We start from the raw sequence: 56,519 nt of genomic DNA on the forward strand, positions 1-56,519 counted from the left end.
GCGGGGCTCGGCGCCGGCGTCGTCCTCGGGGCCGTCGTGGTGGTTGCCGGCGAGGGCGGCGCGGTGCTCGGGCGGTTGGTCGAGTGCACCGCGAAGGCGGCCGCGGCGCCGGCGAGCAGAACTAACAGCGCCAGCCCGATCGCGGCCACCGTCGGCAGCCGCCGATACCACCGGGTCTTCGGTGGGGCCTCGACGTCGGGCGTGGGCTGAACGGGCTGAACGGGCTGGTCGGGCTGGACGGCCGGGCGGGCCGCGGTTTCCCGCGCGGGCGCGGGCAGCACGGGCAGGGCGCCCGGCACCTGCCGCGGCGCGGCGCGCCGCGGCCACGCCAGTGCCTCGGCCGCCGCGGTAGCCCCCACCTCGGCGTGCGGGGCCGGCGCGGTCGCGGGTGCGGCGGCCGCCGGACCCGCCATCGTGACGGCGTCGCCGGGATGGCTCGCCGCGCGCAGGGCGGCGCCGACCGTCGGCGTCAGCTGTGGACGCGCCACCGTGATGACAGGGACGCGCAGGCGTGCCGACAGCGTGGTGGTGACCGCCGGGATGTTGGCGCCGCCGCCCACCGCCACGATGCCGGACAGGTCGCCGATCCCGTTGCGGCTCAACGTTTCCTGCAACACGGACACGAACCTCTCGAGCGATTCGCGGATCACCTCGTCGAGCTCGCTGCGGGTGAGGCGGAAGTCGCCGTGCAGGCCCGGCAGCTCGTCGGCGAGCGCCGTCATGGTGCTCGACGACAACTGCTCCTTGGCGGTCCGGCATTCGGCCCGCAACCGGCTGAGCGAGCCGCGGGCCAGGGTGGTGGCCGGGTCGAACGTGCCGGTACTCGGCAGGTTGCCCATGACGGCGGTCAGCAGCGCCTGGTCGATGAGGTTCCCGGAGAAGTCGGGGTACCGCACGGTCGGCGCCAGCGCGCGGTAGTCGCCCGCGGGATCCATCAGGGTGATGCTGGTCCCGGTGCCGCCGAAGTCGCACACCGCGACGGTGCCGCCGGCCGGAATGCCGGGATTGGCGCGCACGGCGAATAGCGCGGCCGCCGCGTCCGGGATCAGCACCAGCGGCCTGGCGCGATTCGACCACTCGGACACCCGGCTCAGCGCGCCGCCCACCGCGTCCACCGCCGCCGACTCCCAGTGCGAGGGGTAGCTCACCGCCACGCTGTCGGGCAGCGCGCCGCCCCCGGTGACCGCGTAGGCCAGCGCCCGCAGCGCGTCGGCGATCAACGCCTCGCTGCGGTGTACGGAGCCGTCAGCGGCGACCACCCCATACGGGTCTCCGACCCGGTCAACGAAGTCGGCGAGCACCGCACCGGGCGCGTTGAGTTTCGGGTTCTCCGACGGCACCCCGACCTCGGGCGGCCGTTCGCGATACAGCGTCAGGACGGGCTTGCGGGTGAGCGCGTTCTCGGCGGTGACGGCCGCGAGATTGGTGGATCCGATCGAAAGGCCCAGCGCGGGTCTCACTCCGTCGGCCATGTCGGTCAACCCCCGTCTCCCAGGTTCTGCGCAGCCGTCAATCCATAGACAATCTCAGCAATGCCTATGCGGGCGCTGTGTAAACGATGGCCCGCAGCTGTGATCGCGGGTCGCGGGCTCAGCGGATAGTGCCGGCGCCAGGGATGAGCGGCAGGTCCAAAGCGGTTACCCACCCGGGTCGAAGGTCATTCACCGCGGGGACGGCGTTGAGTGCCCGCATCCCGGTCGCGAGGCACCCGGCCGTCGCCGCGTCCCGGCCCGAGCCGTCGGTGAAGCGGAACGCCGTCTCCTGGAAGATGCTGGGCGTCCCCTCGATGTCGACCCGGTACACGTCGTCGTCGTGGCCGGACGGCCAGTCGGGCGCCGCGTCGCGGCCGATGCGGTTGACGTGCTCGAGCTGGATGCGCGTCTCGCCCTGGTAGACGCCGTTGATGGTGAACCGCACGGCGGCGACGTGCCCGGGTTTGATGACGCCCTTGACGGTGTTGCGTTCGGTTGGGGTGACCCACTTGTCCCACGTGGTGGTGATCTCGTCGAGCATGATGCCGGCGGCGTGCGCGATCATCGGCACCGTGGCGCCCCACGCGAAGATCAGCATGTTGGGGTCTTCCAGCAGCGGCGTGTACTCGGGCTCGCGGCCGATGCCCATCTCGACCTCGTAGTCGCCCTCGTAGTTGGTGTAGTCCAGCAGCTCCGAGGCGCGCACGCGGCGCACCTCGGAGCACAGGCCCATCAGCGTCATGGGGAACAGGTCGTTGGCGAAGCCCGGGTCGATGCCAGTGGTGAAGCACGACGACTCCCCCAGCTCGCAGGCCTCGGTGATGGGCGCGATCCACTGCGGCGGGTTGAGGTGCATAGTCGGCCACACCCACGGCGTCATCGCCGTCGAGCACACGTCGATCCCCGCACGCAGGAAGCGGGTGATCAGCGAGATGTTGTCCTTGGCGTGCATGGCCGTCGGGCCGTAGTGCACCAGCGCATCGGGCTTCAGCGCGACCAGGGCGTCGACGTCGTCGGTCGCGGCGATTCCGGTCGGCTCGGGCAACCCGCAGATGTCGGCGACGTCCCGCCCGACCTTGTCGGGGTTGCTGACGCCGACGCCCACCAACTCGAACAGCGGGTGCTTGACGATCTCGGCGATCACCATCTTGCCGACGAATCCCGTGCCCCAAACCACCACACGCTTTGACGTCATCGTCACCTTCCCGTCCGGCCCCCGCTTCACCCTAAGCGGGCGCGCCGGGCAACAGCTAGCATCTGGCGCGTGCGCACCCGGCCCGTCTGGCTCACCCGGAACGTGTGGGTGCTCTCCCTGGTGTCGCTGCTGCAGGACGCGGCCAGCGAATTGCTGTACCCGCTGCTGCCGATCTACCTGACCACCGTGCTGGGCGCGCCGCCCGCGGTCGTCGGGGCCGTGGAGGGCGCCGCCGAAGGCGCGGCGTCGCTCACCAAGGTGGTGTCGGGCCCGCTGGGCGACCGGTTCGCCCGGCGCCCCCTGATCGGGACCGGCTACGGCATGGCGGCGCTGGGCAAGGTCATCGTCGCCGCGGCCCGGGGCTGGCCCGGCGTGCTCGCCGGGCGGGTGGTCGACCGGCTGGGCAAGGGGCTGCGCGGCGCCGTGCGCGACGCCCTGCTGGTCGACGGCATCGAGCCGGACCAGCGCGGCCGGGTGTTCGGGTTCCACCGCACGATGGACACGCTGGGCGCGGTCATCGGGCCGCTGCTCGGGCTGGCCGGCTACGAGGCGTTTCACCACCGGATCGGCCCCGTCCTCTGGCTGTCGGTGATCCCCGCCGTGCTCAGCGTGGTGCTGATCGCCTGGGTCCGGGAACGGCCCCGCGACGTGCCGCGCGCGGAGCGGCCGTCGCTGTTCGCCGGTGCCGCCCGGCTGCCCCGCCGCTACTGGGAGGTGGTGGCCTTCCTCGTCGCGTTCAGCGTCGCCAACTTTCCCGACGCGCTGCTGCTGTTGCGGCTCAAGGAGATTGGCTTCTCCGTCGTCGGCGTCATCCTGGCCTACGTCGGGTACAACGCCGTCTACGCGCTGACGAGCTTCCCGGCCGGGCTGTTGGCGGACCGCTTCGGCCGGCCGGTCGCCTACGGGGTGGGGTTGGCGTTCTTCGCGGTCGGCTATCTGGGCCTAGGCCTCACCACCGACACGGTGACGGCGTGCGCGCTGATCGTCGCCTACGGCATGTTCACGGCCTGTTACGACGGCGTCGGAAAGGCTTGGATCTCAACGCTTGTCGGGCCGGGCCTGCAGTCCAGCGCCCAGGGCGTGTTCCAGGGGCTGAGCGGGTTCGCGGTGCTGGCCGCGGGCCTGTGGGCCGGGTTCCTGTGGGGCGCCGATGGCCGGCTGCCGTTGCTGATCTCGGGCGGCGTCGGGGCGGCGTTCGCCTTCGTCCTGCTCGGCGCCACGGCCGTCCGCCGCTGACCACTTCCGTCGCGTGTCGCCTGGTGACACGATGAGCACCATGACACGTCATCTCAGGGCACCCTCGATTTTGCTCGCGGTCGGCATCGGCGTCGCCAACGTCTGCGCCGGGGTGGCCCACGCGAACGACTTCCCTCAGGTCCGCTACGAGGTCACCGGCACCGCCCCGGTGGCCGAGTTCATCTCGTACCAGACCGACAACGGGCAACAGCGGGTGCCCAACGTCAAGCTGCCCTGGTCGGAGCAGTTCACCGGGTTTGGCGGGCAGGTCTTCGTGATCAGCGCACAGGCGCCGGGCAGCCTCACCTGCCGGATCCTGGTCGACGGCCGGTTGGTCAAGGAGGCCACGGCGAACGGCGCCCCGGCCCGCACGGTCTGTACGCAGTGAGCACCAAGACGGGGCTGCGGCCGCGGACGAACGGGGCACCACCGCCCGAGATCCCGCTGGCCGACATCCATCTCGACGCGCTGGATTTCTGGAAGCTCGACGACGACGTGCGCGACGGCACGTTCGCGACCCTGCGCCGCGAGGCCCCGATCTCGTTCTGGTCCCCCATCGAGTACGAGGGCTTCGAGCTGGGCAACGGGTACTGGGCGCTGACCAGGCACGAGGACGTCCACTTCGCCAGCCGCCACCCCGACATCTTCAGCTCCGCGAGCGGCATCACGATCGGCGACCAGACGCCCGAGCTGGCCGAGTACTTCGGTTCCATGATCGTCACCGACGACCCGCGCCACCAGCGGCTGCGCTCGATCGTCAGCCGCGCGTTCACCCCCAAGGTGGTGGCCCGCATCGAGGCGTCGGTGCGCGAGCGCGCGCACCGGTTGGTGGCGTCGCTGGTCGCCAACCACCCCGACGGCGAGGCCGATCTGGTCGGCGAGCTGGCCGGACCGCTGCCGCTGCAGATCATCTGCGACATGATGGGCATCCCCGAGGACGACCATCAGCGCGTATTCCACTGGACCAACGTGATTCTCGGGTTCGGCGACCCCGACCTCACCCTCGACTTCGAGGAGTTCCTCCAGGTGTCGATGGACATCGGCGCCTATGCCACCGCGCTGGCCGAAGACCGCCGCGTCAACCACCACGACGACCTGACCACCGCCCTGGTGGAGGCCGAGGTCGACGGCGAGCGCCTCTCGTCGCAGGAGATCGCGTCCTTCTTCATCCTGCTCGTGGTGGCCGGCAACGAGACCACCCGCAACGCGATCAGCCACGGGCTGCTGGCGCTGTCGCGCTACCCCGAGCAGCGCGACAAGTGGTGGTCGGACTACGACGCGCTGGCGCCCACCGCGGTCGAGGAGATCGTGCGGTGGGCCTCGCCCGTCGTCTACATGCGCCGCACCGTGACCCGGGACATCGAGCTGGGCGGGGTCAAGATGACCGCAGGCGACAAGGCGGCGCTGTGGTACAACTCGGCCAACCGCGACGAGTCGAAGTTCGCCAATCCGTGGGCGTTCGACGTCGCGCGCAACCCCAACCCGCACCTGGGCTTCGGCGGCGGGGGGGCCCACTTTTGCCTGGGCGCCAACCTGGCGCGCCGCGAGATCCGGGTCGTCTTCGACGAGCTGCGCCGCGAGATCCCCGACATCGTCGCGGTCGACGAGCCGGCGCGGCTGCTGTCGCAGTTCATCCACGGCATCAAGCGGCTGCCGGTCGCCTGGACCCCGCCTCGCTCCTAGCGAGGTCCTGGCGAGCCGCTCTCCGGGGAGGCATATCGCAGTCTCGAAAGCGATAGCGCGTGCGCTACCGCTTTCCGAACTTCGCACTACACCTGGGAGAGAGGTCGGCGTGGCGCCACGGTCCTGCGCGCCGGGCGCATCCGTCTCTCCGGGTAGGCACACCGCAGTCTCGAAAGCGATAGCGCCTGCGCTATCGCTTTCGAGACCCGCCCCACAGCCCGGAGAGAGGTGAGCCGCGGAAACGGGCTTACGCTTTCCGCGTGACCATCCCCGCGTTTCCCCCTCCCGAGGTGCTGGCCGCGCGGGAGAAGCTCGTGCTCGACCACTTCCACGACGAGGTCCGCCACGCCTGGGACGACGTGCTCGCCACCTTCCCCCACCCGCGCTACGAGCTGATCCCGCAGATGGTCGTGCATGACGGCGACGCGGCGGTGCGCGACTACTACGCCTACACCCGCACCGCGTTCCCCGACCAGGACCACGAGATCATCGCGCTGCGCCACAGCGCCGACGCGGTGATCGTCGAGTTCTGGCTCATGGGCACCCACCGCGGATACCTCGGCAAGGTCCCCCCGACCGGCAGCCGGTTCCGCGTCCGCATGACCGCCTACTTCGTCTTCGACGAGACCGAAACCCTTGTCTGCGAACGCATCTACTTCGACACGCTGACCATGGTGAAGCAGCTGCTCGGCGGCATCGACCTCAAGAGGCCGGGCAACTGGCTGCTGGCCGCGCGATGTGCGAGGGGGTTCCTGGCGATGTCGTCGGAAAAGCCCGACCCGGCGCTGACCTCCGCCTAGCCATGAGCCCCGTCGCCGGCGACAGCGCGGAACGCGAGCCCGACTACCGGTTCACCTTCGCCAACGAGCGGACCTTCCTGGCGTGGCAGCGCACCGCCCTGGGCCTGCTCGCGGCGGCGGTGGCGCTGGTGCAGCTGGTCCCTGAGCTGACGATTCCCGGCGCGCGCCGATCGCTCGCCGTGGGGCTCGCGACGCTGGCGATCCTCACCAGCGGCATGGGCCTGTTGCGCTGGCGGCAGGCCGACCGCGCCATGCGCCGCGGCGAGCCCCTGCCCCGCCACCCCACGCCGGCCTACCTGGCGGTGGGCCTGAGCGTGGTCGGGCTCGTCGCGCTCGGGCTGGTGATCGCGAAGGCGGTCATGGGGTGAACGACCCGGCCGAGCGGACCACGCTGGCCTGGACGCGCACGTCGTTCGCGTTCCTGGCCAACGGCGCCCTGCTCGCGATCAAGGACCTGCACGGCCCGAAGTCCTATCTGCCCGCCGCGCTGGCCGTCACCGTGGCACTGGCCACCTACGTGATCGCGCTGCGGCGGCAGCGGACGCTACAGCAGGACCCGCTGCCGGCCCGCGTCACGCCCCGCCGGCAGGTGTACTTCATCGGGGCCGCGGTGCTCGTGCTCATCGTCGCGACGATGGCCGGCCAGCTGGCCTAGCGGCGTCCGAACCCGTTGCGGCGCATCACAAGCGAGAATGCCCGTACTCAGCCAGCGCCCGCCCCGGCGCTCTCCAATTTCATGAGCAGTTCGTGGCAGCGCCGTGCCCGCTCGGAATCCTGGGCCATCACCTCACCGAAGAACGACGCAACGTCCTCGAGGCCCGCGTTCTTGGCATCGCGGACGTATTGGCCGTAGTCGTGCCCGGCCTTCAGCGAGTGGTACTGCAGCGAGATGAGGTCGAACGTCACATCGTCGAAACCGGTTTCACCCGTAGCCATGTCGACACCTTTCCATCGAATCGTGTGGTGTCGGCCCGGCTACCCGCGCGGCATGTAACAAAACCGCGCGCGGGAGCGATGTTCGGTACATGGCCATTCCGCCCGCCTTGCTCCCGCGCGCCGGGCGCCCGGCGGCAGTTGGGTTGCGGCCGAACGCATCCGTGCCCGGCGGCCACTGGCCAGGAAATGAATACTTAGCAGCGAACCGCGGCACTCGTTATGATCTATGCGCGTGGCCGGTCTGCAACCTCGTCGGGGCGAGCGCGCTCGGTCGGCCGCCAGCAGGTAGACCCGCTCTACACAGGAAACGGTGACGAAAGCATATGGAAACGCACAGTTTTGGGGTGGACGTGCTTGGGCACCAATGCGGCATGATCGCACGCCACGCCCTGTATTCCCTTGTTCCGGCGGCGTTCGCCGCGGCGGCGGCCCTGGCGGGGACCGTCGTCGCTCCTGCCCTGCCCGAAGCGGCGGCGCAGCCGTGTCCCGATGTTCAGGTGGTGTTCGCCCGAGGTACGGGTGAGGCGCCGGGCGTCGGTCCCACCGGGCAGGCGTTCATCGACGACCTGCGTTCGCGCGTCGGCGGGAAGTCGCTCGACGTCTACCCCGTCAACTATCCGGCCAGCAACGAATGGGACACCGGCCTCGACGGCGTCCGCGACGCCGGCGCCCACGTCGTGAACATGGCCCACGACTGCCCCAACACCAAGATGGTGCTCGGCGGCTACTCCCAGGGCGCGGCTGTCGTCGGCTTCGTCACGTCGGCCACGGTTCCCGACGGGGTGGACCCGAATACGGTGCCGAAGCCGCTGGACCCCGCGATCGCCGATCACGTCTCCTCGGTGGTGCTGTTCGGGACGCCCAACGTCCGGGCGATGAACTTCCTCGGCGAGCCGCCTCTGACGATCGGTCCCCTCTACCAGGCCAAGACGATCAAGATCTGCGCCCCCGAGGACCCGGTCTGCTCCGACGGGATGAACTTCGCCGCCCACGACACCTACGCGTCGGGCGGGGGGATGGTCGATCAGGGGGCGGCGTTCGCCGCCGGTCGCCTGGCCGCCGGGCCGGCCCCCGGACCGACCGGGCCGACCACCATGGCCAACGCGCCGGTTCAGGGCGGCTTCGGGAACTGACCGGGGTCTGATACTCAGCTAACGCGCGGACGCCAGCTCCGAGCGGGCCTGCCGCAGTTCCTCGGCCAGCGCCGAGATCTCGCGGCGAAGCTCCGCGACCTCGACGGCCGGCACCAGATGGTGCCCGTCGTCGGCCTCCGCCACGCGCTGGACGATCCACGACGCCAGCGACCCGGTGACCACGCCGATGAGGCTGATGCCGCCGATCATCAGCACCGCGGCGATCACGCGCCCGACAACCGTCACCGGATAGACGTCGCCGTAGCCGACCGTCGTCACCGTCGAGACGGCCCACCAGACGGCCTTGCCGAAGGAGTTGATGGTCGCGCCCGGGTGGCCACGCTCCTGGGCCAGGATGGCCAGCGAACCCGCGTAGATCAGCAGGCCGGCGCCGGTGAACGTGTAGAGCAGGATGCGCCCGCGGACGGCGTTGCCGACGGCCTTCTGCAGCGCGCCGAGCACGATGACGACCCGGAGCAGCCGCAGCGGCCCCAACATCGGGAGCGCGACGATGGCCAGGTCGAACAGGTGGTGGGTGAACCAGTGCCGCCTGTCGGGCGCCAGCTTGAGTCGTAACAGGTAGTCGGCGACGAACAGCGCCCAGGTGCACCAGCTCGCCACCCACACGATGCGCGGCTCGAGGCCTTGCGGCCGGGCGAGGACGTGCACCGAGTACAGGGCGAGGTAGGCGACCGCGACCAGCGCCAGGAGCCACCCGGTGCGCCGCTCCCACACCTGTTCCCGGGTGCGCTTGCCCGACGGCGGGCCGCCGACGCGCCGCGCCGCGGCTCCCGAAAATCCCGTCACTTCGCTCTTTCCGGAGAAGCCGGTCAGGGCCGCCCGAACACCAGGGCGACGTTGTGCCCGCCGAATCCGAACGAGTTGTTGATCGCGTAGTTGTAGGTGCCCGGCCGCGGCTTGCCCGCCACCACGTCGAGATCGATCTCGGGATCGAGGTTCACCAGGTTCAGCGTCGGCGGGACGACCTGGTCGCGGATAGCGAGGACGGTCAGGATCGATTCCACCGCACCGACGGCGCCCACCGAGTGGCCGAGCGCGGCCTTGGGCGCGTACACCGCGGCGTTGCCGCCGTGCGGACCCAGGGCGTTGTTGATGGCCTTGCCCTCGGCGAGGTCACCCATCGTGGTTCCGGTGGCGTGGGCGTTGACGTGGTTGATGTCGCCCGGGGTCAGGTCCGCCAACTGGATGGCGCGGGTCATCGCGTGCCCGGCGCGCTCGCCGTTGGGGTCCGGGGCCACCATGTGGTAGCCGTCGGAGGTGATGCTGGCCCCCATCAGGCGGGCCAGGATGTTCGCCCCGCGAGCCTTAGCGTGCTCCTCGGTCTCGATGACCATGATCGCGCCGGCCTCGCCGAAGACGAACCCGGTGCGGTCCTTGTCGAACGGGCGGCAGGCGCCCACCGGGTCGTCGTTCTTGGTGGACATCACGATGCGCATCTGGGCGAACGCCGCGATCGGCACAGCCTCGATCCTGGTTTCCACCCCGCCGCAGATGGCGACGTCGGCCTCGCCGAAGACGATGTTGCGCCACGCCTGCGCGATGCCTTCCGAACCCGACGCGCACGCCGACACGAAGGTGTTCACGCCGGCCCGGGCGCGCCGTTCGAGGCCGATCGCGCTGGCCGCGCCGTCCGGCATGTACTTCTGCACGGCCAGCGGGGAGACGGCCGAGATGCCGCGGGCCCGCATGTCGTCGTAGCTGAAGACCATTTCCTCCGCGGAGCCCAGGCCCGTGCCGATCGACACCGTCAACCGGTTGGGGTCCACCTCGGGCGAGCCCGCGGTCTCCCACACCCGGCGGGTCAATACGGTCGCCATCCGCTGCAGGTAGCCCATCCGGTGCAGCTCGGCCTTCGTCATCGGGGCGTCGAAATCCTCCAGCAGGTGCCCGCCGATGCGGACCGGAAGATCGAACTGCTCGACGAACGGGTCCTCGAGCACCCGGATGCCGCTCTGGCTGTCCAGCAGCAACTTCCAGGTGGTCTCGGCGTCGGTAGCTAACGCGGTGGTCATCGCCACACCCGTGACGACGACGTTCGGGAGCGCCTTCCCGGTTACCAGCTCAGTCATGAGTTGTGCGCATCCTCCCTCTTTCGCTGGACGGCGCCTGCTGCCAAGCCCCGCCCGCTGTCCATATCGAAACACAACGCGGCGTTTCGACGACAATTCCGCAGGTGATGCCCGCCGGTCGGCGAAGGCAGGGGTTTCGGCGGCGGTCCAGGTGGGGAGCCGCGAAACCGTTCGTTTGGTGGCCGGCAGGTCGCCCGCGTGAGTCCCGGCCTTCCACGCTACAACCAGTGGCCGGTCCCGGTCAGCAAGGGCGCGGCCTCTATCCCGTCGGCGCCTTGCCGTTGAGAAACGCGACGATGCCCTGCGTGACCGCCGCGGCGTACTGCGCCCGGCCGTCCGGGCTCTGCATGCGCGCCGCGTCGCCGGCGTTCTTCATGTTGCCGAGCTCGACGAGGACGGCCGGGTACTGGGCCAGGTTGAGCCCGGCGAGGTCGGCGCGGCCGTAGAGGCCGTCGGAGCCGATGTAGTTGGACGGCGCGAACCCCGCCTGCACCAGGGCGTCGCGCATCGTGTGCGCGAGCTGGACCGCCGGGCCGGCCTGGACGTTGTTGAGCGGCGGGCTGGAGTAGTTGACATGGAAGCCCGAGCCGGACGGCGGACCGCCGTCGGCGTGGATGCTGACTATCGCGTCGGGGCGCATCGCGTTGGCGGCGGCCGCCCGCTGGTCGATGCACGGCCCGACGGAGCCGTCGTCGCCCCGCGACAGGCGGGTGGTGACGCCCATCTGGTTGAGCGAGCCGGCGATCAGCCCGACGACCGCCCAGGTGAACGCGTGCTCGGGGTAGCCGTCGTCCGTCGCGGTGCCCGACGTCTGGCACGGCTTGGTGCCGCCGCGGCCGTTGGGCACCGGCTCGTTGATGGAGGCGTCGTTGACGGCGTTGTGCCCGGGGTCGAGGAACACCGCGGACCCGGCCACGCCGGCGCGCGCCCGCGGGGCGGGCAGCAACGCGGCCGCGCCCACGATCAGCGGCGCATACTTCAGCACCTCGCGTCGCCGCAGCCGCTCACTCATCGGCGCGATGGTAACAACCGCTTCCTTATTCTCTTCGATTCAGGCGCCGCACCTGACCTTGAACCGGATACAGGTAGTGCATGAGCTCGGCGCCCTCGGGACCGTAGACGCCGCGGTCGTCACCGCGCAGCACCCAGTTGTGCTGCTGGTCGGCGCGGAGGCGGACGGCGGCCCGGTGCGCCGCCCGCAGCTCGTTGCGTCGGCGGACATCCCGCGCGATCGCCCGCGCCAGGAAGAAGATGCCGACGAGCGCCGCCACGCCGGCGATCAACCAGATGAGCTTGACGACGATCCAGGTGACCACCGCCACGGCCAGGAGGGCGCCGAGCCCGCCGCCCGAGCTCGCGTTGGACCTACTCATACGCGGGAACGTACGCGGGGGCTCTGACAAAAACCGGCGGCCAAACCGCGCAGCGCTTACGCTCGGCGCATGATCAGGGCTTTGCTCGGGTTATTCGTGGTGGCCATCGCCATGCCGGCGACCGCGTTTGCCGACGACCGCTCGTTTCAGTCCCCGTCGGGCAACATCGCGTGCCAGCTGGGCGCCGACGGCGTCGCCTGCGACGTGAGCGACTACACCTACCAGGTGCCGCCCGGACCGCCGTGCTCGCAACACATCGCGTGGGGCAATCGGTTCACTTTGCAGAAGGGCCAGGCCGCCGCGATGGCCTGTCACGGTGACACGTTGCGGGTGCCCGGCGAGCAGACGCTCAACTACGGCCAGACCCTCTCCGCGGGAACCATCACCTGCTCGAGCGACGCCTCAGGGGTCACGTGCACCGACGGCAGCACCGGGCACTACTTCCGCGTGTCGCGGGAGTCCTACACCCTCGGCTAGGCCGTCAGGGCCTGCGCGGCGGCACGGAACATCGTCTGCTTGATGGCGCGCAGCGTGCCCGGGTCCTTGACGCCCAGCGGACGCAGGAGTTCCAGCGCCGCCTCGGTGACCGCGTCCTCCGCGGCGGTGGCGTCGACGATGCCGATCTCGGCGGCGTCGGGCCCGCCGAAGCGCCGGCCCGTGGTCATCGATGCCACGGCGGCGTGCGGCGTGAGCTTGGCCTGAATCAGCGCGGCCATGCCGTCGGTGAACGGGATGCGGATGTCGACCTCGGGGAAGCAGAAGTAGCCGCGGTCGGCGCGCATCACGCGCACGTCGTGGGCCATGGCCAGCATGGCGCCGGCGCCGAACGCGTGCCCGGTCACCGCGGCGGCGGTGGGCGTCGGGAAGGTGAGGACGCGGGCCAGCAGCGCCTGCACCCGGCCGATGTAGGACTGCGTCTGCTCGCTGTGCGCGGCCAGCCAGTCGAGGTCGAGCCCGTTCGAGTAGAACTTGTGCCGGGCGGTGGTGACGAGGGCCTGCGCGCCCGTGGTCTCCGCCTCGTCGAGCAGGCCGTTGATCGTCTCGAGAAACTCCGGCGAGAACCGGTTTTCGTCCTCCCCCAGGTCGATGACGGCGATCTTGTCGTCCCATGCGAGTGTCGGTGTCATTGGTGTTTCCTTTCGTGGCGTCTCATCGGTGAGGGGCCGACGGCCAGGACGGCGCGGACGGCGGCTTTCAGACGTTCGCGTGCCTGCGGGTCGTCGATCCTGTTGCGCTTGAGCAGGATCGCGGTCGGCAGGTCGACGATGCAGGTGGTGATGACGTCGACCGCGGCGGCGTCCTTGCGGTCCCACAGCGCCTGCGACAGCCGGATCATCGACCCCACCAGCAGGCGGTCGAGGGCGCGCAGCTGGTCGGCGATCTCGCCGGGCGTGTCCGGGCCCAGGAGTTCCTCGCGGCGCACCGTCAGCAGCAGTTGCGAGGAGTGCGGGTACTTCTCGGCGAACGCCGCCGGCGCGTCGGCCGCCGCCACCACCTTGTCGTCGTCGCGGGCCGCGTCGATCAGTTGCGATTGGAGATCGAGGAATCGGTGCCCGGCGCGCAGCCACGCGCGGCCCGCGAGGCCCGCGCGTGAGCCGAACGTGTGGTAGACCGCGCCGTTGGAGACGCCGATCGCGGCGCTGACGGCGCGGATCGTCACCGCGGCCGGACCCGACTGCACCGCCAGGCGCTCGACGGCATCGAGGATGTCGTCTTCGTCGTAGAGGCGGGGGCGCGGCACCCGGGCATCATAACAGAGCACATGCTCTGTTATTTGTCAGCCCTGGTGGATGGTGTTGTCGTAGCCCGAATTGGTGACCTTGGGGGCGCCCTGGCGGTAGGTGACGTCATTGCTGTAGCCGGAGACGATGACGCTGTCGACGCTGTCGACGGTGACGTGGTTGTCGTAGCTGCTGATCGCGATGCTGCCGCAGTGGCCGGCGCCGTTGAAGACGATGCCGTAGCTCGACAGCTTGACGGTGGCGTTGTTGCAGGCGTGGTCGGTGAGACTGTTGGAGTAGCCGGTGGATTCGAGGGTGTCGGCGCTGTCGACGGTGACGTCGTTGCTGTAGCCGCCGGCGATGAGGCTGGCGCAGTGTCCGGTGACGATGACGTTTTCGTGGAAGCCGGCCAGCGTCAACTTGCCGTCGTTGCAGGCGACCGTCCTCGTCGAGTTGTTGTCGCTGAGCCGCAGCTCGCCGCCGTGCGGCACCTCCGTGGGACCGCTGGGCGCCGTCGCGCTGCCGCGCACCGGCGTCAGCCCGCCGCTCTGGACCATCACGCGCACGATCGCCACCACGCCGAAGAGGACCGACAACACCGTCGCGACGAGGAAGACGACGGTGTACCAGCGCAGTGCCGGCTTACGCCGCGGCGGCGCGTAGCCAGTCCCGTATGTGGGCGTCCCGAATCCTCCGCGCGGCGGGCTGCCCGGCGGCTGGGCGCCGCGCTGCACGTCGGCGAGCTCGCGCTCCAGCTCGCGGATCCGCTTCTCGGGGTCGTCGTCTTTCATGGTGAAAATCTCGCATATCGGCTGGTTGGGGGCCAGCCCCGGATCGCGCCGCCCGTGCGCTGGTGAATTCCTTCCGAACATGCCGCGAACCGAAGGAGTCGTGCGGGAACACGGGTGTACGTTCGCTTACCAACCGCCAGCTCACTTTTGGCGTGCTCGACCGCACGCCGACGAATCATTCGAGGTGCCGTGAGCACATCCGAGATGTTCGACACGTCGGAACTGCCGGCTGACGACGAGGTGGTGGTCTCGTTCCACGACGAGGCCCTGCTGCTCGGCGGCGAACCCGCCGCGGTCGAGTCCTACCTGGCGCGGCTGCGGACGGCCGCCGGGCAGGCGATCCGGATCGCCGGCATCGACGGCGCAACGCCCGCGACCGCGGCCAGCACGTATGTGCAGCTGCATCGCGACAGCCTCGACGCGTTGCGGGACGGCAACCTGGTTCCGTTGAGCGAGGGCCTCTTTCGCGTGGTGACGGGTGTCGACGCAGGGGAGATTCGGCTGCAGTGGCAACCGGCACTGCTCGCCCCGGAGGCGATGATCTCGGCGCAGATGATCGCGGTGCAGATGGCGTTGAAGTCCGCGGTCGCGCAGGTGGAGGACGCGGTCGCGCGCGTGGAGGACAAGGTCGAGTCGGTGCTCGAGGTCGCGCGGGCCCAGCGCGCCGGCGACGTCCTGGGCACGAGCCTGACGGTGACGCGCATGGTCGAGTCGCTGGAGAAGTACGGGTCGCTGCCCGAGGCGTACTGGGATTCGGTGGCCGCTTTAGGGCCGGCGCTCAATGTCACGGTCGAGCAGCTGCGCGGCCACGTCGGCCGCATCCTGGCGTCCCTCGATCGCGCGCTGCCCGTGCAGCAGCGCGCCGGAAGGCTGCGAAACGCGATCAACGACAACCGGCTTGGCGACACGCTGAGCCTGCTGGTGATCGCCGAGGAGGCGCTGCACAAGTGGCAGCGCCTGAGCCTGGCCCGGGTCGAGTCGACGCAACCGGAGCAGCTGCTGCGAGCGATCGACGAGGCCCGCGAGCTCGTCCAGCACCATCTGCGTGAGGACGTCCGCATCTATCAGGAGGCGAAGGAGGCGCTCGACCGGTTCGCGAAGTCGGGGCCGATCGAGGGCTTCCGATTCTGGGCGGTGCGCGAGCTGGTCAAGCAGCGCGACGCGCTGCGCGACGAGCTCGACCGTTTCGCGGCGGCGCGCCAGCACCAGGTCGAAGCGTGGGAGGACTTCCACGTCCCGAGCCTGCTCGATGCCGCCGTCGCCGTCGTCAACGCCGTCGGGGGTGCGACGGGCCATGCGCTTGCGGCCGTCGGCCGGGGGCTGGTCGGGGTCGGCGCGCACATGGCCTCGCCGTTGCGGTCCAAGGACACCGAAGACGCGTGATTGACAGCGCCCGGCGCTGTCTCGATACTCCAACGTACCGCCGTCGTTGGCGCGCAAGGGAGTTGACGTGATCGATCTCGGACTGTCCGGTAAGCGTGCCGTCGTATCGGGTGCGGGCTACATTCCCGGGCGGGCGGGGCACGGGCGGTTCACCTCGTTGGCGTTGGCCGAGGCGGGCGCCTCCGTCGCCTGCATCGACATCGACGAGGAGCGCGCCGAAGGCGTCGCCGCCGAGATCGTCGCCCGCGGCGGTATTGCCGTTCCGATCGTCGCCGACATGACCGACCCCGAGCAGGTCGGCCGCGCGATCGACGATGTCGTCGCCGCGCTGGGCGGTGTCGACGCGTGTGTCGACATCATCGGCGGCGCGACGTGGTCTCGGGTCGAGGACTTCACGGTGCCGTTGTGGGACAAGGCGATTCACTACAACCTGAACCAGGTCTTCTACCTGTTCCAGGCGGTGGCGCGGCAGATGATCGCTCAGGGCACCGGTGGGTCGCTGGTCGCGATCGCCTCGGTCGACGGCATCGCCGCCGCTTCTTATCACGCCGCCTACGGCGCGGCCAAGGCCGGTGTGATCTCTTTGGTCAAGACCTGCGCGGATGAGTTGGGACGGTATGGGATTCGCGCCAACGCGGTCGCGCCGGGCAATGTGGGATCGGGCAACGAGGATCTGCCGCCGAATGAGTACGGCGTCAATGTCATCAACCCGCTCGCGCCGCCGCGCGCGCACGACGTCGCCAACGCCGCCCTGTTCTTGTCGTCCGAACTGGCCGCCCGCATCACCGGACAGACGCTCGTCGTCGACGGGGGTACGACCAGCCGGCAACTCTGGGGGTTTCCCGCGTCGATCATCCCGGACGATCCGGAGGCGGCGCTTCCGGACTTCATGCGGTAGCTAGCGCTGGTGGACCAGCGGCAGGCCCGGTATCGAAGATCTGCCCTTGAGCACGTACGAGGTCTGGATCGAGCCGATGTAGATGTCGCGCATGTCGGGGCCGCCCCAGGCGATGCTGGTCGGGGCTTGCATTAGGGTGCCGTCGGGGTCGTCTATCACGGTTTGGGCCTGCCCGTCCGGGCTGATCGCCACGATTCTGTTGGCGAGGACTAGCGTCACCCAGAGGTTCCCCTCGGCGTCGAACGCGCAGCCGTCGGCCATCCCCCACCGGCGGCCGACCTCCGGGTCGGCCAGGAACCGGCCGTGGTCGGGGCCGAACTCGTGAGGTCGTCGGTCTCCTAGAGGTGGGCCGAATCTCTCTGGCGGGCCGAGTGTTTCGCTTTCGATTGGATATCTCACGATGTCGGCATTCACCGTGCGGACAACGTACAGGTAGTCCTCGTTGCGGTCCAGCGCCATGCAGTTCGGGAAGTTCACGTTGTCGGCGACCACGTGGGCCTCTTGGCGATCCGGGGCGACGCGGAAGAGGAAGCCGTCGGCGGTGCCGTTTGCGATGGTGTCGAGGAGGTTGGCAGCCATCGTGCTGACCGAACACCACAGGGCGCCAGTGGAATCGGTGAGGACGAAGTTGAGCCACCGCAGCGAGCGTCCGTCGAAATGGCCTTGTAGTAGCGGCGTTATCGCGCCGGTTTCTGTGTCGAGGTCCTGCAGCACGCCGGAGCCGAAGTTGGCAATCAGGAAGTGGCCGTTGCGGTCCAGAGCGATGCCGTTCGGCTCGCCACCCGCGTGGCCGATGCGGCGAATGGTTTTCTCGTCGAGGAGTTCCGCGACGGCAGAGGCCTTGTCGGAGGCGAACACTCGACTGTCATGGGTGACCAGAAGGTGCTCCGGGCGGTCCACGCCGTGCCCGATGGGGTGCAGGCGATTTACCTTGATTTGAGTTTCGGCCGTTCCGCTCATCGATTCCTTCGGACTCTTCGCAGCAGACTCTACGCGGGCCGATCAGACGAATCATAGAAGCGTGAAACTGCGTCGGAGTGTTCACGCCGCGCCACCGCAGTTCAAGCGCTGTGGTGGCGGCGGCTGCCCGCGGGCCCGCGAACACCCAATGTGAGACGTTTCTGCCGGAGGTGCTACCTGGCTCGCAACGACCCCAGGCGTTGGAAGTCGAAAGCTTCGGAGCCGGTGTTCCGGCCGGTGTTTGAAGATAATTGTGGTGCGGTTCTACGCGCGGTTTGTTGCAGCGCTCATTTGTTGAACCGTCGTCCAGCCCCGCAAGCGGGTCGGCGCGAGACTCGCATCCGCAGTCGAAAGTGCGGACTAGCCGGCAACTTCTCGGCGTATCCGCGGCGGGAATCCGAGACGGGCAGACACATAATTACAAGGAATGTTGGGTAAAGATTGATTGCGGCGCCTGAAGCGCGCCTCCTGCAGATCCACCATCGAGGAGCAGCATGTCGCTTATCGTTTCGTTCGAGTACCGCGGCGATCGCAACGCTCGGTTCCAAGCCGAACGCCACTGCGGCTGGTTCTACGCCGACATGCCTGGCGGGGGTCGAATGTTGCAGCTAGAAACGTATGCGCAGGATGGCACTACCAGTCAGATCATGCAATTCGATCGACGCGCGGCTGGAGAGCTGCTTGCGATCATTGCCAAGGTCTTCGTGGCTCCTACGAACGAACCGCCTGAACTGTGATCCGGCGTAGCGGCTCAGTTACCAGAGCGGATGCCATGCATAGTGGGTGGTTGGACTTGTTGGCATTGCCTTGCCACAGCTTTGCGCTGGCGGCGACATCGACCACCAGCGGCGCAGGGCCGCGCTGGAATCCGTTCGGCTCGGACCGTGATGCGATAGTTGGCTACCGACGTCTGAATGCTCCGGACAATAAGACTGTCGTTTTACTACGGGTTCTGCTCGGCAGGCGCAGGGGCGAGCAAGGAGGCGGGGATGGCTCCTAGCAAGGAAGTCGAAGAGGCTGCTGACGACCTTCAGGCGATGGTTTCGGGAGGCAAGTCCCCTGAGCAAGCCGCGCAAGCACTGATTAGATACGGGGCATCCGAAGAGGTCATCGCTTATGCGCGTGCGCTCTACGAGGAACGCGTCGGCATCATAAGTCACCTCAAAGAACCAATCGTCGTCAGCAAACCTGACAGCGAGCGCAGCTGGTATGGCGGACCGGGACCGTCCCCCGTCTACTGGGGCGAGTTTCGCCAAAACGTCATCGCTTCATTGCCCGCAGAAGTAGCGGACGACGCGATCGACGACATTGACCGCGCAACTAGCCGCATCCTGGACTTGGCCGGCGCACCGGGCTGGCAGACGATCAGGACAAAAGGCTTGGTCCTGGGGTATGTACAGAGCGGCAAGACGACCAACTTCATGGGCGTGATTGCCAAAGCCGCAGATGCTGGCTACCGCCTCTTTATTGTCTTATCTGGGATCACCGATAATCTTCGGTCCCAGACCCAGGAACGTATTGAGGAAGTGCTACTGGGCGACCACTTCGAACGGTGGTATCTTCTGACTCAGCTTAACCAGGACTTCGCAATGTCGGGCAACGCCGCCAACCTGCTTAATGACCCCGGGCAACGACTGATCGCCGTAGTGAAAAAGAACGGTTTCCGACTGCGCCGGCTTAAGGATTGGATCGATTCAGCGGGCTCCGAAGTGATCAAATCATTGCCGATCATGGTCATTGATGACGAGGCCGACCAGGCGAGTCTCAATGTTGCTAACAGAGGGCACATTTCTCGTATCAACGGATTGATCGGCCAGATCATCAAGAAACCCCGTAGTACTTACGTCGCCTACACCGCAACGCCATTTGCGAATTTGCTTACCGAGCCTCAAACCTACGAGAACCTTTATCCGTCCAACTACATCGTCGAAATGAAACAGCCAGAAGGCTACTTTGGTGCAGAGCAGCTGTTCGGAAGAGATACCCTTTCCGACGACGAACCCCGACGAGTCACCGGCGGGTTGGACGTCATCAGGATCGTCCCTGACAGCGAGGCCGTAATGGTTAAGCCGCCCACTGGCAGGGGGGCTGTGTATGAGTGGACGCCGTCGGTGACCCCCGCACTCGCTGATGCCATCGCATGGTTCCTCCTAGCGACAGCCGCTCGACGTGCTCGATGGTCCAAGACAACTCATTCGACCATGCTGATCCACACTTCCATGCTCGCGGAGGCGCACAACCGGCTCAAAGTTCCGGTCGAAAGCCACGTGGCAGTCATCGCCGAAAAACTAAGCACTGACCGTGTTCTCGGGGACCGACTCCGGCGTCTATGGGAAGATGAAGCGTCAGCGGTGCCCGCGGAAAGTATGGGTCTTGCCGTAGTCAGCTGGGAGCAAATCGAAACGACCCTCCCGCAGGTATTAGCAGAAGTCCGAGTGATCGTAGACAATTACACCTCGCAGGACCGCCTGTACTACGCAAAGGACACTCCCGCGACAGTCATCGTGATCGGTGGCAATACATTGTCGCGAGGGCTGACGCTGGAAGGGCTGGTTAGCAGCTACTTTGTCAGAGCGGCTTCGGCATACGACACCCTGCTGCAAATGGGCCGCTGGTTTGGCTATCGAAGGGGGTACGCAGACCTACCACGGATTTGGATGACGCAGGAATTGGCGGAATGGTTCCAAGACCTTGCAACGGTGGAGGAAGAGATCCGGAGAGACATCCGGTCCTATGGTGCTGGCATCACACCGGAGGATGTCGCTGTCAGAATACGCGTTCACCCGTCGATGATCATAACGTCAGCCGCAAAAATGCGCGGCGCTGTGGCCGCCTCTATTGACTTCAGCGGAAGCCGTGAGCAAACGATTATCTTCGAGCACCGCAAGGAAAAGTGGCTCCAGAACAATATCACGGCGACGCGAAAGCTGTTCACAGACGCCATCGCCGCTGTCGGCATCGAGGATAATCGTAAAACGGGGCGTATCATCGTCAAAGGCGTACCGGGTGAGCGCGTTTTGGAATTCCTAAAAACTTACAAGATGCATCCCAAGGCGGTCCGACTGCGCGCAGACCTACTGACGCGGTACATCCGAAAACAGATGGAACAAGGCTCGCTGATGGCTTGGAATCTGGTCCTCATCGAGAATCCCAGGCGCAGCGAGGTCGTAGGTCTCGATCTTGGTGTGGGACGCGCGATCCGTACCGTCGAGCGAAGTAGGCTCGAGCGCTACTCAGACTATGCCAATATAAAAGCTTTGGTTTCCACTATTGACCGGATCTCAGACACAGGGGTCGCTGTTAAGGAACTGCCATCCGATGTAGACCCCAACGATGATTACGATCTGCGGAAGTATCGTGAGGACATAATGGGGGGCATCGGCCTGTTGGTCGTCTATCCAATCGACCGAGATTCAAAAATGCGCGAAATTACGTCTGATAAGGAACCTCGCGATCCGAGGACGGATCTCAATGCGGTCGACCATGTGATCGGCTTGGGGATCTTTTTTCCCGACGCGGTCGGGGAACCCGTCGTCGAGTACAAGTCGGCCAAGATCGTCGGCCCAGTGGTCGAGGACCAAGTCGACGACTTCGCTGCCTTCGAAGAGGCAGACAAACTGGCTGCACAGTCAGAGGAGAACGCGACTATGCCCAGAGACTCGGCCGAAGCTGCTGCGATGGAACGCGAGGCCAAGGTGCCGCCGTCGGCCTCCGTTCAGCGCAGTTCTTCAAAGAGGGGACGATGACTCCGGCCTCGGGCGCGTCCGAAGAGGCTTGGCGGCTCCTCGAACGTGCGAAAAACGAGGATCTGACGACCCGCGAGAGTGGCGTTAGTACCACTGGAGGTTCGGTGGTCCATGCTCTGGACCCCGGGCGACACCGCCATCTCTTGTTGCCCGTAACGCCCGAACACGTCGACATTGAAGACAGTCGGTCGAGGGGCGTGTCTGTCACGATGCGAATCCTCCAGGGCGCCGAGGAGAAAGAACGGCGCTATATCGACGTTGAGTGTCGGGAGGTACCGCTAAACGACCTCTTCTCCACCGTCTGCGACGAGATCTTAGTGTGCGTTGCAAACACACCCGATGCCGCCGGTTTGTGTGTGACCACCATTTTGGAGCGCTGGCGTGAACTGCTAGGACCGGCCAGTCAAAGACTTCTCAATGAGCAGGCGCTGAAAGGACTACTTGCCGAGTTGCATGTCTTAGAGGCTCTCGCTGCCGTCTCGCCTTCTCTGGCGATGAAGATCTGGACCGGCGTCCAACGGCGTCGCCATGATTTCACCGGTGTTCATGCCGCATGTGAGGTCAAGGCCTCGTCCCTGACAGAAGAGGTCAAAATCCATATAAACGGACTTCGACAGCTGTCGGCCCCGCCCTCCGGTTCGCTGTACTTGGCCGTTGAAAGGTTCGAGCGGGTGCCCGACGGCGGCGACTCCATAACTCAAGCAATCACGCGCATCGAAAGACTTGGAGTTGCTAGCCTCCAGCTCCTGTCGCAGCTGTCTGAGCTCGGCGTCCAGCCCGCCGATTTAACCGTTTACCGCCAAGTGCAGTTCCGTTCCCTCGAACGACGGCTCTACCTCGTCGACCACAGTTTTCCGCGCTTGACTCCTGAACTGCTCCAAGGAAAATCAGCGGCTGATCGGATCAGCAGTGTCGAATACGTGCTTAACCTGGGCGCACAACCACCGGTACCCCTCCCATCCAAGGCTTTCGACGAGTTGCCGGGCTGGCTATTCGAGGGGAGTAAAGATCTGCTGTGAGCCTTAACCTAATCTCCGAACGGTATTCGGCGTCTGGGTCGATGGTCGCACGCACCTTGAGTCGCGCCGTGCGCAACACCGAGCTCGATGAGTGGTCCCTACTGTTAAGGGAAACCCTACAGAATTCCATCGATGCCCGGTTAGACCATCGGCGAGCGATCGATTTCCGCGTCGGACTCAATAGCGCAACGTCATATCAACGCACGGCGCTAAGCCACGACGTCTTCGGCTATGACATTCCGAAAGAACTCGAAGCATTAGCCACCGTGTTGAAGCGTCGAGAATTGCCCCTGCTTATCATCGCGGACTCGGGCACGCGGGGACTGGGCGGACCCACGCGCGCGGACACAGTCACCCAAGACCGCACCGACTTCAGGGACTTCTTCCTCAACGTTGGGCGCGAAGAAGCCAAGCGGTACCAGGGGGGCACCTTCGGCCTCGGCCGCGGCATCCTCTTTGAGATCAGCGAGGCCGCCACTATCGTCGTGTTCACCCGAACAACCGCAGAAGGTAAGCCCGTGGTCCGGTTGATGGGCATGTCTCTGAGCGCCACATACGACCGCGCGGGACACCGCTACACCGGCCGACATTGGTGGGGTGTCGATTCCGATGGTGGGCAACCTCGTCCAGTGACCGGCAGGCCGGCCGAGCAAATCGCCGGCCGGCTTGGCTTAGACGCAGTTCCGCCTGATTCGACCGGAACGGCCATCCTCGTAGTCGCCCCTCGAATCCCGCAGAACGATGACGACTCAGTCCGGCTGTTGGAGCCGATCGACGAGATGATTAGAGCAGCAGTGCAATTCGGCTGGCCACTTATGATCGGTCGCCATGGCCGGCGGGCCGTGAGATTTACATTTGAGCACGGCGGCGAATATTGGGAGCCCGGACCGCCCGATGCGCCCGAAAGTCCCGTCAGGCACTTCGTCGAAGCGTACCGAATCGCCGAAGCAGCCGATCCTCCCGGATCACCCAGTTCGTGGCGATATCAAGACATTCAGTTTCGTGCAGGGCGCAGCGAACCCAAACCCCTAGGCGCCCTTGCCTTCAGGCACCTACCCCCTGTCACGGGTCAGCCACCTGAGGAGGACGACGGATCGGGAATTCCGCCGGCCTCGATCGCGCTAATGCGCAACCCGCGCATGGTCGTTCGATACTTGCCGGTCGCAAAGCACCCAGCAGGATCTTCGACCGTCGGGGTATTTATCGTGGACGACCACTTCGATCGACAATTCGCCGAGTCGGAGCCCGTCGCACACGACGACTGGATCCCCGCCAAAATTGCGTCGGTTAAGAACCAATTTAATCCGGTCAAGCAGGCCCTCGACAAAATCAAAGCAGCGGTAAAAAACAGTTGGATCATCGATGTGATACCCAGCGGCCCTGACTCGGGGCCCGACGGGCTAGCACCAATAATCGGCGATCTGCTCGGCGGACTGGTCGCCGACACACCCGGCTTCAGTGGCCAGCCCGGCAAGAAGGCGTCAAAGCCCCCTCCGACTTCTAGTCCCAAGAACACACGAGCCCTCGTGATGACACCCCAACTACGCGCCGGCGACAGCGGCGCTCTGCTCGCAGTTTTTCCGGTGAAAGTCGAGCGCGTCAATGCTGGATCGTCGGTAACGCTCAGAGCGGAGGCGAAGGTGGTGCTGGATCGCGGAGTGGAGAAGGAGGAAGATAGGCCTGCCGATGCCCCCGCACCCTTGGTGGCGGGATGGGAGAATTTGAACGGACAACTCTTGGATGATCGCGCTCGCCTGACCGTCGACAGTTCAATTAAGGAGTTACGCCTCCTCGTCACGCAGCCATTGGACACCGTCATAACGGTAGAGGTGGAGGCATCGGAGTTTATAGGATGAGCCGGACCATTAGCCGCGGTTACCTATTGCCCTCGCCAGAGTGTTTCAACGCGTCCGAATGGCGCGTGACACCCGCAGGTCGTGAACCCCTAGCGGACCCTGATCGGATCGACGGCTGGGACTACGCAACCGACCTATTGATAGAACGAACGCTGTCCGTAGATCTCGAAGCGGTGCGCGCCGAGGCGGGGTTGCATTCTCGTGATCAGTTGCGATGCGTCATTCAATGGACGTCGCCAGCCGAGAGCTCTACCGGATTGCAGGGATCCTCACCGGTGAAAACACTCACCGAAGGACCGCAGGACATTAGCTGTCTGGTAACAGGGTTCGAGATCGGCGGCGTTCTGCAACTCCGAACAACTGTGTCGCTGGCGATCGGATCGTCCGATGTCCGGAACCCGCTGGCCGCGCGCCGCTCCGGCTCTATCCTGTGGTCTGATGAGCACCAAATAATCCTTGAAGGTGAAGCCACACGGTTCCCAACCGAATTACTCAGCTTCAGCGCCAGCGGATTAGGCCCGACCGGCTGCGCCTGGCGTGTCATGGTGGAGACGGCCGACCTAGACGCGCCCGCGTTGTCTGCCGTTAGGGTCCTCATCAACAGTGACCACCCAGCGTATGAGTGCTTAACGAAGAAACCAGATAGTGCGGAGGCGGCGCTTACGCGCGACTTTTTGCAATATGACGTAGCACGCCAACTTGTCCTAGCCGCGCTCGCCCAGGATGAGTTGAAAACCGTAGACTACGAACCGGGTTCAATTGGAGCGATTCTCCGCGCGCGGCTGATGACGTATTTCTCCGCCGAGGGCCGCGATATCGCTCCGCTCAGGCAGCGCTGGCGACTCGACCCTGGGGAAATCGATGCGGAACTCCAACCCTTCTTCCTGACAGGCAAGTTTGATGGCTAGCCCGCTCTACTTTCCTCGCATGCCGGGCTTAGCCGCACGCAAGCTCCTCGCCGAGTACACGAACATGAAAATCGAGGATCTTCGCTCTCGAGCCGAGCTTGAGTCCGATCAGGCGTACTACTATCCCACAGCTCCCTCGGGCCAGCGAGTCCCTACGTCGGTGCTCGACGAATTCCAGAACACGATGCGCGAAGTCGCAAAAAACTTCGGCTACCCAGAGAAGCTAAGCCCGAAAGACCGCAGACGCACTGAGTGGGACCGCGTAGTCGTCGAGCACATCCTCCAGGTCACGCCGCTCATCCCTGCCGAAGCATCCGTGCAATCGGTGTGGTCATATCTAAGTCTGGTGGTTGTACCAGATGTCGCATTCTGGAGATGGCCGAACAGGGGCAATAAGGACGATTACGAACGCATCTTGGGCTATCCGCGAAACGTCTTCCGCCGGTTGTGGTGGCGGGCATTCGCCTTGGGTCCAGTCGCCGCGGAGATCTTCGAGGATGAAGCCGTGGCGATCCTCGAACGAACTGCAATCGGTGGAAACCGCAAGGTGGCCCGGATCATTGCCGAGACACACCTGCGTGAACTAGGCGATGAGGGTCGACGCACCTTGCTGATGCGCGATGCTATGAAACGACTCCGGCGACTGCACGCGTTCATCTCGTTCCATTCGCTTCAGGAGGGCGAGATCCGAGCACTGGTGGAAGAGGTCTTCAGCTCCGCTAGGTCGTCCCTGCGGATCAAAGTGGCTGGTTAGACATAATTTGAGTAGCCCAACATGCCGATCCTAGGCTCGCCCATCTGGGCATCGATTGCACCGGCACTCCACGACGCCGTCAACACCGCTGAGTGATCCACAAACCAATCGGCCTGCCGCGAGTCGGTCGAAAATTGTCCGCCCTCCCTGCTTAACTATGGCCAACAGCAGCACCGATCTAGGAGCTCTAGCGCAATGAAACTCTCCAGCGCCGCGCCGTCGGCGGCTCGACTCACGTCCTCTTTGCGGGACATTGGCTACGACTTCGTCAGCGCGGTCGCCGACCTTATCGACAACAGCATCGCCGCGGGTGCGACTGACGTCGCGGTGGAAATCGAGTTTGCTGCTGGAGACTCCGCAATCTACATCGCGGACAACGGTTGTGGGCTCAACGCGCGGGGAATGACCGAGGCACTCCGGTTCGGGAGCCGGCGCACTTACGGGTCCGGTGATCTTGGTCGATATGGGCTGGGCCTGAAGACTGCGTCGCTATCCCAAGCGCGTTCCTTGACTATCGTCTCGAGATCGGCTGACCGCAAGCGTCCGCTCTGGAGGTCGCTGGACTTGGATCTCATCGCTGAGTTCGATGACTGGGTACTTGCCGAAAACCCCCGAGACCACGCCGTCACCAAGAGCGAAGAGATGCTCGGGACTGGTACAGGCACTGTTGTGATCTGGCAGAACCTCGATCGAGTCCTACCCGCCTCCGGCGCGAATGGGGGATGGGCGAAACGGCGCTTCGAGGTACTCGTGGAGAAGACCAAGCGGCATCTCGCGATGGTGTTTCACAGATTCCTGACAGGTGAGAACAAAGCTCCGCGTATCTCCATCAGCGTCAACGGCGAAAAGGTGCGCGCTTGGGACCCCTTCGTTCGCCATGAACCTGGGACACAACAGCTGTCGACGCAGCAGTTCGAACTCGAAAGCTCGACAGGAGTGGGAGCAGTCGAGCTTCGCCGCTACATTCTTCCCGGCAAGAGAACATTCAGCTCCCTCGACGCGTTCGAGAACGCAGCCGGACCACTCAATTGGAACCGGCAGCAGGGCCTATATGTTTATCGCGAAAATCGGTTGGTGCAGTGGGGAAGCTGGGGCGGCACCCGGGGTATCGACGAGCATACAAAGCTTGCCCGCGCGAGTCTCGACTTCACGAGCACCCTCGACGAGGTCTTCAACATCAATGTTGCGAAGATGCGGGTGTCCGTGCCAGCTCAGCTGAAACAGATGTTAGAGCGGCCCGTCAGCGAGTTGTGCATTTTGGCTGACCGGGTCTACCGTCGCCACAACTCCGAAACAACCGAAGACGGCGACGAGGTTGTCGAACACGAAGACAAGGCCCCGCTCAGCGGCTCACTTTCGGAGATTGGGTTGGCGCTTAAATCAGCAGCCATCCAGTCAGGCCACTACGACGCCTTCAAAGAAGTCATCGAAGTCATGAATCGGCAGCATCCTGAACTGGCAAGAGGTCTGGGTTTCTAGCCGCTGGCGCCAACACACCACCGGTTCAACGGGCATTCCATGCACAACGGCTTATCCACGAGGCAGATCTCGGCCGCCAGTGCGATCAGTCCTAGGTGCGCCGAGCGTGAGTGTTCGGAGAAGCCAACCATCCCCGCCACTGCAATTCTCCCGTCGGTCTGTACATTTCTCTTGTCGGCATCGTTACCTTGAAAGCGGCTTGCGACGCGCAGAACACCCTTGGTGATCAGGACTGGTTCCTCGCTTTCATGCGCCCCCACGGTGACCGGCAACGCCAGTTCAACCAGGTCTACTAGAGCCGCCGGCATAGCCGACAAGGCCGCGCGATCAATGTTCGGCTGCCATAGTGCGGTCGGAGCGGCGTTCATCTGTTCGACGAGCTGGCGCACCGCCGAGATCCGGTGGCCACGACCGACCCCCGACATGAGCTCATCGAGCAGATCAACCGCCTCGCCGCAAGGAACGCCACTCGGGCTAAGGTTGTGTTGCCTGTCGATGATTGGCCAAACCGCATTAATGACGGTGGGTGTGGCACGGTCAAGAAGCAACTCACCAAGGACAAACTTCCACCGATTGTCTGTCTTCAACCAGGGGACAGTCGGGATGGAGGACTGTTCGCGGAACCAGCGAGCCAGTTTCGCCGACGTCTCCCGCGTCAAAAGCCCAGCCCTACTTCCGGACGCCAACGAAGCCCTAACCTCGGTACCAATAACTTGTCCGATTAGTGGCGGTACCGCGTTTCCGATCTGTTTGAATGCCGCCGAAGGCGGGCCCGCAAATCTGAAATCATCTGGGAAAGTCTGAATTCGGGCGGCCTCCCGCACGGTGAGAGTACGTGGCTGTCGAGGGTGGATGTACCAGTAGCCGTCTTTGGCGATATGCGCGGTGATTGTCCGCGAAAGATCGTTCTCGTCCAATTTCTTATACTTGTCGTCAAAAATGTCCTTGCGATAACGCTGGTACTCCGGAGCTAAGTCGGTGTACTTGGTCTTGTGCGTCATCGATTCGAATGCCGCACGGTCATCCTCGCGCACTGGACGGGTGATGTGATCGAACAACTTGAACGCGTCAACCTGCGCCACGTTTCGTCGCATCCATTTCTGGTACTCGGTCCGCGGGCCAACGTAGTCCGCCCACCCGAACGCACCGCCCGCCGGACGCCACCCACCCTCAACTTCGGGCATATCACCAATCGCGTTCCAAAGCGTCACCCGCTTCTCAGACTCGGCCGGCCACGCGAATTTGATCCTGTTCTTCAGGGCGACCAACAGCAACCGCTGCCGCATCTGAGGTACCCCGTAGCGCCAAGTATCGATAACACGGGCCGAAACTGAGTAGCCGATTTGCTCGAGTTCCTCCGTCATGCTGCGCAAGATGAACATCTCACGATCCAAAGCCATGTCCGGAACGTTCTCCATGATTACGGCACGCGGGCGGGCTAGCTGGACAATCTCCAGGAAAGAACGCCACAGGTCTCGGCGTTCGTCGTGGGGATCGGCTGCTCCGGTGAGAACTCGGTGACGCAGCATCGAACGTCCCGCCCGAGAGAACGGCTGGCAGGGCGGGCCACCTGCCAAGACGTCGATTTTGTTGCGCCTCAGCATCTTTGCAACACGCGCAATCGTTGCGGGATCCGCTAAATCCTCTTGCACCGACATCCCGGCGAAGTGGTGACGGTGGGTCTCAACGGCAAAGCCGTAGTGATCGACCCCCAGAACTACACGGAAGCCGGCGTCCTCGAGTCCTAAGCTCATACCGCCTGCACCACTGAATAGGTCGGCGGCCAACGGCAGGCCGTGACTCCGTAGATGCGAGCAAAGTGCAGCTAGCTCCTTCTCCGAGCCGGCGTGACCCAGGTGAGGTGGAAGCTCGAGGAAAGGTCCTCGAATCTGCTTAACGGCATAAAATGACCCCATAGAGGTCTTCGATCGCGAGGCCATGCTGCAAGATTAAGTGAGCGGTGTGACACTCGCCCGAGGCGCGCCGTCATTCTCCTAGCCATCAAGCCTCCCAGAAGCATTGCCAGGAGCACAGCATTGACCCAGCCTCTCACTCCCCCAAGCGACGTTGTGCGACGGCAGATGCAGGCCCAGAAAACCGCTGGCACGCGCATGGAGTTACAGGTCCGTAGGCGGTTGCACGCCTTGGGCTACCGCTACCGAGTCGACCGCAGGCCTCTTCCCGACGAAAAATTTAGAGGTGACATCGTTTGGAGTGGTCGTCGGCTCGTTGTGTTTTTGGACGGTTGCTTCTGGCACGGGTGCTCAATCCACGGTACGACGCCAAAGTCGAACACCGGCTGGTGGCGGAATAAGATCGAAGGCAACCGGGCCAGAGACCGACGTGTGGACGAACTCTTGCGGCGGAACGGTTGGACTGTATTGAGATTCTGGGAACACGACGACACAGAAGCGATCGTGGAAGCAATCACACAATATCTTGAATCGACAACGGGCCGGCGCTAGACGTTGTCAGCGATCGACTACTCTGTTAGTTCGCGACTCAGGCGTTCGAGGCTTCGATGCCAATACGCGGACATCGAGCACTATTGAAACGCGCTGAACAAAAGGAGGCTTCGGATGAGTGGAATCACTATATCCAAAAATATGCGTGCAAAGTTACCCGAAGATCAGCGCGAGGGCCTCGAAGACTACCTATGGGCAAAGTCCCAACAACTGTGCAGCCTCTGCGAACAGCCTATGAACAAGGTCGCGGACATGATTGAGGCCGATCACGACGAACCCGAGACTGAGGGCGGACAGACTAGCCGCGACAACCTTCGTCTAGCCCACGCCTCATGTAATAAAGCCAAGAGAAACAATCCATCCGTGGATGTGCGGCCCTACCTGAAACTCAGGGCGTTTGCACAACAAAAGTCGAATGTTATCCGCTACGACGACTGTGCCGGCCATTTTGGGATTGTCGCTGGACCAACCGCAATTGAATCCACCGATTCGACGACAAGATTCCAATTCTCCGACGGCACGACTCGAGAGATGCCGACTTTTGAAGACTCCTGGCCGAGTGGAAAGTTGTGGCGGTACGTATACGTAGATGTGCCCAGATCCGCCCTCTACAACGATTCGGAATGCCAACCTCGCACGATCAAACTTGGACAAGCCTGGGCAATTTTCGTCGATCTACAGAAAAATCCCCTTCACGAACCGCCAAGCTGTAGAGTTGTGCCGGATCCCAGTGGAGAGAAACGCCTCGCAATGTTTGATGGCCAGCACAAAACGGTGGCGACATGGATGCGCGGAGCACAGCGCGTTACCGCGAAGGTATATCTGAATCTTTCAAAGGACGAGGCTATACATCTTGTCAACTCAATCCAGGCCAAGATTAAAAAGTTGCCATTATCGCCGTTTGAGCTATCTGCGAAAATGTCGGATGAGTGGTCTGCGAAGCTGGGGGAGTACGAATCAGCAGTCGGTTCGGACGAAGCGTCAGAGGCGGGATTCATCGATTGGCTTCCCGCGCTCGACCGACAGCGTGCGAAAGGGGCCTTCCAAGCCGCCCTCGTGCAAGATTTGTTGTCAGCGCCCGAGCTCGCAATGCTGAAGTTTGTTCGCCGCGCCGGTCAGCCGGAGACTGATACCTCCCTTATCACGGAGAACGCCTTCAAGGAAAAGGTTCTAAAGCGGATGCTGCAAAGCAAACCTCTGACTGAAAGGGGCGATGAAGGTCAAGGACTTCGCAATCGAGAGCGTGAGAATATTACTCAGGCTTTAAACACCTTGAACGAGCTCGCTTTCGAACCGCAAGGGGCTGGTATTCCCCTATCAGCGGATGAGACTGAGCGACGAAGAAGGATGGTTTATCAAAGCTCGCTAGCTTATATTGCCACGTTGCTCCGTTCCCTGTATCGCCAAGTTCTTGCTTTAGACCAAGAGCGAGCGATGCTTGAAAAACAGCCGAATGAAACCCAACTCCAAGCGATTCGAGAGGGCGTAGAACGGCTGGTGAATCATCCGGTCTGGACGACTCTGTTCGACCACAGTCAAAAGATGAAGGCGATCCAAGATGCGCTATCGAAGAACCAAGATGCCAAGGCCGCTTTCGAAGCAGTCGGGCTTAAATTGGGCTATCTCGTTGGCGCCGATGAACTTCCGAATAATTGGTATTCGTAGAGGTGCCTGCTTCGGATTACCTGGCGGCCCCCGTGAAGGGATCGGATCACGGCCGTTGTGGCCCTCATTGGAGTACTGCTCCAGCGGGAGTAACACGCAGGCGGGGTGATTACGCGCGCTGCGGCAGAGCTGACAACCACCCATCCGGAAGCAATTCCAACAGCTGCCCGTCCGGGTCCCGAATCATAGCCGACCCCTCCGTCACCGTCGTGTCGACCACCGATCCCCCAAACTCCGCAACGCGCCCCAGCACGCCCGGCAGATCAGACACAGAAAACGAGATGTGCGTCAAGCCCACCTGGTCCATCGTGCGTTCCGCCCCGGCGTGCACCTCGCGCTTCGAGTAATCAAGTAACTCGAGCACGAAGCCGTCCCGCACCAGGTACGTCGCATGCACACCGAGCGGCTCGGGTAGCCCCACCAGCTGCGCGGTCCTGTCGTCGGGCGGGTCAATCTCCCACCAGAACTGAAACCCGAGCAGGCCCTCGTAGAAGCGCCGCGACCTCGCACGATCGGCGACGCATAGCCCGACGTGGTTGAAAGTCGTCCGGTGACTGCTCATCGCGGCCTTCCTCGGCATGCCCAAGCGCTAATAATGCAAAGATAGTGTAGAAAGCCGAGCTCTCGTCGCGGTAGAGGACCCTGGAGATGACAACCCAACCGGACATCACCCCCGACGCTGTCGTCGACTTCGACCACCACTCCGACGACTACAACCTCAACGAGCTGGCCTACAACAAAGACGTCCGCCAGAAATGCCCCGTCGCCTGGAATACCAACTACGGCGGCTTCTGGTTCCTCACCAGCTACGCCGCCGTCAGCCAAGCGGCCAGGGACGGCGACACGTTCGCCCACAAGTACGAGCCCAACTCCGCAGACGGCGTCGATTACCAGGGCGAGATGGGCGTCCCGCGACCGGAAGGCCAGCCGGCCCTCGGCATCGGCGAGATCGACGGCCCCTACCACCAGGCCCTACGCCACGCGCTGGCCCCGTTCCTCTCCCCCGGCGCCGTCCAACGGCTCAAGCCGTTCATGGAAGACCAGGCCCACCACTTCCTTGACCAGAAAATCGCTAAAGGCGACATGGACCTCGTCCTCGACTACGCCAGCCCGGTACCGGCAATCCTCACCATGAAGCTCATGGGCCTGCCGTACGACAACTGGCATCTCTATGCCAACCTCTTCCACTCCGTCATGGCCCTTCCGCAGGACAGCCCCGACTACCTCGAAGCCATCTCCCAAGTCCCGCAGATGATGCAAGAGGTCCTCGACTATGCGGCCGCCCGCAAAGCCAACCCGAAGGACGACCTCACCAGCTTCCTTCTCCAGTTCGAGTTCGACGGCCAACGCCTCACCGACGAGCAGCTGCTCAACATCCTCTGGAACCTCATCGCCGGTGGCGTCGACACCACCACCTCCCAGACCGCGCTCACCCTCCACCACCTCGGCACCCACCCGGAACTACGGCAGCAGCTCATCGACCACCCCGAGCTCTACCGCACCGCCACCGACGAATTCCTGCGCTACTTCTCCGTCAACCAGACCCTGAGCCGCACAGTAACCAAGGACATTGAGCTGGAAGGCCAGCACCTCAGAAAGAACGACCGAGTCGTCATCAGCTGGCTCTCGGCCAACCACGACGAAAATGAATTCGACTGCCCCGACGAGATCATTCTCGACCGAACACCCAACCGCCACTTGGCATTCGGTCTCGGCCCCCATCGCTGCATCGGCTCGCACCTGGCGCGGCTGATGTCCGAAGTCATGGTCAAGGCCGTCCTCGACCGCATCCCCGACTACCGCGTCGACACCGACAACGTCCAGCACTACCTCGGCAACCCCAGCATGACCGGACTCGGCACCCTGCCGGTCACCTTCACACCGAAGGAGCCTCGATGCCCGACCGCCGCTCCAACCCCCTGACGCAGATCCTCGGCTCCTTCACCCGCACCGGCGGCTTCTACGCCCGCTCGTGGGGCACCTACCTCGACCGCCAGCCCGACGAGCTCCCGGTCGCCCGGCCCACCATCGCCCTTGCCGCACAGGCGTTCCGCGACGAGATCCTGCTGACCGGCTTCAGCCTCCTGCGCCACGCGCCCGACGCCGCGACACTCGACAGGATCGACCGCGAAGTCCAAGCCGCGCAAGCCTTCTACCAAGACAAGGGCTGGCTCGACAGCCCGGAAGGCTTCTTCACGGCACCGCCACCACTCACCGACGTCACCGTCAAGCCCGTCAGCAACATGGGCCGGCTCTATCAGCGCTTCACCTTCGACAGCCTCTACGCGCCCCACGACGGCGAACCCGGCGGCGAACGCTGGCAAAGCTACTCATCCAACGACCGCGTGTATGGCCTGATGTTCCGCCACCGCCGGCCCCGCCCCTGGCTCATCTGCATCCACGGCGCCGAGATGGGACGCGCGGCCCTTGACCCGATGCTGTTCAACGCCTGGCACCTCTATCGCCACCTCGGCCTCAACGTCGTGCTGCCCGTCCTCCCCCTGCACGGACCACGTTCGGGCCCAACGCGATTCCCCAGCGAGGACGTCCTCGACGACGTCCACGGCGCCGCCCAATCGGTCTGGGACGTCAGGCGTCTCATCACGTGGATCCGCGCCGAGCAACCCGACGCCAAGGTCGGCCTCAACGGCATCTCCCTCGGCGGCCTCGTCAGCTCACTGGTCGCCAGCCTCGACGACACGCTCACCTGCGCCATCCTCGGCGTCCCCGCCGTCGACTTGGTCAAGCTCGTCGGCCGCCACGCCGGCCTCAGCGGCCACATCCAACTCAGCCACACGATGGCCGCGGCCAAGCCCATCGGGCGGATGGTCTCCCCGCTAGCGCTGACGCCGAAGGTGCCGCCGGAAGGCCGCTTCATCTACGCCGGCCTCGCCGACCGGCTGGTGCACCCCCGCGACCAGGTCACCCGCCTCTGGGAACACTGGGGTAAGCCCGAAATCCATTGGTACGCAGGCGGACACACTGGGTTTTTCCGCTCGCGGCCCCTGCAGCGGTTCGTCGACGACGCGCTCATCCAGTCGGGGCTCGTAGACGCGGCCCGCACACGACGGTAAGCCTCGGCAGCTGGACAGGAAAGCCGTCAGGCCGAGGCGCTGCGCGAGACGTGCTGCGGATCGTGGGGGAAGTAGTGCTCCCAACTGATGGTGGGCTCCCCGTTCCATCGATAGGCGACCAGCGGCCCCTTCGCGGCGGCGCTGAAGTCCACACAGGCCGTGTAGGTCGTCCAGTCCTCCCGATGGTTCTCCCAGGAGCGCCAATAGTGCCCGTAGAACAGCGGCACCGGATCGGTGTACACGTAGGTACGCCCCTCGCCGGGGTCGATCTCCAGCGCGGGCAGTTCCGGATAGGGTTCTCCGGCCTCGGTGACGGCGCCACGCACATCGGCCAGGTCCCGCAGCGTGGCCGCATCCGGATCCCACCACCGGACCCGGGCCTCTTGGCGGCGGTGGGCCTCCTTGTCCAGATACGGCGGCTGCCCATAGCGGGTGAGGCTGAGCTCGGGGCCCTTCAGCAAAACCTCCACCGCCCGGTAGAGATCGGTTCCCTTCCGCGCCGCGTCGACCAGGTGCTCGCCGGTCAAACGGTTGCCGCCGCAGGCGGCTTCCACCACGCGCATTGAGTCGGTGTGCCAGCAGGCGTGCACCGCACGCACATGGCCAAGATCCAGCCAAAGCGGAAGCGTGAGAAACCATTCCAGGTAGTACGCCTGCTCCGCAGGATCCAGCTGAGTCAGAAACGCCCGATGCTGCTTATTGTTCTTCTCAGTGTGGCGCCGCATGAACTCACCGGGATGGTCCGGATCCGGGATCGCGTACGCGATCGCGTTGAACTCGTGGTTGCCCATCACGACATCGGCGCTGCCACAATCGACCATCGCCTCCACCAGCTGAAGAACCTCGCGCTGCTCGGCCCCTCGATCGATGAGGTCGCCCACGAACAGCGCGCGACGCTGCGGGTGTCGATACGCGCCACTGCCCGGATCGACGGTGTAGCCCAAGCGCTCCAAGAGCTGGCGCAGCGGCGACGCGCAACCGTGCACGTCGCCGATGATGTCCAATCCCTCCATTACCGCTACGCCTACCCCTCCTCGGGTCACGGGTAAACACCGGCTTCGACGCCGACCGGCGCCGTCCCCGGATTTTGTCGGCGCCCGCTGCTAACCTGGTCACAGCTCACGAGCGGACGGCTGTTCGGGTACCTGGCCTGCCGTCCCGGCAACCGCGCCCCACCGCACGGTGCCCCTGGGGAAGAGCCGGCACGCAACGCGTGCAAGCGGTGGACGCCGAGGGCGGCGTCGCCAGTAAGGCGAGCAATGACCAAACCAGAGTTGAGTCCCGCCGATGCGGCGCTACGCGCACGCATCACCGAGTTGTCGGTGCACATCCCCTGCGGCGGCTTGCGCGGACCGGTACCGAGCGAGGGCCGGTGGCAGTCATGCCCCGACGAGGACACCCCGCAGCTCTGGAAAGGCTACGACGTCTCCCGCGCGCATGACTTATGCCTGGTCTGCGCCCGCGGAATAGCGGGAGGAAAGTCCCGGTGGTCCTGGCTGGCATGCGACGACTGCCGCGCCATCAACGCGGCGCTGGAACGGACGTGGGGCGTCCGGCCGTTGGCGCTTGGACGGCACAGCCTGATGAACGGCATTGGCATCCGCGGAGGCGCACCACCCGAGGACGTCGAGCGCGGCGCCGACCAGTTGGTTGCGTTCGCCAGAAGCGTTGCAGCGCTGCATAATTGGCACCATCAGGAGTATCGGCGCTTGGCCGACACATTCGATCCCCTCGCCGATATCCCGCTGCGGACCTGGCAGCAGCAATGGCCGCCGAGCCGAGAGGCCTCCGCCGACGCCATCTCACGCCTGCTCGGTCGCGAGCTGCCGCCGCATCTGCGGACGTGACGGTTGTTGTCTTTCGACGCACGCCGAGTCGGACACGACGCGCGCAGGCTTGACCGACGGAGCTCCGGGGTCCAGTGTCGGTGAGATGAGCGTCGACGACGACCCCGTCACGACCTTGGACGACCTCAAAGGCGATCTGGCGCGGCGGCACAAGTGGACACCGAGCGGCGGCGCTTCGGTGGCACCCGAACTGGTCGACGCCGACATGGCGGCCCTCGACCGCGACGGCTACCTCATCTGGGAGAACCTGCTCACGGCCGACGAGTGCAGGCAGATACGCGATATCGTCCTCCCGCTGCTGGGGCACACCGGACGCAACTCCTTCGAGGGACGGCGCACCCAGCGCATCTACAGCGTGCTGAGCAGGACCCGCGTCTGCGACCGGCTCGTCGACCACCCCCGGGTGCTCGCGGTGCTCGACCGGCTGCTGATGCCCAATTATCTCCTCTCGGCGTTGCAGGCCATCAACATCCAGCCCGGCGAGGCCGCGCAACTGCCCCACCACGACGACGGCTTCTACCCCATCCCGCGACCCCGTGCGCCCCTGGCCGCCGCGACCATCTGGGCGATCGACGACTTCACGGCCGACAACGGCGCCACCGTGGTACTGCCGGGCAGCCACCGGTGGGGCCGGCGCCCGCCCGGGCCGGACGACCCCGCCCTGCCCGTGGTGATGCCCGCCGGGTCGTGCCTGTTCTTCGTCGGCACCCTGTGGCATGGCGGCGGCGCCAACACGACCGATCGCGCCCGGCTGGCCGTCACCGCTCAGTACTGCCAACCGTGGCTGCGGCCGATGGAAGCGTTCACCCTCTCGGTCCCCCGCGACGTCGCCCGCGATCTGTCCCCGGACATTCAACGGATGATCGGCTACAGCATCCATCCGCCGTTCGTCGGCGCGGTCGACGGCCTGCACCCGCTGCGGCTGCTGGGCGAACCTGGACGAAGCTAGCCCAGTATCGGAAAGTGCCGCTGGGACGCCAGCTTCTTGAGCCCCCGCTGCATGACCCAACGCACATGCGCGTCAAGCCTTTTGACATCGGACTCGATGCCGACCCGGTCGAGATGGATCGGCTCCAGCACCTCGGTGACGATCTTGGTGGGCAGCGGCATGTTCATCGGCGCGAGGACGCTCAGCCCGAACGGAAAGCCGAAGGTGATGGGCAGGATGTTGGTCCGGAAGAATTTGCGCTCGAACTTGGTGAGCCGCAGCAGGCGCGACAACCACTGGCCGCGGCTCAGGAAGAGCTGGCTTTCCTGCCCGCCAATGGACACCGCCGGAACGATCGGAACCCCGGCCTCCTGCGCCGTGGTGATGTAACCGGTCCGGCCGTCGAAGTCGACCACGGTCTCGGCCAGGGTGGGCCGGTAGACGTCGAAATCGCCTCCGGGGAAGACCAATACGACGCCACCGGCGTCCAGCGCCTTGGCGGCGTTTTCGCGCGTCGCACGGATCACCCCGGTGCGCCGGAAGAAGTCCGCCGCCGGCCCGGCGAAGATCGTGTCGAACGCCAGCGCGTAGAGCGGACGGTCGTAGCCGTACGTGTCGTAGTAGTCGACCGCGAACACCGACAGGTCGAAGGTGAGCATGCCGCCGGAGTGGTTCGCCACCACCAGGGACGGTCCCTCCGGGAGTCTGTCGAGGCCCCGCACCTCGGAACGGAAGTAGCGCTTGACGATCGGCCGGGTCAGGCCGACGATGTGCTCGGTCGTGCCCCGGTCCCACTTGTCGACGTCGGTGTCGATAACGCTCATGCTCTTTCCTGACTCACCAAGAATTGCGCTGATGCTATGACGCCCCGAAAAGGCAGCGTTAGGGACTTTTGTCATCGCGGCACGCGAACGGCTCAATCGGGCCGGCGCGTGCGAAGATGACCCTTCATGAGCGACATGACGACGCGATTCGCGGACATCGTCGGGGCCCACAACCTCCTGACCGGCGACGCCATCCCCGATGACTACGGCCACGACGAGGAGCTGACGCAGCCGCACCAGAAACCGGCCTACGTCGCCAAACCGGCCACCGCCGAAGAGGTCGCGCACCTGCTGGAGGCCGCGTCCGAGGACGGGACACCGGTGACCGCCCGCGGATCGGGCACCGGCCTGTCCGGGGCCGCGATCCCACGCCACGACGGCCTGCTCATTTCGTTCGAGCGGATGAACGCCGTCCTCGAGGTAGACACCGTCAACCAGGTCGCCATCGTCCAGCCCGGCATCACGCTGCACGAGTTGGACGCCGCCACAGCCGAATCCGGTCTCCGCTACATGGTCCACCCGGGTGAGCTGTCGTCCAGCGTCGGCGGCAACGTCGGCACCAACGCCGGCGGCATGCGCGCGGTCAAGTACGGCATCGCCCGCCACAACGTGCTCGGCCTGCAGGCCGCGCTGCCCACCGGCGAGATCATCCGCACCGGCGGCCGGATCGCCAAGGTCTCCACCGGCTACGACCTCACCCAGCTCATCGTCGGGTCCGAGGGCACGCTGGCCCTAGCCACCGAGGTGATCGTCAAGCTGCACCCGCGCCTCGACCACAGCGCCACCGTGCTCGCCCCGTTCGCCGACTTCGACCAGGTCATGGGCGCGGTGCCGAAGGTTCTGGCCAGCGGGCTCGGGCCCTACATCCTCGAGTACATCGACAACCTGACGATGGCCGCGCTGATCCACACCCAGAATCTCGAACTCGGCATCCCGGACGGCATCCGCGACAGCTGCCAGGCGTATCTCGTTGTCGCCCTGGAGAATCGCACCGCGCAACGGCTCGACGAGGACGTCGAGCGCGCCGGCGAGCTGCTGGCCGAACTCGGCGCCGAAGACGCCTACGTCCTCGAGGGCGGCTCGGCGCGCAAGCTCATCGAGGCCCGGGAGAAGGCGTTCTGGACGGCCAAGGCGATCGGCGCCGACGACATCATCGACACCGTCGTACCCCGCAGCGCGATGCCGAAATTCCTCGGCGCCGCGGCGGCGCTGGCGGCGCGGGCGGGCGGCGCGGCCGCCGGCTGCGGGCACGCCGGCGACGGCAACGTGCACCTGGCCATCCTGTGCAAGGACCCGGACAAGCGCAAGAAGCTGATGCACGACATCTTCGCGCTTGCAATGGAACTGGGCGGCGCGATCTCCGGCGAGCACGGCCTCGGCCGCGCCAAGACCCCGTACTTCCTCAAGCTCGAAGACCCGGCCAAGGTCGCGCTCATGCACCGCATCAAGCGCAGCTTCGACCCCGCGGGCATCCTCAACCCCGACGTTCTGTTCGCCGAACCCTAAGTCGCCGAAGCGTATTGCAGCGCCGGCTCCGACGAGTCGACGTGGCCGTTGCTGATGATCCGCAGCCGATCCGGGCGCACCTCGTAGCGGACGCCGTCGCCTGGATTGGTCGCGTCGAATCCGTCGCCACTGCGCACCGCGTTGGGAACTTCGATGTGGGCGCCGTCCCTGATCCGCTCGCCGCGGTAGTAAAAGCTCCCCGGGCTCGTTTGGCATATCACCGCGAGCGACTGCGCCGTCCGGATCACGGCGGCCGGCGGGTTGCCGGGATCGCAGCGTGCGGTGTGCCCTATGAAACCGAGCCCGTCGGCGCCCGAGACGGCCTGCGACAACGTCGGCGTCGCGCTACCCGACGGGACGGGGGCCGCAGCAGACGTCGACGGCGATGAGCCGCCGTGATTCCCGAATAGCATCGCCATCGCCGCGATGACCGCCGCCACGACCAGCACGAGGGCCCCCGCGACCGCCAGGGTCTTCAGGACACGGCCGTCGGGCACGGGCGACGGCCGCCCCTGCGGCGCGGGCGGGTAGGGACTCACCCCGGTGCCGTCCGGGGTCGGGTACTTCTCCATGAACGGCCGGGTCCCGGATCGCGGAGGCGGCGGCGGGAGCGCCGCGGCCGCCGCGCTGGCCGCCCTGGCGAGGTCGCCCGCGGTCGGGAACCGCGCCGCGGGCTGTTTGGCCATCCCCTGCGCGATGACGTCGTCGAAGTCGCGGTCGACGCCACGGCGCATGATGCTCGGCCGCGGCGGCGGCGAGTACAGGTGCGAGCTCATCACCTGCGGCGCGGCCGCCTGCTCGAAGGGCGGCGTGCCAGCGAGGCACTCGTAAAGGACGCAGGCCAGCGAGTAAACGTCGGTCCACGGGCCCACCCGGCCGTTGCTGAAGCGTTCGGGCGCCATGTAGTCGCACGAGCCGATGATCGACCCGCTCGCGGTCAGGCTCGGATCGCTTTCGACGTGGGCGATGCCAAAGTCCACCAGGTACGCGAAGTCGTCGGCCGTGAGCAGCACGTTTTCGGGCTTGACGTCGCGGTGCACCAGGCCGTCGGCGTGTGCGGCGTCCAGCGCGGACGCCACCTGCCCGACGATCGCCGCCGCCCGCTTCGGTTCCAGCGGACCTTGCACCGCCAGCAGTTCTTTCAGGCTGCGGCCGTCGACCAGGCGCATGTCGATGAAGAGCACGCCGTCGATCTCGCCGAAGTCGTGCACCGGGATGACGTGGGGTTCCTGCAGCCGCGCCGCCAGGTGCGATTCGCGGCGGAAGCGTTCCCGGAAGGTCGGGTCCACGGCGAACTGGCGGCGCAGCAGCTTGAGCGCCACCATCCGGCCCTTGCGGGTGTCGTAGGCCCGGTAGACCTCGCCCATTCCGCCCGCGCCGAGCAGCGACCGCAGTTCGTACGGCCCGAATTGGGTAGCGAGGCGCGAGCCGCGCCGCGGCGATGACACGTGATGATCCTTCCGACTAAAGAGACTCCCCGAGGGTTCCCACCCGGGGCCCGCGGGTAACGCGGCGAAGTACTGTTCGGGCATGCACGTCGACGCGATGACGGTCCCGCAACCCCTTACCAGGGTCGGTGACCTGGCCCGACGCACCCAGTCGGCGGGGTTCTCGGGCCTGCTGTTCACCGAGACCGGGCGCACCGCCTACCTCAACGCCGCCGTCGCGTCGCAGGCCGCCCCCGGCCTCGAGCTGTCCACCGGCGTGGCGGTCGCCTTCCCGCGCAGCCCGTTCGTCACCGCGGCGACGGCGTGGGAACTGCAGGAGGCCACCGGCGGGAACTTCCGCCTCGGCCTGGGCACCCAGGTCCGCACCCACGTGGTGCGCCGTTACGGCATGCCCTTCGAACGGCCCGGCCCGCGGCTGCGCGACTACGTCCGCGCGGTCAAGGCGTGCTTCGCGGCGTTCCGCACGGGCAAGCTGGACCACCACGGCGAGTTCTACGACCTCGACTTCATCACCCCGCAGTGGAGCGCGGGACCCATCGACGCGCCCGACCCGAAAGTCGATGTGGCGGCGGTCAATCCGTGGATGCTTCGGATGGCCGGCGAGGTGGCCGACGGCGTGCACGTCCACCCGATCGGCGAGGTCGGCTACCTCCGGCGCCACGTCCTGCCCAACGTCGCCGAGGGCGCCGCCAAGGCGGGACGGTCGCCGTCGGACATCGCGGTGATCGTGCCGGCGCTGACGATCGTCGGCGACACCGATGCCGAGCGTGACGCGGAACGCGAGTCGGTGCGCGCCAGCATGGCGTTTTACGGCAGCACCCCGAACTACGCGTTCATCTGGGACGAGGCCGGGTTCGAGGGCACCACCGCCCGCATCCGCGAGCGGCAGAAGGCCGGCGACTTCGCGGGCATGGCGGCCCAGGTCACCGACGAGCACATCGCCGCGTTCGCCACCGAGTCGACGTGGGACGGGCTGGCCCAGGCGCTGTCGGAGAAGTACGACGGGATCGCCACGCGGCTGGTGTTGTACAACGCACTCGGCTCGCCGGAGCGCTTCGAGCGGTACGGCGAGGAGGTGGCGCGCCGGTTGCAGGGGTGACAGGGGGCACAAAGGGTCTATCCCCCGGCAGAGGACGGAAGTGGCTGGTGTGACTCGAAACCGCACGTCACATACCAAAGTGGTTGCCCCGCACGGCTTCCACGGCCTCGGCGGGCCCGGTCACCGAAACCTCGGCCGCGTCCTGCCGGCCGAACAGATACAGCAGCAGCTCACCCGGCGCTCCGCTGATCAGAACCGCCGGTGAGCCGGGCCGGACCGGAAACCGCGAGTCCGTCCCGGCCCATTCCACTTCGAGGGCCGACCCGCCGAGCCGACGACTCAGAAACCGACCGCCGCGACACACGTTGCGCCACAACGCCGCATCCATCGCCGGGGAAAGCCGACGCGGCCCTAGCCCGTTGGCCCTGCGCAGATCCTCGTGGTGGACGAAGAACTCGTTGAGGTTCGCCATTCCGCGCACCCACCCGAGGCGGAAGAAACCGGGGGGCGGCCCCGAACGGACCCGCGCGACGAGCCAGTCAAAGTCCCTGTCGGAAGCCAACTCGGCCCTGCGCCGCTCGGCGAACCGCCCGAACGGGCCGGGCAGGACGAGTGACGGACCGGCGAGCACGTCGCGCTCACGCAGGACGAGGTGGGCGGCGAGGTCACGCGCCGTCCAACCCGAGATCAGCGTCGGCACCGACGGGCCCATGCGCTCGAAGAGGTCGCACAGCTCACGGCGTTCCACGTCGTCCAATGACACCGTTCACACCGCCAGCAGCGACGCCAACTCCGAGCGCGGCACCGAAACCCGTTGCGGCCCATTCACCGACGGCAACACCTGCGCCTGCGAGAAGTAGAAGACGATTGCGTCGTCGGTGATCCCGAAGTTCTGATACGCGTCGGCTCCGAGCGGGCCGAACGGCAGCGGTCCGAACTGGCGCTCGACAATCGGATTCAAGACGTCCAGCGGGCGCGCGCCCGGCTTGAACAGCGTGTCGAAGGTGATCGGCGCCCGCTTACCGAGGTCGTAGTTGAACGCCTTGTAGGACGTCACGGGGTGGGCCCCCAGGTCCTGGTTCATGTCCAGCACCAGGCTTCGCGTATTGGACACGTCGGAACCGAACGACCGGCCGGCCATGGTCAGCAGGTACGGCGGCCGGTCGTGCGGCGGGTACTGCCCCGCGTCGGCGACCCACTCGTCGCGCGTGTGCATCAGATAGTCGGCCACCGGCTGCTGGTCGGGGTAGTCCACCGGGAAACTCAGGTCGAGGGTGTAATTCGGCCCGGTGACATGGCCCCGGCAGATGTCCTCCGAATCAACCGTTCCGCCGAGGTCGGCGCACGCCGACTGCGCCCCTGCCGTCCCGCCGGCCAGGGCCCAGGCCGCCGCAAGCGCCACGCCGAGTAGCCGGATCATCGGCGCCGCTCACCTCGTCCCGGGGCGCATCGGGCGCCACCACGTGGCATCGCTGCAAGTCATCCCGAGTCCCTTCCGAAAAGGAACATACTGGGCGACCTGCCGCCCGGCTACTGATCCCAGCTGTTGGGCCAGGCAAAGGGCCGCAATAAGGTGGCCGCATGCAGAGAGCGAGAACCGTCCACCTTCTCCGCCAGATCGGCTCGTTGATCGTCACGGCCGTCACCGCAGCATCCACGCTCAACGCCTACCGGCCCCTGGCGCGCAGCGGATACCTGTCGATCTTCTCGTGGATCTTCGGCATGGTGGTCACCGAGCTGCCCCTGCAGACCCTGGCCAGCCAGCTCGGCGGCCTCGCGTTGACGGCACGGCGCCTCGACCGGCCGGTCCGGGCCCTCGCGTGGCTGGTGGCCGCCGTCTCGGCGGCCGGCCTGCTCAACTTCAGCCGCGCCGGTCACAAGGCCAACATCCCGCTCAACGCCGCCCTCGACGAGGGCCTGGGACCCGACCGGCGCACCGATGCCGGGGACCTGTGGCGGCGGCCCGAGGGCGCCGGCACCGCGAAGACGCCGGGACTGCTGCGCATGCTGCGGATCTACAGCGACTACGCGCACGACGCCGACATCAGCTACGGCGAATTCGGCGGCGCCAACAAGCTCGACATCTGGCGGCGCCCCGACCTCGACCCGAACGGCAAGGCGCCCGTCCTCTTCCAGATCCCCGGCGGCGCCTGGACGACGGGAAACAAACGCGGACAGGCGCATCCGCTGATGAGCCACCTCGCCGAGCTCGGCTGGATCTGCGTCGCGATCAACTACCGGCACAGCCCGCGCAACACCTGGCCCGACCACATCGTCGACGTCAAGCGCGCCCTGGCCTGGGTCAAGCAGCACATCGCCGACTACGGCGGCGACCCCGAATTCATCGCCATCACCGGCGGATCCGCCGGCGGCCACCTCTCGTCCCTGGCGGCGCTGACGCCCAACGACCCGCAGTTCCAGCCGGGATTCGAGGACGCCGACACCCGCGTCCAGGCGGCGGTGCCGTTCTACGGCGTCTACGACTTCACGCGCTTCAACGACGCGATGCACCCGATGATGCCCGGCCTGCTGGTCAAATCCGTGATGAAGCAACGGCCCTCGACGAACCTGCTCGTCTACCAGAACGCGTCCCCGGTAAACCACATCTCCGCTGACGCTCCCCCGTTCTTCGTCCTGCACGGCACCAACGACTCGCTCGTTCCGGTCGAACAGGCGCGCGCCTTCGTCGCCGACCTCAAGAGGACCAGCACGCAGCCCGTCGTGTACGCCGAATTGCCGTTCACCCAGCACGCTTTCGACATCTTCGGCTCGGCGCGCGCGGCGCACACCGCGATCGCGGTCGAGCAGTTCCTGGCCGAGGTGTACGCCCACCAACGCCAGCTCACCCCGAGGTAGAAGGAGGGCCGACATGACCGATCCGACGGTGATCCGGCACCAGACCGGAGCGGTGGTGTCCACACTGCCGCAGGCGTTCCAGGAAACGGCGGCCCTGAAGGGCGACGCCGTGGCGATCCGCACGGTCGGCGACAAGACGGTCATCACCTGGCGCGAGTACGCCGAACGGGTGAGAAAGATCGCCACCGGGCTCGCCGCTCTCGGCGTCGAACGCGGCCACACGGTCGGGCTCATGCTGCGCAACCGGCCCGAGTTCCACCTGACCGACACCGCCGTCATGCATCTGGGCGCCACCCCGTTCTCGATCTACGCCACCTCGGCGCCCGAACAGATCCGCTACCTGTTCGGCAACGCCGACAACAGGGTGGTGATCACCGAGAAGGACTTCCTGCCCGCCGTGAAGGCGGCCGGCGCCGAGCTGGCCCACGTGATCGTCGTCGACGCCGACGTCGAGGGTTGCCTCACGCTCGACGAGCTCGAATCAACCGACGCCAAGCCCGGATTCGACTTCGAGGCCGCGTGGCGGTCGGTCCTGCCCGAGGACCTGGCCACGCTCATCTACACCTCCGGGACCACCGGCCCGCCCAAGGGCGTCGAGCTCACCCACGCCAACGTGATGGCCGAGTTCTCGGCGATCATGGACCTCATCGACCTGCGCGAAACCGACCGCATCGTCTCCTACCTGCCGCACGCACACATCGCCGACCGCGTGACGGGCCACTACTCCAACATGGTGCTCGGCGTCCCGGTGACCGACGTCGACGACCCGCGCGCGATCGCCGAGGCGCTGCCGGACGCCCGTCCCACCGTGTGGCTCGGGGTGCCGCGGGTGTGGCACAAGATCAAGACCGCGATCGAAACCAAGCTCGAGACCGAGGCGACCGGGCTCAAGAAGAGATTGGCGCTGTGGGCCATCGACACCGGCACCCAGGCCGCGCGCCAGACCTTGAACGGCAAGTCCCTGTCCCCCTCGCTGGCCGCGCGCCGCGCGATCGCCGACCGCCTCGTGCTGGCCAAGCTGCGCGACGCGCTCGGCCTCGACCAGTTGCGCTGGGGTGTGACCGGGGCCGCGCCCATACCGGTCGAAGTGATCGAATTCTTCTGGGGCCTGGCCATTCCCGTTTACGAGGTGTGGGGCGAGTCGGAGTGCGTGGGCGGCGCGACCTCGAATCGCCCCGGCGCCAACAAGGTCGGCTCGGTGGGGCAGCCGCTGCGCGACGTCGAAATCACGCTGGCCGACGACGGCGAGCTGCTGATCCGCGGGCCGATCCTGATGCGCGGGTACCGCCACCAGCCCGAGAAAACCGCCGAGGCGGTCGACGCCGAGGGCTGGCTGCACACCGGCGACATCGGCACCATCGACGAGCGCGGCTTCATCACGATCGTCGACCGCAAGAAGGAACTGTTCGTCAACGAGTCCGGAAAGAACCTGTCCCCCACCAACATCGAGATGGCCATCCAGGCCGCGTCCCCGCTCATCGACCAGGTGGTCGCCATCGGTGACGCCAGGCCGTACGTGACCGCCCTCCTGGTCCTCGACGCCGAGACCGCCGCCGCGCAGGCGGCCGCCCTGGGCATGGCCGACCCGTCGGCCGCCGCGCTCGCGCAGCGACCCGAGGCCCGTGAGATGCTCACCGCCGCCGTCCGCGAGGGCAACGCCAAACTGTCCCGGGTGGAGCAGGTCAAGCGGTTCATGATCGTGGGAACCCCGTGGGAGCCGGGCGGCGACGAACTCACCCCGACGATGAAGCTCAAGCGCAAGCCCATCGCCGAGAAGTACTCCGCCGAGATCGGCAAACTCTACGCGAAAACGCCCGGCCCCGACGTCGTCGACCTGCAGTAAACGGCTCAGGTCTTGGGACGCACGCCCGCGGCCCGATACACGAACACCGGCTCGACCCGGTATCGCAGCGACGTCGCGGGCAGCCTCTCGAGCACTTCGTCGGGAATCGTCTTCTTGTAGTTGAGCTTCAGCGACCCGCTGAAGGCCGGGTCTACGCCGTGCAGGTCAATCTCGATCTGCAGGCCCTTGTTCGTGATCGTTGCCCGCGCCGGTCCGCGCTTGCTGTCCCATGGACAGTCGATGGCGCGCAGCTTGTTGTCCCCGCGCGCGGGGAAGGTGGCGACCACCCGCGCCTGGCTGAAGCCGAAGCCACCGGTGTATCGGGAGATGCCCGAGGCCGAATACACGCCTGGCACATGGCCGCTGAAGCGGCGGCTCACCCCCACCTTGCCCGCCGTGAAGAGGACACCCTCGGCCTCCAGCTCCTGGCGCAGGTCGGCCGGAAGTTTGCCGATCTCGGAGAGGTTGCGCAGCAAACCGAACACGTTCCGACGTTAGCTGAGGCATCGCCGGGACGCACCAGGTGCCCTACTGCACCGTCACGGTCGCGGTGTAGGTGCACGTCGGCTTGGGGTCCTTCCCGACGATGCTGGCGTACGTGGTGGTGATCGTCGTCGTCCCCGGTTTCAGCGCGGTGAACGTCCACTCCTCGGTGCCGGGGGCGCCCAGCGCGTCGGTGGTGGGCTTCACGTACTGATGGCTCTCCTGCTTGAGGATCGAGCGGTCGTCGATCTTGGTGTCGGGGTTCCACCGGTAGGGCGTCGTGTAGTTGGAGCCCAGCTTGACGGTGAGCGTGTTGCCCACGGCCAGCGTGATGCTCTGCGTGATCGCGCTCTGCCGCAGCACGTCGTCCATCGAGACCTGCAGGATCTTGGCCGACGGCGGGTTACGCGACGCGAAGTGGCAGCCCGCCACCATCGACGAGGCGAGCAGCACGACTGCCACCAGCAGCCTCATCTTCACGCGCATCCCCCTCCCGTGCCGTATTCGTCCGCTGACGAACCTAATATTTCGGGCCGCCGCGCGCATCGTCCGGTAGCTTCCTGAGCATGTTTGGCATCATTCGGCCCTGCCGGCACCGCCTCGGCGGCGAGTTGGCGGCGGCCTGGACCGCCCAGCTGTGTGGGTTGTGCCTGGCGCTGCGCGACGACTACGGGCAGGTGGCGCGGATCGCCACCAACTACGACGGGCTGGTGGTGTCCCTGCTGGTCGAGGCGCAGTCGGCCGGCGAGCCCACCCGCCGCCGGGCGGGGCCATGCCCGCTGCGCGGCATGCGGCGGGCCGACGTCGCCACGGGCGAGTGCGTGCGCCTCGCCGCGGTGGTGTCGCTGGCGCTCGCGGCGGCCAAGGTCCGCGACCACGTCGACGACCGCGACGGCATGGTCGGCGCCGCCGGCGTGCGGCCGACGGCGCGCCGCCTCGCCGAGCGCTGGGTACGCCAGGGCACCGACGCCGGCCACACCCTCGGATTCGACGCCGGCGTACTCGTCGCCGCGATGGACCGGCAGGCCGAGCTGGAGGCGACGGCCGGCCCGGGCAGCCCCCTGTTGGCGGTGACCGAGCCCACCGAGACCGCCGTCGCGGCGGCGTTCGCGCACACGGCCGTGCTGGCGGGCCGGCCGGACAACCAGGAGTCGCTGCGCGAGGTTGGCCAGCTGTTCGGCCGGGTGGCCCACCTGCTCGACGCGGTCGAGGACTACCGCGACGACCTGGCCCGCGGGAAGTGGAACCCCGTGGCGGCCACGCAAACCCCGATGTCCACGGTCCGCGCTCTGTGCGACGACGCGGTCCTCGGCGTCGGGCTCGCGCTGCGCGACGTCGAGTTCACCGATGACCGCCTGGTGCAGCGCCTGCTGACCGGCGAGTTGCGCCGCGCCGTCTCCCGCACGTTCACCCGCGCCGGCTACCCCGGTGGCGCCCCGGGCGAATCGGGGGACCCCAACCAGCGGGGGACGCGCCGCGGCCAGCAGGAGCCCATCAACTTCGGCGGCCAACCGGAAGCCACTGGCGGTCCCGGCGAGACACCCGACCCCGGGCCGCGCGGTCGTCGTCGCGGTGGCGACTCAACCTGCGTCTGCTGCTGCGACGGCTGCGAGTGCTGCTGCTGCGAAGAGGCGTGCTGCGAGTGCGGGGACTGCTGCGACTGCTCGTAGCGGCAGCGCGGGCCGTCGTCATCGAATCCCCAAGACGCGCAGCCTGAGCCGGTCCGGCAGGATGGGTTGGTGTTTGGCCTCGTCCTGATCGTCGCGCTCGTCTCCACCGTCATCGTCGGGACGGTCATCGGTCGGCGCTACCGCGTCGGCCCGCCCGTGCTGCTGATCGTGCTCGGCACGCTGCTGGGGCTCATCCCGAGTTTCGCCCACGTCCACATCAACGGCGAGATCGTGCTGCTGCTGTTCCTGCCGGCCATCCTTTATTGGGAAGGCCTCAACACCAGCTTCCGGGAGATCCGGGCCAACCTGCGCATCATCGTCTTCCTGAGCGTCGCCCTCGTCATCGTCACCGCCCTGGCGGTGTCGTGGACGGCGCGGGCGCTCGGCATGGAGTCGCACGCCGCGGCCGTCCTCGGCGCCGTCCTCTCCCCCACCGACGCCGCCGCCGTGGCCGGCCTCGCCAAAAAACTGCCGCGCCGACAGCTGACCGTGCTGAAGGCCGAGAGTCTCATCAACGACGGCACCGCGCTGGTGTTGTGGGCCGTGAGCGTCCACGTCGCGATCGGCGGCGCGGCCATCACCCCGGCCGACCTGACGGTCCGCTTCGTCGCCTCGTATCTCGGCGGCATCCTCGCAGGGTTGCTCGTCGGTGGGCTGGCCACGTTGGTGCGCAAGCGCATCGATGCCCCGCAGGAGGAGGGGGCCCTGAGCCTGCTGACGCCGTTCGCGGCTTTCCTCCTGGCGCAGACGTTCGACTGCAGCGGCGTGGTGGCGGTGATGGTGTCGGCCCTTGTGCTCGCCTACGCCGGACCGGTGGTGATCCGGGCCCGCTCACGACTGAAGGCCTACGGGTTCTGGGACATCGCCACCTTCCTGCTCAACGGTTCGCTCTGGGTGTTCGTCGGGGTGCAGATCCCGGCCGCGCTGCGCGGCGTGTCCGGCGTCGACGGCGGGCTGCGCCACGCCACCTTCATCGCGCTGGCCGTCACGGGGGTCGTGATCCTCTCGCGAATCTTCTGGGGAGAGATCACCACCGTGCTGCTCCGCCTCATCGACCGCCGCGAGGTGCAGCGCCAGCGCCGCGTCGACTGGCGTCAGCGTTTCGTCACCGTCTGGGCCGGGTTCCGCGGCGCCGTCTCGCTGGCCGCGGCGCTGGCCGTGCCGATGACGACGCTCAGCGGCGCGCCGTTTCCCGACCGCAGCCTGCTGATCTTCATCGTCGTCTTCGTCATCCTGGTGACCGTGCTCGTGCAGGGCAGCACCCTGCCGTCCGTGGTCCGCTGGGCGCGGATACCCGACGACACCGCCCACGCCGAGGAGCTGCAGCTCGCCCGCACCCGCGGCGTGCAAGCCGCCCTGAACTCCCTGCCCACCGTCGCCGACGAGGTCGGCATCAGCGACGAAATGCGCCAGCGCCTGCACAAGGAGTTCAAGGAGCGCGCCGCGCTCACGCTGGCCACCGAGAACGGGTCGTCGGACAACCACCTGGTGAAGAAGAAGGAAAAACTTCGCCAGGTGCGCCTGGGCATGCTCGAGCACAAGCGCCGCGAGATCACCGCCCTGCGCAACCAGAACCTCATCGACGACATCGTGCTGCGCGAGTTGCAGGAAGAGATGGACCTCGAGGAGGTTCAGCTCCTCAACGCGTCGGATAACGACTAGGACATGCTCCAGACGGTCGCCATCCGCGGATACCGCTCGCTGCGCGAGGTGATCCTGCCGCTGGGCCGCCTGTCGATCGTCACGGGCGCCAACGGCGCCGGGAAATCGTCGCTCTACCGCGCGCTGCGGTTGCTGGCCGACTGCGGGCGCGGCGAGGTGATCGGCTCGCTGGCGCGCGAGGGCGGGCTGCAGTCGGTGCTGTGGGCCGGCCCCGAGCAGACGAGCGGCGCGCGGAGGACCGGAAAGTCGCAGGGCACCGTCCGGACTCGGCCCATCTCCCTCGAAATGGGTTTCGCCGCAGACGATTTCGGCTACCTCGTCGACCTCGGCATGCCGCAGTCGGCCGGGCCCGCCTCGGCGTTCGCGCGCGACCCGGAGATCAAGCGCGAGGCGGTGTTCGCCGGCCCAGTGCTGCGGGCGGCGACGACGCTGGTGCGCCGCACCCGCGACTACGCCGAGGTGAGCGCCGACGTCGGGCGCGGCTTCGACGCGCTGTGCAAGAGCCTGCCGTCGTATCGCAGCGTGCTCGCCGAATACGCCAATCCCCAGGCGCTGCCCGAACTGGCCGCGGTGCGCGAGCGGTTGCGCGGCTGGCGGTTCTACGACGGGTTCCGGGTCGACGCCCTGGCGCCCGCGCGCCACCCGCAGGTCGGCACGCGCACCCCGGTGCTCGCCGACGACGGCAGCGACCTCGCCGCCGCCATCCAGACGATCGCCGAATCCGGCTTCGACGACCTGCACCGCATCGTCGCCGACGCCTTCGACGGCGCGAGCGTCTCGGTCGCCGTGAACGACGGGATCTTCGACCTACAACTGCAGCAGCCCGGCATGCTGCGCCGGCTGCGGTCGGCCGAATTGTCCGACGGCACATTGCGATTCCTGTTGTGGGCGGCCGCGCTGCTGAGCCCGCAGCCGCCCTCGCTGATGGTGCTCAACGAGCCCGAGACCTCGCTGCATCCCGAACTCGTCCGCCCGCTTGGCGCCCTCATCCGCGCCGCCGCCGAACAGACCCAGGTCGTGGTGGTGACGCACTCCCGCACCCTGCTCACCGAGGCGACAGCCGGCCCGGCCGGCGAAGCCGTCGAGATCGAGTTGTACAAGGAATGGGGCGAGACCCGCGTCGCAGGCCAGGATCTCCTGACCACGCCGCGCTGGGACTGGGGCAGCCGGTCGAGCGGATAACGGCCCCAGCGACCAGACTTGGCGCACGGCCTCTGTGCCCAAAGAGATTTCATGGAGTGTTCAGGCACGAGTCGGTTCCCCATGGTGAACTGCACACGCGAGCCGCGTGTCCTCACACGTATGCGTGTTGTGCAGGTCGCCAACTTCTACGGCCCGCGGTCGGGCGGCCTTCGCACGGCGGTGGACCGGCTGGGCGCGGAGTACTGCGCCAACGGGCACGAGGTGTTCCTGGTGGTGCCGGGCCAGCGCGCCGAGCGCACCGAGCTACCCACCGGTGTGGTGCGAATCACGTTGCCCGCGCCGCTGATTCCCCTCACCGGCGGCTATCGGGCGGTGATGCCGCGACCCGTCAAGGAACTGCTCCAGGCGCTCGAACCCGACGCCCTCGAGGTGTCCGACCGGCTCACCCTGAGGTCACTGGGGCGGTGGGGTCGCGAATTCGGCGCCACCACCGTGATGATCTCCCACGAGCGCCTCGACCGCCTTGTGGGACAGGTTCTTCCGCGTCGGCCCGCCCAGAGATTCGCCGATTTCGCCAACGCGCGCACCGCCGCCGACTACGACACGGTGGTGTGCACCACCGCCTTCGCCCGCGAGGAATTCGACCGGATCGGCGCTACCAACACCGTCACCGTCCCGCTGGGCGTGGACCTGCAGACCTTTCACCCGCGGCGGCACTCGCATCTGGTGCGGCAGCGGTGGGCGGCACCCGGCCAGATGCTGCTGGTCCACTGCGGCCGCCTGTCGGTCGAAAAGCGGGTCGATCGCAGCATCGACGCGCTCGGCAGGCTCTGCCACGCGGGTTTCGACGCTCGCCTCGTCGTCGTGGGTGAGGGCCCGCTGCGCGCAAGGCTGGAACGTCAGGCCGCGCGCCTGCCGATCGACTTCACCGGGTTCATCAACGACCGCCACACCGTGGCGGGCCTGCTCGCGTCGGCCGACGTCACGCTGGCCCCCGGCCCGCACGAGACCTTCGGCCTGGCCGCGCTCGAGTCGCTGGCGTGCGGAACGCCGGCCGTGGTGTCGCGCACGTCGGCGCTGACGGAGATCATCACCCCGGACAGCGGCGCGTTGGCCGACAACGACCCGGCGGACATCGCGCACGCGGTCGGCACCATCGTCAGCCGACCCGAGAACCACCGTCGCACGTCCGCCAGGCGTCGCGCGGAGCACTTCACCTGGCATCGCGCCGCCGCCGGCATGCTGGCCTCGCTGGCCGCGCCGGCGGTCGACGAATCGGAAGATTCCGCCTAGCTGCTGGGCTTGGTGGGGCTGTGCTTGCCCGGGCAGTATTCGGCCGTCGCGGCGCCGATGAACGTCTCGGCCTGGGCCTGGGAGAGCTTGTGGGACCCCGTCAGCTGGTCGATCTCGTCCTTCTGGCTGTAACCGGCGTCCAGGTCCTGGCACATCACGCGCGCCATGTTCACGGTCTGAGCCTGGGAGCCCAGGTTGATCCCGTGTGACTGCAGGTGCTGGTAAAAGTCCGCGTCGTCAGTCGGGTCGGCGCTCGCCAGGCCCGCAGGCACCAGCACGGCGGCCAGCAGCGCGCCGGACGCGCAGGCGGCGATCTTCTTCATCATTCGCTCATCACCCTTGTCGCTAATACTGATTGTGGCTTCATCAAGCTCGGAACAACACGAGCCTCGGAAGTAACACCCGATGCTATTAATAGTTTCGTGCAATCGGGCCGGCGGTCAATAGCGAACGGATGACCTCAAAGCGAAAAGCCAGATTAGAACCCGTCGTTCACTTTTTGTTCGGATAGAGTTCAAACGGTCAACCCGGGAGGCCAGCGTGGGAGCTCGCGACGAGGTGCTCATTTCGGCGGCCGAGCTCGCGGCGCTGATCGACTCCGGCGATCCGGTGACCCTCCTCGACGTGCGGTGGCGACTCGACGAGCCGGACGGACGCGCGGCCTACCTGCAGGGCCACCTGCCCGGGGCGGTGTACGCGTCGCTCGACGACGACCTGAGTGACCACTCGGTCGCCGGCCGCGGTCGCCATCCGCTGCCGTCGGGCCGCCACCTGCAGGCGGCCGCGCGACGGTGGGGAATCGACCAGGGCTCCCCGGTGGTGGTGTATGACGACTGGAACCGGGCCGGTTCCGCGCGGGCGTGGTGGGTGCTCACCTCGGCCGGCCTCGAGCGGGTCCGGATCCTGGACGGTGGGTTGGCCGCGTGGCGGTCGGCCGGGGGCGCGCTCGAGACGGGCCCGATCGAGCCCACGCCCGGCAATGTGACTGTGCGGCACGACGATCTGTACTCCGGGGGCCGACCGACGTTGACCGCGGAGCAAACGGGCGCCGTGACGCTGCTCGACGCGCGCGCGCCGGAACGCTTCCGCGGCGACGTCGAACCGATCGACCCGGTCGGTGGCCACATCCCCGGCGCAAGCAACCTGCCCAGCGCCGAAGTCCTCAGGGAAGACGGAACTTTCGTCGACGACGTGGGCCGCCTGCTGCCCGCGGACGGCGCCGACGGCGAGGTGGGGGTCTATTGCGGGTCCGGCGTCACCGCCGCCGTGGTGATCGCGGCGCTCGCCGCCGCCGGCCGGGATGCGGCGCTCTACCCGGGTTCGTGGTCGGAATGGTGCTCGGAGCCGGCCCGGCCGGTCGCCCGCGGCGCCGAATAGGCGCGAAGGAGCCGGGCATGCTCGAGGTGATTGACAAAGCGCCCCTACGCCAATCCGGTAAACCGCCGCTGCTGTTCGTGCACGGCGCCTGGCACGGGGCCTGGTGCTGGGATGAGCATTTCCTCGACTTCTTCGCGGCCCGGGGTTACCGATCGCTGGCGGTGAGCCTGCGCGGACACGCGAACAGCCCTGCGCCGAAGTCGATGCGGCTCTGCTCGATGGCCGACCTCGTCGACGACGTGGCGTCGGTGGCCGATTCGCTGGGCGAAAAGCCCGTTGTCATCGGCCATTCCATGGGCGGGTGCGTCGTGCAGAAGTACCTGGAATCGCATCATGCTCCGGGCGCCGTGCTGCTGGCCTCGGTTCCGCCGAGCGGAATCGCGCTGTTCCTGTTGCGCAGATTGAGGCGGCACCCCTGGCTGTTCACCCGGGAACTGGCCAAGACGAGGTCGTTGCAGGGCATCGGCGGAACTCCGGAACTGTGCCGCGAGGCGTTCTTCTCCGGCGCCGCGCGCGAGGGCGAGGTCGCCCGCTTCACGGCGCGCCTCTGCGAGGAGTACGTGGGCCGGCACGTGGTGGACATGCTCGTGCTCAACCGCCCCCGGCCGCACCTCGTCAGCGCCCCGGTGCTGGTGCTGGGGGCCGAGCAGGACACGTGCTTCTCAGTGGACGAGGTCCATGAAACGGCCCGGGCGTATCGCACGCGGGCGGAAATCTTCCCCGGCATGGCCCACGACATGATGCTCGAGCCCGGCTGGGCCGTCGTGGCCGAGCGCATCCACGGGTGGCTGGAAAGCCGTTGTCCCCCTGGTTAACCCACGCTGCACGGCAGGCGCTTGATGCCGTGGAAGAACGAGGAGCGCAACCGGTCGGGCGGTCCCGTGACCGTCAGGCCCGGCACGCTCGCGCTCAGCTCCTCCAGCATCACCCGCAATTCGAGACGGGCCAGCTGCGCCCCGAGGCAGAAGTGCACTCCCCCGCCGCCGAACGCCGCGTGCCCGGCGTCGGGGCGGGTGACGTCGAACTGGTCGGCGCGCTCGAACACCTCCTCGTCACGGTTGGCCGACAGGTAGTGCATGAGCACCCAATCGCCGGCCGGGATGCGCTGCCCGCGGATCTCCAGGTCGCGGGTGACCGTGCGGCGGAAGTGCATCACGGGCGTCGCCCACCGCAGCAGCTCCTCCACCGCTGGCCCGATCGCGTCGAGGTCGCGGGCCAGCAGCGCCCGCTGGTCGGGGTGGTCCGACAGCGCCAGGATGCCGTGGCTGAGCGTGTTGCGGGTGGTTTCGTTCCCCGCGATCGCGAGCAGGAGGAAGAACTCGTTGAGCTGGTCGCGGTTGAGCTTCTCGCCGTCGACTTCGGCGGCGAGCAGCGCCGACAGGATGTCGTCGGTGAGACCGTTCTTGCGCCGGTGCTCCACCAGTTCGCCGCAGTAGGCGAACATTTCGGCCGCCGCCTGGCCGAGGGCTTGGGGCGTGGGCGCGTAGTCGGGGTCCTCGATGCCGAGGCTGCCGATCGCGTTGCTCCACCGGAAGACATCCATGCGGTCCGCGGCCGGGACGCCGAGCACGTCGGCGATCACCTGTAGCGACATCTCGGCGGAAATGTCCGTGACGGCGTCGAATTCGCCCTTCGCCGTGATCGTCGCGACGATGTCGCGGGCGACCTTGCGCATCCTCGGTTCGAGGCGCTGGACGTTGCGGGCCGTGAAGCCCTGGTTGATCAGCTTGCGGTAGTGCACGTGCCGCGGCGGATCGATGCCGGGAAGCATCGCCGAAGTGGGCGCGGCCTCGACCTCCACCAGCGTGTTGCCCTTACTACTGGTGAAGGTTTCGGTGTCTCGGCTGACCATGCGGACGTCGGCATGCCTGGTCAACAACCAGGCCCTGGGCAGCCCCGGCAGGCGCACCGGGTGCACCGGTGCGGTCGCCCGCAAGCGGGCCAGCGCGCCGAACGGGGCGCC

General features: G+C 66.6%; 55 protein-coding genes and 1 riboswitch (1 of these 56 running past the window's edge). Of the genes, 33 read left to right on the plus strand and 22 right to left on the minus strand.

Translation table 11 applies throughout. The features are described from left to right. Positions 1–1,472, minus strand: a 1,472-nt coding sequence (locus tag GPY60_RS09295) for an Hsp70 family protein (RefSeq protein WP_156687371.1), incomplete at its 3' end; no start/stop codon positions are given. 118 nt (positions 1,473–1,590) lie between these two features. Next, positions 1,591–2,667, minus strand: a complete 1,077-nt coding sequence (locus tag GPY60_RS09300) for an NAD(P)H-dependent amine dehydrogenase family protein (protein WP_156687372.1) — start codon at positions 2,665–2,667, stop codon at positions 1,591–1,593. A 60-nt stretch (positions 2,668–2,727) separates the two neighbouring features. Between GPY60_RS09300 and GPY60_RS09305 the strand changes: the two genes are divergently transcribed. The 6 genes from GPY60_RS09305 (at position 2,728) to GPY60_RS09330 (ending at position 7,041) form a co-directional block, all read left to right on the plus strand. After that, on the plus strand, positions 2,728–3,903 hold the full coding sequence (locus tag GPY60_RS09305) for an MFS transporter (RefSeq protein ID WP_156687373.1): 1,176 nt from the start codon (positions 2,728–2,730) through the stop codon (positions 3,901–3,903). A gap of 40 nt (positions 3,904–3,943) precedes the next feature. After that, positions 3,944–4,291, plus strand: a complete 348-nt coding sequence (locus tag GPY60_RS09310) for an MmpS family transport accessory protein (RefSeq protein WP_197283611.1) — start codon at positions 3,944–3,946, stop codon at positions 4,289–4,291. Then, the gene (locus GPY60_RS09315) at positions 4,288–5,586 is read left to right on the plus strand and encodes a cytochrome P450 (RefSeq protein ID WP_156687375.1); all 1,299 of its coding nucleotides are present in this window, start codon (positions 4,288–4,290) and stop codon (positions 5,584–5,586) included. Before GPY60_RS09310 ends, GPY60_RS09315 begins: the two co-directional genes overlap by 4 nt. Before the next feature lie 260 nt (positions 5,587–5,846). Then, on the plus strand, positions 5,847–6,386 hold the full coding sequence (locus GPY60_RS09320; protein ID WP_156687376.1) for an ester cyclase: 540 nt from the start codon (positions 5,847–5,849) through the stop codon (positions 6,384–6,386). Between the two features lie 2 nt (positions 6,387–6,388). Beyond that, entirely contained in the window at positions 6,389–6,754 is a 366-nt protein-coding gene (locus GPY60_RS09325; protein WP_156687377.1) for a YidH family protein, read from the plus strand. Then, positions 6,751–7,041 carry a DUF202 domain-containing protein gene (locus tag GPY60_RS09330; RefSeq protein ID WP_156687378.1) on the plus strand — a complete coding sequence of 97 codons (291 nt, stop codon included), beginning with the start codon at positions 6,751–6,753 and terminating at the stop codon, positions 7,039–7,041. The genes GPY60_RS09325 and GPY60_RS09330 overlap by 4 nt, the downstream gene beginning before the upstream one ends. A gap of 47 nt (positions 7,042–7,088) precedes the next feature. On the opposite strand, the gene GPY60_RS09335 is transcribed toward GPY60_RS09330, so the two are convergent. Continuing rightward, the gene (locus GPY60_RS09335; RefSeq protein WP_156687379.1) at positions 7,089–7,322 is read right to left on the minus strand and encodes an acyl carrier protein; all 234 of its coding nucleotides are present in this window, start codon (positions 7,320–7,322) and stop codon (positions 7,089–7,091) included. A gap of 371 nt (positions 7,323–7,693) precedes the next feature. On the opposite strand from GPY60_RS09335, the gene GPY60_RS09340 reads away from it, so the two are divergent. Next, complete coding sequence (locus GPY60_RS09340) at positions 7,694–8,455, plus strand: cutinase family protein (protein ID WP_156687466.1); 762 nt, start codon at positions 7,694–7,696, stop codon at positions 8,453–8,455. Positions 8,456–8,473: 18 nt separating this feature from the next. Here the strand turns inward: GPY60_RS09340 and GPY60_RS09345 are convergent, their stop codons facing one another. From GPY60_RS09345 to GPY60_RS09360, 4 genes are all read right to left on the minus strand, one after another. Further along, positions 8,474–9,262, minus strand: coding sequence for a potassium channel family protein (locus tag GPY60_RS09345; RefSeq protein ID WP_156687380.1), 789 nt, complete (start codon positions 9,260–9,262; stop codon positions 8,474–8,476). A gap of 23 nt (positions 9,263–9,285) precedes the next feature. After that, a complete protein-coding gene (gene kasB, locus GPY60_RS09350) occupies positions 9,286–10,545 on the minus strand; it encodes a 3-oxoacyl-ACP synthase KasB (protein WP_156687381.1) in 1,260 nt (419 codons plus the stop codon). Positions 10,546–10,804: 259 nt separating this feature from the next. Beyond that, on the minus strand, positions 10,805–11,557 hold the full coding sequence (locus GPY60_RS09355; protein ID WP_156687382.1) for an Rv3717 family N-acetylmuramoyl-L-alanine amidase: 753 nt from the start codon (positions 11,555–11,557) through the stop codon (positions 10,805–10,807). Positions 11,558–11,582: 25 nt separating this feature from the next. Next, on the minus strand, positions 11,583–11,918 hold the full coding sequence (locus GPY60_RS09360; protein WP_156687383.1) for a hypothetical protein: 336 nt from the start codon (positions 11,916–11,918) through the stop codon (positions 11,583–11,585). Positions 11,919–11,987: 69 nt separating this feature from the next. On the opposite strand from GPY60_RS09360, the gene GPY60_RS09365 reads away from it, so the two are divergent. Next, positions 11,988–12,395 (plus strand): DUF6636 domain-containing protein, encoded by a 408-nt coding sequence (locus GPY60_RS09365; protein WP_156687384.1) that lies wholly within the window; start codon positions 11,988–11,990, stop codon positions 12,393–12,395. Here the strand turns inward: GPY60_RS09365 and GPY60_RS09370 are convergent. From GPY60_RS09370 to GPY60_RS09380, 3 genes are read right to left on the minus strand one after another with little or no spacing between them, the layout of a single operon-like run. Further along, positions 12,392–13,045, minus strand: a complete 654-nt coding sequence (locus GPY60_RS09370; RefSeq protein WP_156687385.1) for an enoyl-CoA hydratase-related protein — start codon at positions 13,043–13,045, stop codon at positions 12,392–12,394. The genes GPY60_RS09365 and GPY60_RS09370 overlap by 4 nt on opposite strands. After that, positions 13,042–13,659, minus strand: a complete 618-nt coding sequence (locus tag GPY60_RS09375) for a TetR/AcrR family transcriptional regulator (protein WP_156687386.1) — start codon at positions 13,657–13,659, stop codon at positions 13,042–13,044. The genes GPY60_RS09370 and GPY60_RS09375 overlap by 4 nt, the downstream gene beginning before the upstream one ends. Positions 13,660–13,695: 36 nt before the next feature. Next, the gene (locus tag GPY60_RS09380; protein ID WP_197283612.1) at positions 13,696–14,430 is read right to left on the minus strand and encodes a DUF3060 domain-containing protein; all 735 of its coding nucleotides are present in this window, start codon (positions 14,428–14,430) and stop codon (positions 13,696–13,698) included. 204 nt (positions 14,431–14,634) lie between these two features. Here GPY60_RS09380 and GPY60_RS09385 point away from each other — a divergent pair, with 204 nt between their 5' ends. Beyond that, positions 14,635–15,813, plus strand: coding sequence for a hypothetical protein (locus GPY60_RS09385; RefSeq protein ID WP_156687467.1), 1,179 nt, complete (start codon positions 14,635–14,637; stop codon positions 15,811–15,813). Positions 15,814–15,880: 67 nt separating this feature from the next. Continuing rightward, positions 15,881–16,711 carry an SDR family NAD(P)-dependent oxidoreductase gene (locus GPY60_RS09390; protein ID WP_156687388.1) on the plus strand — a complete coding sequence of 277 codons (831 nt, stop codon included), beginning with the start codon at positions 15,881–15,883 and terminating at the stop codon, positions 16,709–16,711. Here the strand turns inward: GPY60_RS09390 and GPY60_RS09395 are convergent, their stop codons facing one another. Next, on the minus strand, positions 16,712–17,671 hold the full coding sequence (locus GPY60_RS09395) for an SMP-30/gluconolactonase/LRE family protein (RefSeq protein ID WP_156687389.1): 960 nt from the start codon (positions 17,669–17,671) through the stop codon (positions 16,712–16,714). Between the two features lie 494 nt (positions 17,672–18,165). Between GPY60_RS09395 and GPY60_RS09400 the strand changes: the two genes are divergently transcribed. The 7 genes from GPY60_RS09400 to GPY60_RS09430 all read left to right on the plus strand — a co-directional run bounded on the left by GPY60_RS09400 (position 18,166) and on the right by GPY60_RS09430 (position 27,433). Continuing rightward, positions 18,166–18,408, plus strand: coding sequence for a hypothetical protein (locus GPY60_RS09400; RefSeq protein WP_156687390.1), 243 nt, complete (start codon positions 18,166–18,168; stop codon positions 18,406–18,408). Between the two features lie 252 nt (positions 18,409–18,660). Continuing rightward, positions 18,661–21,417, plus strand: coding sequence for a Z1 domain-containing protein (locus tag GPY60_RS09405; RefSeq protein ID WP_156687391.1), 2,757 nt, complete (start codon positions 18,661–18,663; stop codon positions 21,415–21,417). Beyond that, positions 21,414–22,436, plus strand: coding sequence for a PD-(D/E)XK motif protein (locus GPY60_RS09410; protein ID WP_156687392.1), 1,023 nt, complete (start codon positions 21,414–21,416; stop codon positions 22,434–22,436). Before GPY60_RS09405 ends, GPY60_RS09410 begins: the two co-directional genes overlap by 4 nt. Positions 22,437–22,504: 68 nt before the next feature. Beyond that, a complete protein-coding gene (locus GPY60_RS09415) occupies positions 22,505–24,292 on the plus strand; it encodes a hypothetical protein (protein WP_156687393.1) in 1,788 nt (595 codons plus the stop codon). Then, positions 24,289–25,200, plus strand: a complete 912-nt coding sequence (locus GPY60_RS09420; protein WP_156687394.1) for a hypothetical protein — start codon at positions 24,289–24,291, stop codon at positions 25,198–25,200. The genes GPY60_RS09415 and GPY60_RS09420 overlap by 4 nt, the downstream gene beginning before the upstream one ends. 19 nt (positions 25,201–25,219) lie before the next feature. Then, complete coding sequence (locus GPY60_RS09425) at positions 25,220–25,954, plus strand: hypothetical protein (RefSeq protein WP_156687395.1); 735 nt, start codon at positions 25,220–25,222, stop codon at positions 25,952–25,954. A 195-nt stretch (positions 25,955–26,149) separates the two neighbouring features. Beyond that, entirely contained in the window at positions 26,150–27,433 is a 1,284-nt protein-coding gene (locus GPY60_RS09430; RefSeq protein WP_156687396.1) for an ATP-binding protein, read from the plus strand. On the opposite strand, the gene GPY60_RS09435 is transcribed toward GPY60_RS09430, so the two are convergent. Beyond that, positions 27,430–29,220: a DNA cytosine methyltransferase gene (locus GPY60_RS09435; protein ID WP_255457225.1), complete on the minus strand. Its 1,791-nt coding sequence runs from the start codon at positions 29,218–29,220 to the stop codon at positions 27,430–27,432. The two genes, GPY60_RS09430 and GPY60_RS09435, sit on opposite strands and share 4 nt — an antisense overlap. 294 nt (positions 29,221–29,514) lie before the next feature. Between GPY60_RS09435 and GPY60_RS09440 the strand changes: the two genes are divergently transcribed. Both GPY60_RS09440 and GPY60_RS09445 read left to right on the plus strand, forming a co-directional pair. Then, entirely contained in the window at positions 29,515–29,898 is a 384-nt protein-coding gene (locus GPY60_RS09440; RefSeq protein WP_156687469.1) for a very short patch repair endonuclease, read from the plus strand. Positions 29,899–30,012: 114 nt separating this feature from the next. Continuing rightward, positions 30,013–31,563, plus strand: coding sequence for an HNH endonuclease (locus tag GPY60_RS09445; protein ID WP_156687397.1), 1,551 nt, complete (start codon positions 30,013–30,015; stop codon positions 31,561–31,563). 109 nt (positions 31,564–31,672) lie between these two features. On the opposite strand, the gene GPY60_RS09450 is transcribed toward GPY60_RS09445, so the two are convergent. Next, positions 31,673–32,125 (minus strand): VOC family protein, encoded by a 453-nt coding sequence (locus GPY60_RS09450; RefSeq protein WP_156687398.1) that lies wholly within the window; start codon positions 32,123–32,125, stop codon positions 31,673–31,675. An 86-nt stretch (positions 32,126–32,211) separates the two neighbouring features. On the opposite strand from GPY60_RS09450, the gene GPY60_RS09455 reads away from it, so the two are divergent. After that, positions 32,212–33,486: a cytochrome P450 gene (locus GPY60_RS09455; protein WP_156687399.1), complete on the plus strand. Its 1,275-nt coding sequence runs from the start codon at positions 32,212–32,214 to the stop codon at positions 33,484–33,486. Next, the gene (locus GPY60_RS09460; RefSeq protein WP_156687400.1) at positions 33,459–34,637 is read left to right on the plus strand and encodes an alpha/beta hydrolase; all 1,179 of its coding nucleotides are present in this window, start codon (positions 33,459–33,461) and stop codon (positions 34,635–34,637) included. The genes GPY60_RS09455 and GPY60_RS09460 overlap by 28 nt, the downstream gene beginning before the upstream one ends. A 26-nt stretch (positions 34,638–34,663) precedes the next feature. Here the strand turns inward: GPY60_RS09460 and GPY60_RS09465 are convergent, their stop codons facing one another. Further along, positions 34,664–35,650, minus strand: coding sequence for a metallophosphoesterase (locus GPY60_RS09465; protein ID WP_156687401.1), 987 nt, complete (start codon positions 35,648–35,650; stop codon positions 34,664–34,666). 104 nt (positions 35,651–35,754) lie between these two features. Next, positions 35,755–35,865: riboswitch (SAM riboswitch) on the plus strand. 31 nt (positions 35,866–35,896) lie between these two features. Here GPY60_RS09465 and GPY60_RS09470 point away from each other — a divergent pair. Both GPY60_RS09470 and GPY60_RS09475 read left to right on the plus strand, forming a co-directional pair. Then, complete coding sequence (locus GPY60_RS09470; protein ID WP_156687402.1) at positions 35,897–36,484, plus strand: hypothetical protein; 588 nt, start codon at positions 35,897–35,899, stop codon at positions 36,482–36,484. Positions 36,485–36,569: 85 nt separating this feature from the next. After that, positions 36,570–37,433: a phytanoyl-CoA dioxygenase family protein gene (locus GPY60_RS09475; protein WP_156687403.1), complete on the plus strand. Its 864-nt coding sequence runs from the start codon at positions 36,570–36,572 to the stop codon at positions 37,431–37,433. On the opposite strand, the gene GPY60_RS09480 is transcribed toward GPY60_RS09475, so the two are convergent. Further along, positions 37,430–38,236, minus strand: coding sequence for a lysophospholipid acyltransferase family protein (locus GPY60_RS09480; RefSeq protein ID WP_156687404.1), 807 nt, complete (start codon positions 38,234–38,236; stop codon positions 37,430–37,432). The genes GPY60_RS09475 and GPY60_RS09480 overlap by 4 nt on opposite strands. A gap of 126 nt (positions 38,237–38,362) precedes the next feature. Here GPY60_RS09480 and GPY60_RS09485 point away from each other — a divergent pair, with 126 nt between their 5' ends. Beyond that, positions 38,363–39,742 (plus strand): FAD-binding oxidoreductase, encoded by a 1,380-nt coding sequence (locus GPY60_RS09485; RefSeq protein ID WP_156687405.1) that lies wholly within the window; start codon positions 38,363–38,365, stop codon positions 39,740–39,742. Here GPY60_RS09485 and GPY60_RS09490 read toward each other — a convergent pair. Continuing rightward, entirely contained in the window at positions 39,739–41,190 is a 1,452-nt protein-coding gene (locus GPY60_RS09490) for a serine/threonine-protein kinase (RefSeq protein WP_156687406.1), read from the minus strand. The genes GPY60_RS09485 and GPY60_RS09490 overlap by 4 nt on opposite strands. An 82-nt stretch (positions 41,191–41,272) precedes the next feature. Here GPY60_RS09490 and GPY60_RS09495 point away from each other — a divergent pair, with 82 nt between their 5' ends. Next, positions 41,273–42,289 (plus strand): TIGR03617 family F420-dependent LLM class oxidoreductase, encoded by a 1,017-nt coding sequence (locus tag GPY60_RS09495; protein WP_156687407.1) that lies wholly within the window; start codon positions 41,273–41,275, stop codon positions 42,287–42,289. Positions 42,290–42,356: 67 nt separating this feature from the next. On the opposite strand, the gene GPY60_RS09500 is transcribed toward GPY60_RS09495, so the two are convergent. Then, the gene (locus GPY60_RS09500) at positions 42,357–42,992 is read right to left on the minus strand and encodes a TIGR03085 family metal-binding protein (RefSeq protein WP_231639523.1); all 636 of its coding nucleotides are present in this window, start codon (positions 42,990–42,992) and stop codon (positions 42,357–42,359) included. 3 nt (positions 42,993–42,995) lie between these two features. Then, the gene (locus GPY60_RS09505) at positions 42,996–43,649 is read right to left on the minus strand and encodes an esterase (protein WP_231639525.1); all 654 of its coding nucleotides are present in this window, start codon (positions 43,647–43,649) and stop codon (positions 42,996–42,998) included. Between the two features lie 161 nt (positions 43,650–43,810). Here GPY60_RS09505 and GPY60_RS09510 point away from each other — a divergent pair, with 161 nt between their 5' ends. Together GPY60_RS09510 and GPY60_RS09515 are read left to right on the plus strand one after the other, a co-directional pair. Next, positions 43,811–45,085: an alpha/beta hydrolase gene (locus tag GPY60_RS09510; RefSeq protein WP_156687408.1), complete on the plus strand. Its 1,275-nt coding sequence runs from the start codon at positions 43,811–43,813 to the stop codon at positions 45,083–45,085. Between the two features lie 13 nt (positions 45,086–45,098). Continuing rightward, entirely contained in the window at positions 45,099–46,928 is a 1,830-nt protein-coding gene (locus GPY60_RS09515) for an AMP-dependent synthetase/ligase (protein ID WP_156687409.1), read from the plus strand. 5 nt (positions 46,929–46,933) lie between these two features. Here GPY60_RS09515 and GPY60_RS09520 read toward each other — a convergent pair whose 3' ends face one another. Together GPY60_RS09520 and GPY60_RS09525 are read right to left on the minus strand one after the other, a co-directional pair. Beyond that, positions 46,934–47,413, minus strand: coding sequence for a hypothetical protein (locus tag GPY60_RS09520; RefSeq protein ID WP_156687410.1), 480 nt, complete (start codon positions 47,411–47,413; stop codon positions 46,934–46,936). A gap of 43 nt (positions 47,414–47,456) precedes the next feature. Then, on the minus strand, positions 47,457–47,891 hold the full coding sequence (locus tag GPY60_RS09525) for a protease inhibitor I42 family protein (protein ID WP_156687411.1): 435 nt from the start codon (positions 47,889–47,891) through the stop codon (positions 47,457–47,459). 86 nt (positions 47,892–47,977) lie between these two features. Here GPY60_RS09525 and GPY60_RS09530 point away from each other — a divergent pair, with 86 nt between their 5' ends. The 4 genes from GPY60_RS09530 to GPY60_RS09545 all read left to right on the plus strand — a co-directional run bounded on the left by GPY60_RS09530 (position 47,978) and on the right by GPY60_RS09545 (position 53,179). After that, positions 47,978–49,081, plus strand: a complete 1,104-nt coding sequence (locus GPY60_RS09530) for a DUF5685 family protein (protein WP_156687412.1) — start codon at positions 47,978–47,980, stop codon at positions 49,079–49,081. A gap of 69 nt (positions 49,082–49,150) precedes the next feature. Then, positions 49,151–50,743, plus strand: coding sequence for a Na+/H+ antiporter (locus GPY60_RS09535; protein ID WP_156687413.1), 1,593 nt, complete (start codon positions 49,151–49,153; stop codon positions 50,741–50,743). A 3-nt stretch (positions 50,744–50,746) separates the two neighbouring features. Beyond that, on the plus strand, positions 50,747–51,925 hold the full coding sequence (locus GPY60_RS09540; protein ID WP_156687414.1) for an AAA family ATPase: 1,179 nt from the start codon (positions 50,747–50,749) through the stop codon (positions 51,923–51,925). Between the two features lie 120 nt (positions 51,926–52,045). Beyond that, positions 52,046–53,179, plus strand: a complete 1,134-nt coding sequence (locus GPY60_RS09545) for a glycosyltransferase (RefSeq protein WP_156687415.1) — start codon at positions 52,046–52,048, stop codon at positions 53,177–53,179. On the opposite strand, the gene GPY60_RS09550 is transcribed toward GPY60_RS09545, so the two are convergent. Then, positions 53,176–53,505, minus strand: coding sequence for a DUF732 domain-containing protein (locus GPY60_RS09550; protein WP_156687416.1), 330 nt, complete (start codon positions 53,503–53,505; stop codon positions 53,176–53,178). The genes GPY60_RS09545 and GPY60_RS09550 overlap by 4 nt on opposite strands. Before the next feature lie 214 nt (positions 53,506–53,719). On the opposite strand from GPY60_RS09550, the gene GPY60_RS09555 reads away from it, so the two are divergent. Both GPY60_RS09555 and GPY60_RS09560 read left to right on the plus strand, forming a co-directional pair. Continuing rightward, the gene (locus GPY60_RS09555) at positions 53,720–54,556 is read left to right on the plus strand and encodes a sulfurtransferase (protein ID WP_156687417.1); all 837 of its coding nucleotides are present in this window, start codon (positions 53,720–53,722) and stop codon (positions 54,554–54,556) included. A gap of 17 nt (positions 54,557–54,573) precedes the next feature. Further along, complete coding sequence (locus GPY60_RS09560; RefSeq protein WP_156687418.1) at positions 54,574–55,371, plus strand: alpha/beta hydrolase; 798 nt, start codon at positions 54,574–54,576, stop codon at positions 55,369–55,371. On the opposite strand, the gene GPY60_RS09565 is transcribed toward GPY60_RS09560, so the two are convergent. Continuing rightward, positions 55,368–56,519 carry the 3' portion of a cytochrome P450 gene (locus GPY60_RS09565; protein WP_156687419.1) on the minus strand. 108 nt of this gene lie beyond the right edge of the window, so 1,152 of the gene's 1,260 nt are visible here — the last part of the coding sequence; the start codon falls outside the window, past its right edge — the gene reads right to left on this strand; the stop codon is at positions 55,368–55,370. The two genes, GPY60_RS09560 and GPY60_RS09565, sit on opposite strands and share 4 nt — an antisense overlap.

This window comes from Mycobacterium sp. Marseille-P9652 (genome assembly GCF_902652685.1).
Lineage (GTDB): Bacteria > Actinomycetota > Actinomycetes > Mycobacteriales > Mycobacteriaceae > Mycobacterium.

Coding starts and splice junctions, on each gene's coding strand:
- GPY60_RS09300 (WP_156687372.1), bottom strand. CDS start 2,667: ATGACGTCAAAGCGTGTGGTGGTTTGGGGCACGGGATTCGTCGGCAAG.
- GPY60_RS09310 (WP_197283611.1), top strand. CDS start 3,944: ATGACACGTCATCTCAGGGCACCCTCGATTTTGCTCGCGGTCGGCATC.
- GPY60_RS09325 (WP_156687377.1), top strand. CDS start 6,389: ATGAGCCCCGTCGCCGGCGACAGCGCGGAACGCGAGCCCGACTACCGG.
- GPY60_RS09335 (WP_156687379.1), bottom strand. CDS start 7,322: ATGGCTACGGGTGAAACCGGTTTCGACGATGTGACGTTCGACCTCATC.
- GPY60_RS09340 (WP_156687466.1), top strand. CDS start 7,694: ATGATCGCACGCCACGCCCTGTATTCCCTTGTTCCGGCGGCGTTCGCC.
- kasB (WP_156687381.1), bottom strand. CDS start 10,545: ATGACTGAGCTGGTAACCGGGAAGGCGCTCCCGAACGTCGTCGTCACG.
- GPY60_RS09355 (WP_156687382.1), bottom strand. CDS start 11,557: ATGAGTGAGCGGCTGCGGCGACGCGAGGTGCTGAAGTATGCGCCGCTG.
- GPY60_RS09360 (WP_156687383.1), bottom strand. CDS start 11,918: ATGAGTAGGTCCAACGCGAGCTCGGGCGGCGGGCTCGGCGCCCTCCTG.
- GPY60_RS09365 (WP_156687384.1), top strand. CDS start 11,988: ATGATCAGGGCTTTGCTCGGGTTATTCGTGGTGGCCATCGCCATGCCG.
- GPY60_RS09370 (WP_156687385.1), bottom strand. CDS start 13,045: ATGACACCGACACTCGCATGGGACGACAAGATCGCCGTCATCGACCTG.
- GPY60_RS09380 (WP_197283612.1), bottom strand. CDS start 14,430: ATGAAAGACGACGACCCCGAGAAGCGGATCCGCGAGCTGGAGCGCGAG.
- GPY60_RS09385 (WP_156687467.1), top strand. CDS start 14,635: ATGTTCGACACGTCGGAACTGCCGGCTGACGACGAGGTGGTGGTCTCG.
- GPY60_RS09395 (WP_156687389.1), bottom strand. CDS start 17,671: ATGAGCGGAACGGCCGAAACTCAAATCAAGGTAAATCGCCTGCACCCC.
- GPY60_RS09400 (WP_156687390.1), top strand. CDS start 18,166: ATGTCGCTTATCGTTTCGTTCGAGTACCGCGGCGATCGCAACGCTCGG.
- GPY60_RS09405 (WP_156687391.1), top strand. CDS start 18,661: ATGGCTCCTAGCAAGGAAGTCGAAGAGGCTGCTGACGACCTTCAGGCG.
- GPY60_RS09410 (WP_156687392.1), top strand. CDS start 21,414: ATGACTCCGGCCTCGGGCGCGTCCGAAGAGGCTTGGCGGCTCCTCGAA.
- GPY60_RS09420 (WP_156687394.1), top strand. CDS start 24,289: ATGAGCCGGACCATTAGCCGCGGTTACCTATTGCCCTCGCCAGAGTGT.
- GPY60_RS09425 (WP_156687395.1), top strand. CDS start 25,220: ATGCCGGGCTTAGCCGCACGCAAGCTCCTCGCCGAGTACACGAACATG.
- GPY60_RS09430 (WP_156687396.1), top strand. CDS start 26,150: ATGAAACTCTCCAGCGCCGCGCCGTCGGCGGCTCGACTCACGTCCTCT.
- GPY60_RS09440 (WP_156687469.1), top strand. CDS start 29,515: ATGCAGGCCCAGAAAACCGCTGGCACGCGCATGGAGTTACAGGTCCGT.
- GPY60_RS09445 (WP_156687397.1), top strand. CDS start 30,013: ATGAGTGGAATCACTATATCCAAAAATATGCGTGCAAAGTTACCCGAA.
- GPY60_RS09450 (WP_156687398.1), bottom strand. CDS start 32,125: ATGAGCAGTCACCGGACGACTTTCAACCACGTCGGGCTATGCGTCGCC.
- GPY60_RS09455 (WP_156687399.1), top strand. CDS start 32,212: ATGACAACCCAACCGGACATCACCCCCGACGCTGTCGTCGACTTCGAC.
- GPY60_RS09460 (WP_156687400.1), top strand. CDS start 33,459: ATGCCCGACCGCCGCTCCAACCCCCTGACGCAGATCCTCGGCTCCTTC.
- GPY60_RS09465 (WP_156687401.1), bottom strand. CDS start 35,650: ATGGAGGGATTGGACATCATCGGCGACGTGCACGGTTGCGCGTCGCCG.
- GPY60_RS09470 (WP_156687402.1), top strand. CDS start 35,897: ATGACCAAACCAGAGTTGAGTCCCGCCGATGCGGCGCTACGCGCACGC.
- GPY60_RS09475 (WP_156687403.1), top strand. CDS start 36,570: ATGAGCGTCGACGACGACCCCGTCACGACCTTGGACGACCTCAAAGGC.
- GPY60_RS09480 (WP_156687404.1), bottom strand. CDS start 38,236: ATGAGCGTTATCGACACCGACGTCGACAAGTGGGACCGGGGCACGACC.
- GPY60_RS09485 (WP_156687405.1), top strand. CDS start 38,363: ATGAGCGACATGACGACGCGATTCGCGGACATCGTCGGGGCCCACAAC.
- GPY60_RS09495 (WP_156687407.1), top strand. CDS start 41,273: ATGCACGTCGACGCGATGACGGTCCCGCAACCCCTTACCAGGGTCGGT.
- GPY60_RS09505 (WP_231639525.1), bottom strand. CDS start 43,649: ATGATCCGGCTACTCGGCGTGGCGCTTGCGGCGGCCTGGGCCCTGGCC.
- GPY60_RS09510 (WP_156687408.1), top strand. CDS start 43,811: ATGCAGAGAGCGAGAACCGTCCACCTTCTCCGCCAGATCGGCTCGTTG.
- GPY60_RS09515 (WP_156687409.1), top strand. CDS start 45,099: ATGACCGATCCGACGGTGATCCGGCACCAGACCGGAGCGGTGGTGTCC.
- GPY60_RS09530 (WP_156687412.1), top strand. CDS start 47,978: ATGTTTGGCATCATTCGGCCCTGCCGGCACCGCCTCGGCGGCGAGTTG.
- GPY60_RS09540 (WP_156687414.1), top strand. CDS start 50,747: ATGCTCCAGACGGTCGCCATCCGCGGATACCGCTCGCTGCGCGAGGTG.
- GPY60_RS09545 (WP_156687415.1), top strand. CDS start 52,046: ATGCGTGTTGTGCAGGTCGCCAACTTCTACGGCCCGCGGTCGGGCGGC.
- GPY60_RS09550 (WP_156687416.1), bottom strand. CDS start 53,505: ATGATGAAGAAGATCGCCGCCTGCGCGTCCGGCGCGCTGCTGGCCGCC.
- GPY60_RS09560 (WP_156687418.1), top strand. CDS start 54,574: ATGCTCGAGGTGATTGACAAAGCGCCCCTACGCCAATCCGGTAAACCG.